At 36.4% G+C, this 57,671-nt stretch carries 62 protein-coding genes (2 of these 62 cut by a window edge); 17 read left to right on the forward strand and 45 right to left on the reverse strand.

Features of this window, described 5'->3' with window-relative positions:
- The 12 genes from KO02_RS16755 to KO02_RS16815 all read right to left on the reverse strand — a co-directional run.
- Positions 1 to 1,306: the 5' portion of a phage tail protein gene (locus KO02_RS16755; protein WP_038700116.1), read on the reverse strand. 1,127 nt of this gene lie to the left of the window's left edge; the window shows 1,306 of its 2,433 coding nt (coding positions 1-1,306); the start codon lies at positions 1,304 to 1,306; its stop codon lies beyond the left edge, outside the window.
- 122 nt (positions 1,307 to 1,428) lie between these two features.
- The gene (locus KO02_RS16760; RefSeq protein ID WP_038700118.1) at positions 1,429 to 4,515 is read right to left on the reverse strand and encodes a hypothetical protein; all 3,087 of its coding nucleotides are present in this window, start codon (positions 4,513 to 4,515) and stop codon (positions 1,429 to 1,431) included.
- Positions 4,505 to 5,035: a hypothetical protein gene (locus tag KO02_RS16765; RefSeq protein ID WP_038700120.1), complete on the reverse strand. Its 531-nt coding sequence runs from the start codon at positions 5,033 to 5,035 to the stop codon at positions 4,505 to 4,507. Before KO02_RS16765 ends, KO02_RS16760 begins: the two co-directional genes overlap by 11 nt.
- Positions 5,025 to 8,531: a hypothetical protein gene (locus KO02_RS16770; protein WP_038700122.1), complete on the reverse strand. Its 3,507-nt coding sequence runs from the start codon at positions 8,529 to 8,531 to the stop codon at positions 5,025 to 5,027. Before KO02_RS16770 ends, KO02_RS16765 begins: the two co-directional genes overlap by 11 nt.
- Before the next feature lie 198 nt (positions 8,532 to 8,729).
- Positions 8,730 to 9,212 (reverse strand): hypothetical protein, encoded by a 483-nt coding sequence (locus KO02_RS16780; protein WP_038700125.1) that lies wholly within the window; start codon positions 9,210 to 9,212, stop codon positions 8,730 to 8,732.
- A gap of 9 nt (positions 9,213 to 9,221) precedes the next feature.
- Positions 9,222 to 9,728 carry a hypothetical protein gene (locus KO02_RS16785; protein ID WP_038700127.1) on the reverse strand — a complete coding sequence of 169 codons (507 nt, stop codon included), beginning with the start codon at positions 9,726 to 9,728 and terminating at the stop codon, positions 9,222 to 9,224.
- A gap of 33 nt (positions 9,729 to 9,761) precedes the next feature.
- Entirely contained in the window at positions 9,762 to 10,271 is a 510-nt protein-coding gene (locus tag KO02_RS16790; RefSeq protein ID WP_038700129.1) for a hypothetical protein, read from the reverse strand.
- Between the two features lie 16 nt (positions 10,272 to 10,287).
- Positions 10,288 to 10,797 carry a hypothetical protein gene (locus tag KO02_RS16795; RefSeq protein WP_038700130.1) on the reverse strand — a complete coding sequence of 170 codons (510 nt, stop codon included), beginning with the start codon at positions 10,795 to 10,797 and terminating at the stop codon, positions 10,288 to 10,290.
- Complete coding sequence (locus KO02_RS16800) at positions 10,797 to 11,312, reverse strand: CHAP domain-containing protein (protein ID WP_038700132.1); 516 nt, start codon at positions 11,310 to 11,312, stop codon at positions 10,797 to 10,799. The genes KO02_RS16795 and KO02_RS16800 overlap by 1 nt, the downstream gene beginning before the upstream one ends.
- Positions 11,302 to 11,829: a phage holin family protein gene (locus tag KO02_RS16805; protein ID WP_038700134.1), complete on the reverse strand. Its 528-nt coding sequence runs from the start codon at positions 11,827 to 11,829 to the stop codon at positions 11,302 to 11,304. Before KO02_RS16805 ends, KO02_RS16800 begins: the two co-directional genes overlap by 11 nt.
- A 4-nt stretch (positions 11,830 to 11,833) precedes the next feature.
- A complete protein-coding gene (locus tag KO02_RS16810; protein WP_038700136.1) occupies positions 11,834 to 12,754 on the reverse strand; it encodes a hypothetical protein in 921 nt (306 codons plus the stop codon).
- Positions 12,755 to 12,806: 52 nt separating this feature from the next.
- The gene (locus KO02_RS16815) at positions 12,807 to 13,766 is read right to left on the reverse strand and encodes an HK97 family phage prohead protease (protein ID WP_051960005.1); all 960 of its coding nucleotides are present in this window, start codon (positions 13,764 to 13,766) and stop codon (positions 12,807 to 12,809) included.
- A 137-nt stretch (positions 13,767 to 13,903) separates the two neighbouring features.
- Between KO02_RS16815 and KO02_RS16820 the strand changes: the two genes are divergently transcribed.
- From KO02_RS16820 to KO02_RS16855, 8 genes are all read left to right on the forward strand, one after another.
- A complete protein-coding gene (locus KO02_RS16820) occupies positions 13,904 to 14,458 on the forward strand; it encodes a hypothetical protein (protein ID WP_038700138.1) in 555 nt (184 codons plus the stop codon).
- On the forward strand, positions 14,458 to 16,002 hold the full coding sequence (locus tag KO02_RS16825; RefSeq protein WP_038700140.1) for a hypothetical protein: 1,545 nt from the start codon (positions 14,458 to 14,460) through the stop codon (positions 16,000 to 16,002). Before KO02_RS16820 ends, KO02_RS16825 begins: the two co-directional genes overlap by 1 nt.
- Before the next feature lie 22 nt (positions 16,003 to 16,024).
- A complete protein-coding gene (locus KO02_RS16830; protein ID WP_038700141.1) occupies positions 16,025 to 16,270 on the forward strand; it encodes a hypothetical protein in 246 nt (81 codons plus the stop codon).
- Positions 16,271 to 16,273: 3 nt separating this feature from the next.
- Complete coding sequence (locus KO02_RS16835; RefSeq protein WP_038700143.1) at positions 16,274 to 16,744, forward strand: hypothetical protein; 471 nt, start codon at positions 16,274 to 16,276, stop codon at positions 16,742 to 16,744.
- A gap of 2 nt (positions 16,745 to 16,746) precedes the next feature.
- Positions 16,747 to 17,976: a DUF935 family protein gene (locus KO02_RS16840; RefSeq protein WP_038700145.1), complete on the forward strand. Its 1,230-nt coding sequence runs from the start codon at positions 16,747 to 16,749 to the stop codon at positions 17,974 to 17,976.
- Positions 17,977 to 18,194: 218 nt separating this feature from the next.
- Positions 18,195 to 19,304 (forward strand): minor capsid protein, encoded by a 1,110-nt coding sequence (locus KO02_RS16845; protein WP_144243353.1) that lies wholly within the window; start codon positions 18,195 to 18,197, stop codon positions 19,302 to 19,304.
- An 85-nt stretch (positions 19,305 to 19,389) separates the two neighbouring features.
- A complete protein-coding gene (locus KO02_RS22950; RefSeq protein WP_144243354.1) occupies positions 19,390 to 19,929 on the forward strand; it encodes a phage virion morphogenesis protein in 540 nt (179 codons plus the stop codon).
- A 106-nt stretch (positions 19,930 to 20,035) separates the two neighbouring features.
- Positions 20,036 to 20,467, forward strand: coding sequence for a hypothetical protein (locus tag KO02_RS16855; protein WP_038700149.1), 432 nt, complete (start codon positions 20,036 to 20,038; stop codon positions 20,465 to 20,467).
- Positions 20,468 to 20,500: 33 nt separating this feature from the next.
- Here KO02_RS16855 and KO02_RS16860 read toward each other — a convergent pair whose 3' ends face one another.
- The 22 genes from KO02_RS16860 to KO02_RS16965 all read right to left on the reverse strand — a co-directional run bounded on the left by KO02_RS16860 (position 20,501) and on the right by KO02_RS16965 (position 33,160).
- Positions 20,501 to 20,707, reverse strand: coding sequence for a hypothetical protein (locus KO02_RS16860; protein ID WP_038700151.1), 207 nt, complete (start codon positions 20,705 to 20,707; stop codon positions 20,501 to 20,503).
- A gap of 112 nt (positions 20,708 to 20,819) precedes the next feature.
- Complete coding sequence (locus KO02_RS16865) at positions 20,820 to 21,383, reverse strand: DUF4468 domain-containing protein (RefSeq protein WP_038700154.1); 564 nt, start codon at positions 21,381 to 21,383, stop codon at positions 20,820 to 20,822.
- 27 nt (positions 21,384 to 21,410) lie between these two features.
- Positions 21,411 to 22,097 carry a hypothetical protein gene (locus tag KO02_RS16870; protein ID WP_038700156.1) on the reverse strand — a complete coding sequence of 229 codons (687 nt, stop codon included), beginning with the start codon at positions 22,095 to 22,097 and terminating at the stop codon, positions 21,411 to 21,413.
- Positions 22,078 to 22,545 (reverse strand): hypothetical protein, encoded by a 468-nt coding sequence (locus KO02_RS16875; RefSeq protein ID WP_038700157.1) that lies wholly within the window; start codon positions 22,543 to 22,545, stop codon positions 22,078 to 22,080. Before KO02_RS16875 ends, KO02_RS16870 begins: the two co-directional genes overlap by 20 nt.
- A gap of 9 nt (positions 22,546 to 22,554) precedes the next feature.
- Positions 22,555 to 23,082, reverse strand: coding sequence for a hypothetical protein (locus KO02_RS16880; RefSeq protein ID WP_038700159.1), 528 nt, complete (start codon positions 23,080 to 23,082; stop codon positions 22,555 to 22,557).
- Positions 23,083 to 23,084: 2 nt separating this feature from the next.
- A complete protein-coding gene (locus KO02_RS16885; RefSeq protein WP_038700161.1) occupies positions 23,085 to 23,537 on the reverse strand; it encodes a hypothetical protein in 453 nt (150 codons plus the stop codon).
- 12 nt (positions 23,538 to 23,549) lie between these two features.
- Positions 23,550 to 23,735, reverse strand: a complete 186-nt coding sequence (locus tag KO02_RS16890; protein WP_038700163.1) for a hypothetical protein — start codon at positions 23,733 to 23,735, stop codon at positions 23,550 to 23,552.
- Between the two features lie 36 nt (positions 23,736 to 23,771).
- Positions 23,772 to 24,074 (reverse strand): hypothetical protein, encoded by a 303-nt coding sequence (locus KO02_RS16895; RefSeq protein WP_038700165.1) that lies wholly within the window; start codon positions 24,072 to 24,074, stop codon positions 23,772 to 23,774.
- Positions 24,061 to 25,014: a reverse transcriptase domain-containing protein gene (locus KO02_RS16900; protein ID WP_038700167.1), complete on the reverse strand. Its 954-nt coding sequence runs from the start codon at positions 25,012 to 25,014 to the stop codon at positions 24,061 to 24,063. The genes KO02_RS16895 and KO02_RS16900 overlap by 14 nt, the downstream gene beginning before the upstream one ends.
- Before the next feature lie 214 nt (positions 25,015 to 25,228).
- On the reverse strand, positions 25,229 to 25,705 hold the full coding sequence (locus KO02_RS16905; RefSeq protein WP_038700169.1) for a hypothetical protein: 477 nt from the start codon (positions 25,703 to 25,705) through the stop codon (positions 25,229 to 25,231).
- A gap of 7 nt (positions 25,706 to 25,712) precedes the next feature.
- Entirely contained in the window at positions 25,713 to 26,057 is a 345-nt protein-coding gene (locus KO02_RS16910) for a hypothetical protein (RefSeq protein ID WP_038700171.1), read from the reverse strand.
- Between the two features lie 13 nt (positions 26,058 to 26,070).
- Positions 26,071 to 26,463, reverse strand: coding sequence for a hypothetical protein (locus KO02_RS16915; protein ID WP_038700173.1), 393 nt, complete (start codon positions 26,461 to 26,463; stop codon positions 26,071 to 26,073).
- Between the two features lies 1 nt (position 26,464).
- Positions 26,465 to 26,686 carry a hypothetical protein gene (locus KO02_RS16920; RefSeq protein WP_038700175.1) on the reverse strand — a complete coding sequence of 74 codons (222 nt, stop codon included), beginning with the start codon at positions 26,684 to 26,686 and terminating at the stop codon, positions 26,465 to 26,467.
- Between the two features lie 130 nt (positions 26,687 to 26,816).
- A complete protein-coding gene (locus KO02_RS16925) occupies positions 26,817 to 27,050 on the reverse strand; it encodes a hypothetical protein (RefSeq protein WP_038700177.1) in 234 nt (77 codons plus the stop codon).
- Complete coding sequence (locus KO02_RS16930) at positions 27,043 to 27,336, reverse strand: hypothetical protein (protein WP_038700179.1); 294 nt, start codon at positions 27,334 to 27,336, stop codon at positions 27,043 to 27,045. Before KO02_RS16930 ends, KO02_RS16925 begins: the two co-directional genes overlap by 8 nt.
- Before the next feature lie 3 nt (positions 27,337 to 27,339).
- Positions 27,340 to 28,005: a hypothetical protein gene (locus tag KO02_RS16935; RefSeq protein WP_038700180.1), complete on the reverse strand. Its 666-nt coding sequence runs from the start codon at positions 28,003 to 28,005 to the stop codon at positions 27,340 to 27,342.
- A 143-nt stretch (positions 28,006 to 28,148) separates the two neighbouring features.
- On the reverse strand, positions 28,149 to 28,643 hold the full coding sequence (locus KO02_RS16940) for a hypothetical protein (RefSeq protein ID WP_038700182.1): 495 nt from the start codon (positions 28,641 to 28,643) through the stop codon (positions 28,149 to 28,151).
- A 5-nt stretch (positions 28,644 to 28,648) separates the two neighbouring features.
- A complete protein-coding gene (locus tag KO02_RS16945; RefSeq protein WP_038700184.1) occupies positions 28,649 to 29,320 on the reverse strand; it encodes a hypothetical protein in 672 nt (223 codons plus the stop codon).
- A gap of 1 nt (position 29,321) precedes the next feature.
- Positions 29,322 to 30,218, reverse strand: coding sequence for an ATP-binding protein (locus KO02_RS16950; RefSeq protein ID WP_038700186.1), 897 nt, complete (start codon positions 30,216 to 30,218; stop codon positions 29,322 to 29,324).
- A 21-nt stretch (positions 30,219 to 30,239) separates the two neighbouring features.
- Entirely contained in the window at positions 30,240 to 32,285 is a 2,046-nt protein-coding gene (locus KO02_RS16955) for a hypothetical protein (RefSeq protein ID WP_038700188.1), read from the reverse strand.
- A 90-nt stretch (positions 32,286 to 32,375) separates the two neighbouring features.
- The gene (locus tag KO02_RS16960; protein ID WP_038700190.1) at positions 32,376 to 32,918 is read right to left on the reverse strand and encodes a hypothetical protein; all 543 of its coding nucleotides are present in this window, start codon (positions 32,916 to 32,918) and stop codon (positions 32,376 to 32,378) included.
- Between the two features lie 20 nt (positions 32,919 to 32,938).
- Entirely contained in the window at positions 32,939 to 33,160 is a 222-nt protein-coding gene (locus tag KO02_RS16965) for a hypothetical protein (RefSeq protein ID WP_038700192.1), read from the reverse strand.
- Between the two features lie 57 nt (positions 33,161 to 33,217).
- Here KO02_RS16965 and KO02_RS16970 point away from each other — a divergent pair, with 57 nt between their 5' ends.
- Complete coding sequence (locus KO02_RS16970) at positions 33,218 to 33,916, forward strand: helix-turn-helix transcriptional regulator (RefSeq protein WP_038700194.1); 699 nt, start codon at positions 33,218 to 33,220, stop codon at positions 33,914 to 33,916.
- Positions 33,917 to 34,565: 649 nt separating this feature from the next.
- Here the strand turns inward: KO02_RS16970 and KO02_RS16975 are convergent.
- Positions 34,566 to 35,252, reverse strand: coding sequence for a GntR family transcriptional regulator (locus KO02_RS16975; protein ID WP_051960007.1), 687 nt, complete (start codon positions 35,250 to 35,252; stop codon positions 34,566 to 34,568).
- A 9-nt stretch (positions 35,253 to 35,261) separates the two neighbouring features.
- Entirely contained in the window at positions 35,262 to 37,280 is a 2,019-nt protein-coding gene (locus KO02_RS16980) for a hypothetical protein (RefSeq protein WP_038700197.1), read from the reverse strand.
- 916 nt (positions 37,281 to 38,196) lie between these two features.
- On the opposite strand from KO02_RS16980, the gene KO02_RS16985 reads away from it, so the two are divergent.
- On the forward strand, positions 38,197 to 38,391 hold the full coding sequence (locus tag KO02_RS16985) for a cold-shock protein (RefSeq protein WP_038700199.1): 195 nt from the start codon (positions 38,197 to 38,199) through the stop codon (positions 38,389 to 38,391).
- A gap of 327 nt (positions 38,392 to 38,718) precedes the next feature.
- Positions 38,719 to 39,822 carry a fatty acid desaturase gene (locus KO02_RS16990; RefSeq protein ID WP_051960008.1) on the forward strand — a complete coding sequence of 368 codons (1,104 nt, stop codon included), beginning with the start codon at positions 38,719 to 38,721 and terminating at the stop codon, positions 39,820 to 39,822.
- A gap of 213 nt (positions 39,823 to 40,035) precedes the next feature.
- On the opposite strand, the gene KO02_RS16995 is transcribed toward KO02_RS16990, so the two are convergent.
- The 4 genes from KO02_RS16995 to KO02_RS17010 form a co-directional block, all read right to left on the reverse strand.
- Positions 40,036 to 40,968 (reverse strand): hypothetical protein, encoded by a 933-nt coding sequence (locus KO02_RS16995; RefSeq protein WP_038700201.1) that lies wholly within the window; start codon positions 40,966 to 40,968, stop codon positions 40,036 to 40,038.
- Between the two features lie 634 nt (positions 40,969 to 41,602).
- Positions 41,603 to 42,187, reverse strand: a complete 585-nt coding sequence (locus KO02_RS17000; protein WP_038700203.1) for a DUF3267 domain-containing protein — start codon at positions 42,185 to 42,187, stop codon at positions 41,603 to 41,605.
- A 286-nt stretch (positions 42,188 to 42,473) separates the two neighbouring features.
- Entirely contained in the window at positions 42,474 to 42,917 is a 444-nt protein-coding gene (locus tag KO02_RS17005) for a hypothetical protein (RefSeq protein ID WP_038700205.1), read from the reverse strand.
- A 167-nt stretch (positions 42,918 to 43,084) separates the two neighbouring features.
- Positions 43,085 to 43,993 carry an NAD(P)/FAD-dependent oxidoreductase gene (locus KO02_RS17010; RefSeq protein WP_038700208.1) on the reverse strand — a complete coding sequence of 303 codons (909 nt, stop codon included), beginning with the start codon at positions 43,991 to 43,993 and terminating at the stop codon, positions 43,085 to 43,087.
- Between the two features lie 296 nt (positions 43,994 to 44,289).
- Between KO02_RS17010 and KO02_RS17015 the strand changes: the two genes are divergently transcribed.
- The gene (locus tag KO02_RS17015; RefSeq protein WP_038700210.1) at positions 44,290 to 44,892 is read left to right on the forward strand and encodes a hypothetical protein; all 603 of its coding nucleotides are present in this window, start codon (positions 44,290 to 44,292) and stop codon (positions 44,890 to 44,892) included.
- 392 nt (positions 44,893 to 45,284) lie between these two features.
- Here the strand turns inward: KO02_RS17015 and KO02_RS17020 are convergent, their stop codons facing one another.
- Positions 45,285 to 45,734, reverse strand: coding sequence for an SRPBCC family protein (locus tag KO02_RS17020; protein WP_038700211.1), 450 nt, complete (start codon positions 45,732 to 45,734; stop codon positions 45,285 to 45,287).
- Positions 45,735 to 45,846: 112 nt separating this feature from the next.
- Complete coding sequence (locus tag KO02_RS17025) at positions 45,847 to 46,173, reverse strand: SRPBCC domain-containing protein (protein ID WP_081918413.1); 327 nt, start codon at positions 46,171 to 46,173, stop codon at positions 45,847 to 45,849.
- A gap of 136 nt (positions 46,174 to 46,309) precedes the next feature.
- On the opposite strand from KO02_RS17025, the gene KO02_RS17030 reads away from it, so the two are divergent.
- The 4 genes from KO02_RS17030 to KO02_RS17045 all read left to right on the forward strand — a co-directional run bounded on the left by KO02_RS17030 (position 46,310) and on the right by KO02_RS17045 (position 51,567).
- The gene (locus tag KO02_RS17030) at positions 46,310 to 47,287 is read left to right on the forward strand and encodes a GlxA family transcriptional regulator (RefSeq protein WP_038702894.1); all 978 of its coding nucleotides are present in this window, start codon (positions 46,310 to 46,312) and stop codon (positions 47,285 to 47,287) included.
- Positions 47,288 to 47,464: 177 nt separating this feature from the next.
- The gene (gene sbnA / locus KO02_RS17035) at positions 47,465 to 48,457 is read left to right on the forward strand and encodes a 2,3-diaminopropionate biosynthesis protein SbnA (protein WP_038700213.1); all 993 of its coding nucleotides are present in this window, start codon (positions 47,465 to 47,467) and stop codon (positions 48,455 to 48,457) included.
- A complete protein-coding gene (locus KO02_RS17040; protein ID WP_038700216.1) occupies positions 48,426 to 50,174 on the forward strand; it encodes an FAD/NAD(P)-binding protein in 1,749 nt (582 codons plus the stop codon). Before sbnA ends, KO02_RS17040 begins: the two co-directional genes overlap by 32 nt.
- On the forward strand, positions 50,161 to 51,567 hold the full coding sequence (locus KO02_RS17045; RefSeq protein ID WP_038700218.1) for an alanine racemase: 1,407 nt from the start codon (positions 50,161 to 50,163) through the stop codon (positions 51,565 to 51,567). The genes KO02_RS17040 and KO02_RS17045 overlap by 14 nt, the downstream gene beginning before the upstream one ends.
- Positions 51,568 to 52,369: 802 nt before the next feature.
- Here KO02_RS17045 and KO02_RS17050 read toward each other — a convergent pair.
- From KO02_RS17050 to KO02_RS17060, 3 genes are all read right to left on the reverse strand, one after another.
- Positions 52,370 to 52,633 (reverse strand): hypothetical protein, encoded by a 264-nt coding sequence (locus KO02_RS17050; protein WP_038700220.1) that lies wholly within the window; start codon positions 52,631 to 52,633, stop codon positions 52,370 to 52,372.
- A gap of 191 nt (positions 52,634 to 52,824) precedes the next feature.
- Positions 52,825 to 53,373, reverse strand: coding sequence for a chromate transporter (locus KO02_RS17055; protein WP_038700222.1), 549 nt, complete (start codon positions 53,371 to 53,373; stop codon positions 52,825 to 52,827).
- Positions 53,370 to 53,921 (reverse strand): chromate transporter, encoded by a 552-nt coding sequence (locus KO02_RS17060; protein WP_038700224.1) that lies wholly within the window; start codon positions 53,919 to 53,921, stop codon positions 53,370 to 53,372. Before KO02_RS17060 ends, KO02_RS17055 begins: the two co-directional genes overlap by 4 nt.
- A 658-nt stretch (positions 53,922 to 54,579) precedes the next feature.
- On the opposite strand from KO02_RS17060, the gene KO02_RS17065 reads away from it, so the two are divergent.
- On the forward strand, positions 54,580 to 57,671 hold the 5' portion of the coding sequence (locus KO02_RS17065) for a SusC/RagA family TonB-linked outer membrane protein (RefSeq protein ID WP_235212280.1). 16 nt of this gene lie beyond the right edge of the window; only the first 3,092 of its 3,108 coding nucleotides appear in the window; its start codon is at positions 54,580 to 54,582; the stop codon falls past the right edge of the window.

Below are 57,671 nucleotides of genomic sequence, written 5' to 3' on the forward strand. Positions count from 1 at the left end.
CGGTAAACACCATTCCCTGAAAAAGAACTTCAGGAAAACAAGCAGGATAGCTTACAGAGGTTACACGCAGATTATCATCTAGTCCTATAGCACTATCGATAAATGGGATGATATCACCCTCTTCAATAATAGTGTTTTTACGTTTTAGATCAAGCGGGTCAAGCGGAGCTTCGTATATCACACGAGGCACTTTGTTACTGGCCAAATATTCAGCTCGTTTAACAGCCAACTCAGCCAAAGCAGCATCTACATAACTTTGAGGCATTCGCAAGCCGATCAGAACATATTTATCACCTACTTCAGCAATAGAAACGCCTGAGGGGTAAATGTTACCATTATCATCCTTTGTCGCTTCGTAACGAATCACCTTAGTTGTATGATTGTAGGATAATATTTTAAATTGCCTATCTGTCAGCATGCCCGAACGGAATACTACATACAATTCTTGACCGTCAATTCGTTGTCCATTTAAATCAAAATCTAAATCTGTGGTGATAGTAAAGCTCAAATCGTTTATCTTATGGACAGCCTTAACCGTAGCATTTATCAATCTTGGATAAATTTCTTTATCCTCAAAAACACCCTCACGAATACCGAATACCTCGATAGCTTCAATATTTTCATCATACCCTTGCAAAGTCAATTGTTTGAATGCATATGAAGCTGGCAAGTTCTGTGTACCACCAACAGCAAACGCACGGGTAACAATCTTACTGTTTTCGACACTTACTCTTTTTATAGAATAAAGCCCGTTGTGTTGACCGTATGCAAGTGGATATGCTCTAGCTTGACCAACTGTTTTTTTTATGGAAATTGTTTTATTCTTTATCTGCCATTCACACTTACAAGCCTCTGCGATCATGTTTAAAGCTGTCAGATGATCTACTTTATCAAAGCTCACAGTAAATGGCTCAACAGGTTCAAGATCACCAACTGTCCAGCCCGAATCAACACTATTGATTGATTCGATAAACATTGACATATAAGTTTCCAAAGTATCTGAATAATCAAAAACTAAAGCGCCTTCATCTTTAATCAAGAATCGGGACAACGTATGACGTTGCCCCTGAAACTTAATATTATATTCAAATTGATGATTCCGCTTAACATCAGGCTGTTTGTTGATCGTCATAACCTCACCTTTGTAAGTGACGTAATCACCAACCTGAAGGTCTAACGGAGAAACTGTTGAAATTGTAAAAACAAGCTCATGTTCAGCCAACAGCCGCTTTGTAAAAACACCTGCAATTAATGGTAATGATGAGATCTCTTGATTATTTCTATATACTGATATTGTTAAAGACATGTCTCTGTAATTTTTATATGATACTAACAGTTTATTGTTGTCAATTAAAGACCTATTATATAAGATTTACTTATTTTTAAAGGAAAGCACTGTTATATTTCTTGTCCTATTCTCATCTAAAACTATTTTAATCTCAAAACTATGTAGCCATAATTGTCAGCATCAGCTTTACTTTTAATATTTAAGTCACCTACAGCAACATCCCCGACTATATTGACATTATTTGTTTTTTCAACTATTTCAATTGTTTTTCCATACCACTCAGGCTTTATTTTTACAATATCTTCCAGTGTTCCATGGTAATCGAGCCAAATATTAACAACTCCAGAAAGTTCAACATAACTGTAATTAGTTCTACCATTAGGGTTATCTACAGGGTTTTTATACGATCTAAAAGCAACAGCTGAATAACTATTTCCAATGTCAGGTATGATTTGAGTAGCAAATATCTTAGGATAAAACTTTCTAGAGTTGGCTAAGTGTGCTGCATGAGCCAAAACGCTTCCGATTCTATTAATAGCCATTCCTTTACTCATAAGGTAACCGCTATGTATAACTATGTTATCATTAAGCATAACACCTCTATCAGGAGGGTTTGATGGATTTTCCCAATATTCTGGCGTCAAATAAAGTTGTACTGTTGGATCAACACTCCATGGCGTTATTTTCCTAAAATCATAAGTAGTAGCACCTCCAGTAATAGGCAAAGATTTAGGAACATACATATTGCCTGTTGCTGGAGCAATTACCTGTATAACGGAATTAAAGTCATATTTAAATCTTTTATTGGCGTAAACATTCTGCATAACCACAGTATTACCATTAGATTCATATCTGTAAACTTGATTTACAGTAAATAAAACGTCCGCGCCAACTTCATTGAAATAAATATTTGCTGTATATCCTGTAGATGGCCTGCCTGATATTAATTTTTCTATCATAGATGCTAAATCAATAACTGCATAAGTTTCATTAATATCAAATACATCACATTTACCATTAAAAGTAGTACCTACTTCTTTTCTATCAGCAAAAAATTTAGTTATTGATGGCATTGTACTAGGCCACATATTTCCACCTCCTGCACTTGTATATCCTGCGATACTTCCAGTATTTAACCCATTAGATGAATATACTAAAGTTCCAGACGGCTGTCTGAAATCATAGGTAATTCCATCATTAGCTTGATTCCTACTATTTACAAGTATTTGAGTAGCACTGATGATTTTAATAATTACTATATCGATGTTATTGGCATCTTTATATATTGATCCGATATCAGCAAACCCTTTCCCGTGACCTGCTGATACAGTTAAAATATATGTTTTAAACCAACCATGATTCCCGGCTATGTGACCTCCATTAGCTGATAACGGACAAATGTCGTCTCCTTCTGATTTTATTGCTGTGAGCGATATTTCAATGTCATTAAATGACGCCAAATAGCTAGATATAAAATTAACATTAGGGTTGTTCGTAAAGCTGGTCGGCCTGAAATGTGTTATCCTTTTAACAAGCTGTCGATCCGAACTATAAGGACTACCAATAAATAAAGAGTCGCCATTAAATTTCACATTCATACCTCCACTTGCAATATCACCTTGCTCTAGAGCAGAAACACGTGTATTGAGAGAGTTCACGCCATCATTTAAAGCAGGCACCGATACAACATTGCTTTTAAAATTTCCATCAGGATCACTGTAAAAAACACCGGCTTGAACAGACTCATTATATAGGCATGTGAAATCTGATATATCTAATGACTTATTAAAGGACTGACTGCCTGAAAAATGAAAATAATTTCTAACTGTAGTTCCAGTAAATGATGATTTCCACTGGATATCAAAATAGGTTATTCTTAATCTGATCCAACCATTAATTTCCTCAATAATCTTAAATTCTGCTTTCGCTGTAGTATATTCAGCTATTGGTGTAGTATCTGCAGGAGAGGATATTACTGTTTGCCCAGTCAATAAAAGAGATACATTTGCTCCATAAGATCTAAAACCAATGTAATTAGTAATATTACCTGTGAAAATAGATTGAAATTGAGCTTTGTTAATCCACATAGCAATAGATATAACATCAGGACGTTGTGATCCTATTGCTAGCTCAGTGTATTGATAACATGTAGCACCATTAGCAGTTAAAGTATTTGAAAAAACTCTCTTGAAATTAAGCAAGTCTTTTGTAGGGCTTGTGTCATCTGCTACAACAGTAATTTTAAATCTATTATTGGATTCAGATACATCATCAAAATACTGGGGATTAACAGTATTTTCAAATCTGTTTTGTCTCGTCACTTCGCCTTCATAAAGCAAATGATTCATTTGATTATTTAAAACAACAACTTCCTCCAATTTTGGTATTAAGCTTTCACGAATCCTGGTGGTATCTCGATTACCTTTTTCTAATACTAGAGTATTGCGAGCGTCGATATTATTAAATTTTACTGTAACCATGATTTGATTTGCACCAGAAGGGATAATAACAAGACCATTATTTGAGTTACGAGCATAAGTAGGTCTAGGTAAGCCAGTGACACTATCTATAGGTTTAATTAAAACTGTTGGCGCTGCTGAATTTCTAAATACTGTACCAGGACTGGCAGTATTACCCGAAATATACATCTCAGTTTCTCCTACAGGTAAATCCTCCCAATCTGATACGGCAAATGAATTATTTGGAGTTACTGGTCGCAACTCTCCACTTGTAGCATCTATATAGTGCCCTTCGATGACGGTAGATTTATCAAAATAATTTTCAGGTTGTTCTAAAATTTTATCATTAAATCCCTGTAAATCATCATCTATCGATTCTATTTCTTGCTTGGTTGCATAACCAGATAAATCTGGTGCAGGCAAAGGAACTTCATTAACTACTTCCCAAGTCTGAGCAAGCGCATCCCAAAACATGTCCACTTGACAACTGGGAGTAAGAACGAACGGCACACCATTATATGTCAAAGTCAAACCTTCAGCTCCTACAGTAACGGAATAACGCTTATTTACGTCGCCCATTGTTGGTAAAACATTACCAACGATCTTAACTGCATCACCTACTTTTTTACCTGCTTCGTTTGCTATTTCTTCTAATCCTACAGCTCCAGCAGAACCGTCTTTCTTTACAGCTAGTAAACCATGAACATTGGATGCTAGTTCAAGGGGTGTTTTTTCGCTTAATTCGTAATTTTTATCGTTAATTTCCATAACTAGTTTTTACTAAGATTCTTTGATTGCCATTAATTATTATATACCGTTTTAAACCATCTACTAAATATTTGAATAGATAAGGCTTCTTATTTGGATCTGTTTCAAACTTGATGGTGAATTTTGCGGAGCATTCATCGTCCAGCTCTGCATTGATAAACTCCCAGCTTGAAACGCTCTTATAACGAAGTTTAAATGCTTCGCCCCAGTCAATGATTTGAAAATCTATCGAAGCATTGATCTTGATCAATGCCAAAAAATCACGCTTTTTCTTTCTATAGTCAGCCATTGACGTCCCCTTGATCAGGAACGGAACTTCAAACTCTTGTACATCTTCAATCAGTTCTGCAGTTTCGTCATAGTCCTTACCAGGTGCGTCTGGCCATATATTAAAAAAGACCTCTTTATCTGGCGTCGGTTTTTCAAAAACAGATAGACCGCCTTCCTCTAGACAAACACCAAAGGCCGATTCGATATCTATACCATTGATTAGAACATCAGCCCCCACGTCAGTCCACATAATAACCTCCTTTTGTATTATCTTTAATTGCCTTTAATTCCGTTACAACGTTTTTCAATTCAACTACTGTAGAGGCTGTGTTTTCTTCTATAGCTTTTAAGTGGCGAACCTGAGCAACTAATTGGTCATAACTTTTCGCTTCAAATTCGAGCACTTTTTGTACAGCTAAAAGATTTTGTTTTGATACGTCGAGGTGAGCCCGAGAGATGCCTATAAACTCAGCTCCTGACTGTTCCGTCATTCGCTCAACACCTTCACTTTTTACAGATGACGAACCAGTACCACCAATCGTTCCATAGGTGCCTTCAATTATTTTTAGCGCATCTAGACCTTCTTTTACAATATCACCGTAACCCTTCTTAAAAGCGTCTATTTCATCTTGAGTTAAACCATCTTTCGAATCTTCACGAAATTTTTTGACCAACTCCTGAAGTGGTTCTTCTAGAACTGTCGCGGACATAGCGGACAATAAAGCATTTTGGATTACGTCATGGATATCATCTGCAAAGTCAGTATATAGACGTTTACCTTCCTTTAAACCCGACATAATTTTTGATGAAATACTATCAGCAGTTACACCACCAGACATCTTATCAAGAATAACCGATTGTGCTTCGTCCCACGATTCAGCTAATCCATCAATTTCATTTTTTGATTTTTGCAACTCTTCAAATAACTTTGATGTAGCTTCAGTCATTTTTTTAGAAGTATAGAGCTCCTCAAGTTGCGCATACGTGTAACCCGCTAAACCAGATTTTATATCAACAACACGTGTCTTTTTACCTATACCTAAAAAGCCGCCATGCTTTTCCGTTTTTTGACCAGTTATTTGCTCTCCTTCAGACTGAATACGTTTTAATATTGTATTAAAATCAGTTTCAGCATCAGTAGTGTGCAACTTCAAGAGTTCTTGTTGCAGCCTTATTTGCTCAACAGTCAATTCATTTATACTTTCATGTTCACGAGCGCGTTCTCGCAAAAGACGATTGTATTCAAACTCTCCAGACATTACAGTGTCTTGATATTCCTTCATTTGCTTTTCAGCAATACGAGCCGATTCTTTTGCAGCGCCGAAAAACTTTACGACACCCGATACAACTCCAGATACTGCCGATACAATTTGTCCGACAGGTCCAGCGACGCCTGCAATAGCCGAAATAGACCCGAGTATTCCACCACCACCATCAGTTTCATTTTGCTGATAATTGTTGATGCCCTTTGTCAAGTCTATGAAGCCATCTTTTATTTGAACAGTAGCACGAAGCACATTAGACACACCTTGTAGCATAGAGCCGAGCTCTTCATTAACTCGACCTATATCCTGCGCCATCTCTCCAAATGCTCCCGATAATGTCATCACACGCTCAGGCAGTCTTTCATCCAAAGATTTTGCAGCATCTTTTAGTGTCTCACGAATTTTTTTAAGCATTTCAGGAGAAACATTGATACCGCTTGCCAACATACTTTCAGCATCCTTGATTACCTTTCTTGCACCAGCATCGGTCAACTTATCAACACCATCAAACAGAGCCTTATAAGAAGATAACTTTTGGATATTAGCATCATCCAATTGATTAAGTTCTTCAACATGCTTTTGGTCAAATGCCGACAATTCTTCAGCAGTAGCTATCGAAGCCTGTCCCGCACGAGCGGTTTCAAATTCAGCGATTAAGTTCTTTCGCTTTTGATCATAGGTGACCATGAGAGCAAGCAGATCAGTGAGCTTTTGTTCCTCTATCTTTTTAGCTTCATCACTTTCTTTTTTTAGAAGTTGAACACGGTTTTCTTGACCAGCATCTCCTTTTGATGATCCAACAGCAACAATTGCATCTTCATTCGCAGATTCAAGCGATTTCATATATTCCGAAAAAGTTTCAAAACCCTTCCGCTCATCTTTGTAACGTAAATCTGCTTTCTCTTTACCTAGCTTTGATTTATAGTCCTCATAATCGGCGTATACCTGCTTTTGTTTTTCGATTTCTTTTTCGAGCTTTCCTGTATCTTGCTTATACGTCAATTCTGACTTAGCCTTTACCTCGATGGAATTGATCTCATCCATAACCGAACTATCCAATAATTCAACTGGTTTGAAACCTTTCTTTGCTTTGTTTTTTTCATTGTATGCAACAATTTTTTCATTCTCATCCGTGATGATTTTTCGGTACTTGTCAAACTTGTCTTTTAGCGCCTGCATCTCAGCATCATCAGACTCCATGCCTTTACGAGCATATTCTTTATTGACCTCATCCATTTTATCGAGAACAGATTTTCGTCCTTTTAAAACACTGTCGTATAGATTTTCTTGTGCTGTGGTAGAAGGTGTTTTTTTTGTTTTAATTTTTTGCACCTTTTCTTCAACCTTTACATACTTGATCAGGAACTCATCTGTTTTGTCTAAAATCTTCTTCTCATCATCTATCTCTTTGATTGCTTTTGCAGCTCTCAAATCGCTAAACCTACTTTTATCACCAACAGTTAACCCTTTGATTGTGCCACTGGCCAATGGTCCGCCACCAATGGTCTTATCCTGATCATCACCTTGCTTCTGGTACCTAATCTTTTCATTTTGGTTTGCATTTTGAACTTTCTGTCTTTTAAAATCTAACTCCAGACTTTTAGCTGCATTTTCTTCCATCTTTTTTTCAGCAGCACGAGCACGAGCGGACTCAAGTATAGATTTGGTCAACTCTTTGTACTGTTCGGAAGCCTGACCTGTAAGCAATATCTCACTGGTCAATTTTCCTAATGTATCAGGATATGTTTTTTGCAACTCAACAACAGCTGCTTTTCGTTGCTTAGTAGAACGGGTTACATCTTCAACTACAGTTTTTAACACCTTTAGATGTGTCAGTTCTTTAGCTGCGCCTTTAGCAGCAGCAGCCATCACGTCATTCAATGTCTCAAAATTCCGTTGCAATTGAGAAATTGTTATTTTACCTTTCATCAACTCAATGAAAAACTTAGCAATGTCCTTACCATATATCCCTATTAAGGTTATACCAACAGATATCAAAGAATTCCAACTAAATAATGACCCGACCAGATCTTTAAATGCACCCTTACCTGATTCTTTTACTTTTTCAGCTGATTTCCCTATTCCACCCAATGCTTCAGATGCCTTTTCAGCAGCTTCGGGCAATTTCCCTAAATCTTCAGGCACGACAGGAGCTTTGCTTAATTTTTCAATTTCTGATTCAATCGTTTTTATTTCTTTCCGGTACTTATCAAAAAAGGAATCATTAATTGACAATCCCAATGTGCTGTTTTCATCAGTCCACTTTGCCAGATCGGATTGAATTTGAGCAATGCGGGCACGAAGACTATTGATACGGCCTTCTGTAGCTTTACTAAGGTTCGTGAGATTTTGATTTACTTTTTTTTCAATATTTTCAATGGTACTACCAGTTCCTTCAATTGTTTTTTGAGCCATATTCATTTCAGAATCAAGCTTACTTTGGTCAATATCCCAATCAATCCCCAGTCTTAGATTTTCCATTATTATACTTTTTACGTCTTTCTTTTAAAGAATCACCCTTGATTACCAAGCTTGACCGTTTTATCATTTTCACTTGATCTACCATATACATCTGTAGATTAACCCAGCTTATCTCTTCAAGCATGTAATTTTGTGTCCAGCCTTTTTTATCAGAAATTTGATTTAAAAGACCCCAAGGGCTATGCATACCTACGGCAATTAACTCCTCTTGGTCATTTGACCCAGTTTTGGCGGTGTGATCATCTTCGATCTTACCAATCTGGTAGTAATCATAAAATCCTCCAGACCCCCATGTAGGATACTAATCTGTAAAAGACTCAGTGCTTCTGATACAGACAGGGACTCCTGTAACCATTTCGAATATGGCTTAAGCAATAGCCATGTCAAGCGTTTATCTACCAAGAACAGACAGGCCAATGCCCTATATATATATTTACCATAACGAACATTGAATAGCATTGCATTTTCAATCGATATTTTTTTCAGATCATCAATTGACAGTTGGCAGTGCAGATACCAATACCCCATTCTCATTAGTGCTCCGCCTGTAGGGCTCCTCAAGACAATTTCAACACTGCGCTTTTGAAAAATTCTCAAAAAAAGAGGGGCGCGAACCCTAACTCTCACGCCCCTTTGTAATAGAGTCTCAGTTGCTTGGAGCTCAATTTTATTTGCTTCCATAGAACTATGTTAATCTTCAGGTGCATCTGGCCAAGAAAATGCCTCCACATTTTCAATACCTGTATCTTGTACAGTTGCTACAACTGTGATTGTTACAACAGCTTCATCATTAATATCATTTTTTAACTGAGCCATACAGCTCATGTTCGGAGTGATGATTGCACTACCATCTTCAAGATCAAAATGTAAGAATTTATTGGTAGGCAATTTCTTTTTTGGTTTATGCCATGTTTTTAATCCCTCCACATCCGTTACGGTCCCCCCTAGCCATGCTAACTTCTCTTCAGCATCAACTTTTAAGATCTGGAATGTAATCGTTTCATCAGCCACACTGTAGCGAATCACTTTAGCATTATTATTACCTTGCTGATAATGCTTTGTTGCTGTCGACTCGCCATCATCATGCGATATTGTGTCTTTATAAATCTCAAGTTCCTTTGGAGTGAGCATTGCGCCAGTAGCGGGATCCATTGTTCCATACGTAGCTTTTTTACAGCCATATTGATATTTTCCCATTCTTTTTTTATTTTAATTTAAAGCCCCGATTAATTAATCATTTTCCTCATTTTTACCAGACCCTTCATTTTTCGCACCATCTGTTTCACTTCCAGTAATTTCAGTTATCAGACCTGATTCTTTATTTGAACCATCTTTTTCAAGTTGGGCAGCCAATTCAGCCTCCTTCTCAGCTATTTTAACCTTGAGCTTATCGATACCGATATTTCCTTGTGCAGCTTTGCCGTACAACTTGAGATAATTAGCTTTTAATGCCTCACGCTCCAAGTCCAACTGTTTAGAATCCACTTGTTTTCCTGTCTTTGTAACTATGTCAGGATTAGTAGTGGATTTTTCTTCTGACAATTTATTGTTTTGATAATCTGATCGACGGTGAGGAGTAACTTCAGTGTCTTTCATTTTGAATGCATGTGACTTTGCATATCCTTCAGACAAAAAGATGCGCTCATCATGAGTTGAGTAAAGAATGTCATTTGCAGGTTTTGGATATTGCGCAAATACGATTGCCAATTTCTTTTCCAATGTATTTTCTTTATGTTCCATAATATTTAAATGGCTTTTAAAACGGTTTTAATTTTGATTTAACTTTGGATACCACGAAGTATCCGAGTAAGAGTATAGCAGCTATTCCCAAGAGCCATACCCACCAAGGGATTATCATACCCTCGACCTCTTTTTGGCGGTCTATTTCCTTTTTCTTATATGAGGTTTCTTCCACTTGTAGATCAACTTTGGTTGATCTGGTTGTGTCACCTTCGTTAACGGTTTGATTTTCTTTGGTACTTTTAGAACCGCCCCTTATGACCTCTGCCTGATCTGCTTTACCTTCAACTTTTCCATCGGTATAGATAATTCCCGAAAAGTTTTCAAAGCGCATCGCAATATTCCAATTACTATCCAGCGTTCCGGACGCGTTAGTTACCCTGTATAGGCCTGCCTTTACATCTAAGTTGTTTAGTTCAAGGTTTAATGAGTTCGAGTCTATCGAACTTTTGTGCACTTGACTTTTACGGCTTTTGCAACTCCACAGGGTTACGCACACTAACAATATCCAAGCAATGTTTTTCATTATAATTCGATTGGTAATATGAACCCCTTCAAATTCAAACCCGAAGCAGTTCGAGCCCTTTTAATAGTCCGAGCTTTAATAGCCACTTGATCACCTTCACGACTCCCAGACGCATTCGTATTACCTTCAATACAATGCATGGTATTTGTTTTTAGATCAAAAGACTTCACAATACCCACATGACCAGCCGAGCTAGAACCATGTTGCCAAACAGCTATCGCACCCACAGCAGGGACATCCGACACTTTCAATATGCCATCAGCCTTAGCATTATTATATGTTGCCAATGCACCACCGTTAAAGCGATTACGTATCACACTTGAAAGAGGAACAGAAGCATAAGCCTTCGTATAGATCAACTTGGTAAAGAAAGCACACCATGCCAATCCTTTGTACCAACCCACTGACTTCAACTCCTTTTCAAAAGATGGATCATGAAAGCCAGCATTACCAGTCTTCTCAGTACGACCATTGTACCATTCCGCAGCCGAAACTATAAATTGACTAGTTTTCATTTCTTTTTAACTTAAATAATTCGTTCACTTTATCCTGAATCTGGCTGATCCAATAAGTTTTTCCTTTACCGTTGATTACGCCAAGATTTTCACCTATGCTGATAATATTCTCAGTTGCGATATGAACTGCAAGAAATAAATGCAACCAATCAAAAAACCAGTAGCCGACATTTGACCCCTTAACATTAAAACTTTCTGCAAAAGAGTTACTGACAAATAGCATTACCAGATAACAAGCCATCTTCAAACTGAAGCGACTCATCTTGGTCGAACTTGCAGGTATCTGTGCTACTTTCGACGCAATCATGCCTGAAAACACTTCCACTATCATGACGCAGACAAAGGCAATAGTGGCCAACACATCGAGTCCAAAAATCTTGTATGTCGCTACTGAAAGTGCACTTGTCGAAAGAACTACAGCAGACATATTATATTTGATTGAAGGAAATAGAGAGCTGGTCAGATCCGACCAGCTTTCATACTCAAATGTTCTTAACAGTTTTTCGATGTGCTTCATACGACTAAGGTTTGATTCCTGAAACCAATGCCCCGAAACCATGATCTTGAATCTTATCGACCAGACCATAAGCCTGAATACGGATTTCGCTCACAGGATCTGCACTTCTAGTGTCGGTCACTTCAGGATCATATAGGATTTTTAATTTATCCAAATGATACACCGTGTTCGGACTGTAAAAGAAGGTCGAGGCATCTCTATCTGTATTCACATAAGCTTCACCGATACCTTTTAGAACACCATCTGCACCGTAAATTGGGTTTTTGTTATTTTCCCAAAGATTCAATGAATAGAACCCTAACAATTCACCGGTCTGCGGATTGATACGGATACCTTCACGGTAATTATTAGTGGAAGCTCTATCATGCATTAAATCTTGCTGGTGATTACTTGAAACGATAAACTGCAAACCTTTTGGATTTTTTAAATTTAAGGTTTTGATAATGCCATAAAACTTGATCAGATCGGCATAGGTCAGGCGTAAACGTCCTGTACCATCATCTTCACCCGTTGTACGTAAAACAGGCATTCCGACTGCGTTTGCATTGGGAGCCAACTTATTCAATGTATAGTCTCTTAAGCCGAGCTGAAATGCCTCGAACTGTTTTACACGCACTTCCGCACGTTTATCAAACTGGAGACTACGAACCTCTTTATCGTCACATTCAGTCGGAGTCGTGTCAAATTTATCCCATTCGATAAGACCTTTTTTTCCAACCATCTTAGCAGGAGTAAATTCATCCTGATTGTTGACTTTAAACTCAACGTTATTGATCAACTTATTGAAACGAATACCGTCCGCACTGATTGCGGATTTATTGGCTGACCCCAATACACCGATAAAGTCATCTTTATAATTTTTAAATTCTTCAAGTAGACCAGGTGCAACAAATTGGTTCAACCAATTCCCATCTATTAATGCCATAATTTTTTAGCTAATATTTCTTTTTTGACTTTGTTAATTACTCCTTTTGATTCTATCCGAATAGCTCTGCAAATTTTTCAGGATCTTCTTTGAACATCAATTCAAGCTCTTCGGGAGCCTTGTCCTGCCATTCCGCATAAGTCCATTTTTCCTTCCCTTCGATTGTTGTCTTTTTACGGCTTGAAAGTTCAGTTAATGAGGTTTTATTGTTGACCAATTTTTCAACTTGACGAAATGCCAGATCATATTTAATCTCAGCAAGCTCTTCAAAGTCCTTGCGTTCATCTACGGTCAGCTTGGCTTTATCCAACAATTCATTGAAAACCTTTTCTTTCTCGGACTTAACAGCTGCTTTGAGAGCTGCATGCTGATCCTTTTCATTTTTAAGGGCAATTTCTGAAGCTGTGAATTTTGCAGAAAGTTTCAATACGGCGCCGTCCACTTCCTCGAGTGATTCTGCGCTTTGCAGACCATAGGTAGACAATACAGCTACACAGGCAGCACTTAACATTAATTTTGACATAGTCTTGTTTTGCTTATCGATATTTAATTTATTGACTGATTTTAGAGAAAGCGTAATTTGTTCCTCATCGAGGAGTTCCCCTGTTTTAGAATAGAGCTTAATAGAGTTGGCATTGCTCGGCACCGCTACGATCGACACTTCAAAAAGTTCAGCTTTTAAGAGCCAGTACGAGCCGTCCGGTCTTTCTTCCATGAACTGATGACTAAAAGTGATACCCATCGAGCAACCCTTTAAAAAACCGCCATCAACCTTGCTTGAAATTTTTACTGCATCTTCATCATTCAAATCAAAAACGGCATCTGCCAATAATTGATTCCCTTCAATACGGATGTTTTCCCATCGTCCGATAACGTTGTTCGTCGAGTTCCAGTGATCCGACAGCATTACTGGGTTAGCTTTGAATCTTTCGAGGTCGATACCCTCATTCATGATCCTGAACCCGTAACTATTGGTGATGGATTCATCGTTTAATACAAATGTTTTTGCCATGCTTTTTAAACTTCTTATCTGCTTTGTTAGGACAAAGGAATCCAACTTTGGAAGCTTATTGAATTAGTTGCGCAAGGATTGCACAACTAATTCAAATAGAGCCTTTTTCATGAGACTTTTGAGCAAAAAGGAGAAAGATGGCATTATCAAAAATCCAAGCAAAAGAGTATGCAAAGACATTATATGTGAAAGAAGATCTGCATCAGAAGATTATTGCAGAACGTGTTGGTGTGACCGAAAAAACAATTGGTAAATGGATTACGGATGGAGGATGGAAAAAGCTAAAAACTTCACTATTAACAACTAAAGACAATCAGATTGCCAACCTGTATGACCAGTTAGAAAAAATCAACTCAGAGATTAAGGCTAGGCCTATCGTTTATGATATACCTGCTAGTATTTTGAAACCGATAAAACTCAGAGATGCTCAGGGTGATGAAACTCTCAGATACCAAGATTACAATCCAACAGATTTCCCAATCAAATATGGCAACTATCCAAGTAATGGCGAAGCTGATATCATTTCCAAAATAACGTCATCCATTGCCAAGCTTGAGACAGAGACTGGGGTCGGCGAAACGGTCGAAGTATCAAAAAAACTAATTGCATTGATTCAACAAGATGATCTGGAATTTGCAAAGCGAGTGACATCGTATTGCGATTTACTCATTCAAACTCTTATGATTAAATAATGGGCATACAGAGCGACAGAAGATACCTTGAAGACTGGAACAGCTTTAGGGAGAATGTAAATAGAGCCACACCGATTGATTTATCTGAGACTCCTTTAGCAAAAAGACAAAGGATTGCTCGGTTAGAGAAAGATCCTGAAGCGTGGTTTGCCTATTATTTCCCTAACTTTTATACTTCAGATCCTGCACCATTTCATAAAAAATCAACTTGGTTGGTTTTGAACAATCCCGAGTTTTATCTCGTAAGATCATGGGCTAGAGAATTAGCGAAATCAGCAAGGACAATGATGGAGATTATCTATTTAGTCCTTACTAAAAAGAAAAGAAACATCCTGTTAGTTTCTGATTCTTTAGAAAATGCTAAACGTCTGTTACTTCCATATAAAGTAAACTTTGAATCAAATAATCGGATCATCAATGACTACGGACTTCAACAGACCCTAGGCAATTGGGAGGCTCACGAATTCAAAACAAAGGCAGGTGCTTCTTTTCGGGCCTTAGGCGCAGGACAATCTCCACGTGGTACACGGAATGATGCCGTAAGGCCAGATGTTATCCTCATAGATGATATTGATACGGATGTTGACTGTAGGAATAAAGACATCATTAAGGAGAAAGTGGAATGGATAGAATCTGCATTGATTCCTACAAGAGCCATTTCAGAAGCTTTACTAATTATTGCCTGTGGAAATATTATCGCAAAATACTGCTGTATAACCGAGATGGCTAAGAAAGCCGATAAACAGGAAATCGTTAATATTCGGGATAAAGATGGGAATAGTACATGGCCATCTAAGAATACGGAAGAAATGATCGACCGTGTACTTAAGACTATTGGACGAACAGCAAGACAACGAGAATATTTCAATGATCCCATTGTTGAGGGCTCTTCTTTCAAAACTGTTAAATATGTGAAAGCACCGCCGATCAACACCTGTGACTTCGTCGTGATATATGCAGATCCGTCTACATCCAATAAAGATAAACAAACGGGTAAATCAAAGAATCAGAGATCGTTTAAATCAGTGCAGGTCATCGGTTATAAATCACCCAAATTTTACACGTATTGGATTAGACTTCAGCAGGTCGGAAATGCAAAGTTCGTTTCGTGGCTTTATGGTGCATACCAGTTTTGCAAGGATAAAAAAGTTGACACTGTGAATTGCTGGATTGAGAACAATTCACTTCAAGACCCCCATTATTCTCAAGTTATTAAACCAAGGATTGACGCCCATGCTAAGGAACATGATATACCTGTCATTCCTGTGAGAAAAGATGAGCGCAACAAGCCCGATAAATTTGATCGGATTGATGGAACATTAACCCCGCTTGATGATGATGATAATCTGTGTTTCGACGAAAAATTAAAAGGTCAAGAAGATATGGAAGAGATGGATGGACAGATGAAAGCCGTTTCTCCCGACTGTAAGATCATGGATGGACCAGATTGTCAAGAAGGCGGTGTATGGCTGATACTGAATAAAAAAATCTCTAGATCTAAAAGAACGTATAAATCGGGAGCCCGCCCATCAAGAAGGTATTAATCACATTTAAACAATTAAATATATGACTCAAAAAAAGAATTGGGACGAATTCAGAAGAACTGGACTACTCCTCATCATTAATCAATTATTACATGTCTTTGGTTGGGCCATCGTACTTGAGTTCGAAAATGACAAGATTATTAATGCTTATCCAGCGCGCGTAAAGTTTCGAGGATTTGACGAAAAAAGTGCCACAAATGCATATAAACAGGTATCAAAATACTTAGAAGAAAACGCTAATCAATTAAACAAAGAAGCTAATCAATAAATCATGCCATTTCTAATAGCACAGGAGCTCAAATCCGTAATACGTGAATACAAGGTAAACCACATTGCGGACAATGACCCGGCAAACATAACTGTTGCCATAAATACAGCAATTACAGAAGTCGCCAGCCGACTAGTATCAAAAAATGATAGAAGTAAAAATGATGGCCGTCTAAAAATAGATACCAAAGCTGTTTTTACTCAAGAAGGAGATGATAGAAACCCATTGATCCTAGAACTGACCAAGATTGTAACCTTATGGTGGTTGCTCCCAAGAAGCAATGCAGGTGTGGATTGGGAAGTTGTAAGAGACAGATATTCCGCAGCAATTGACTACATAAAAGATTTAGCCACTGGGGAAGCAAATGACATGACTCTTCCAACTATTGAAGACCCTACCGATGAAGATGGCAACCCGATCAGTTCCACAAAACCGTTTCGCATGGGTTCCCGTGCAAAATTTAATCATGAATAATCATGGCAAAGAAAAAAGATAAAGAAATTAAGCCATCTAAGGCAGTTTTAAAAAGAGTCTTAGACTACAAACTGAAGAGTATTTCACACACTCGAAAAGACATCAAGGACTGGACAATGGCAACCAATATGGTCAATTATGTTGAAGAGCCATCAAACTACATGCTTCAGGAACTGCTGAATGTTATTTCCAACGATGGACATTTAACCTCACAGCGACAAAACTTGAAAGATCAAATATTTTCATCACCATTTACTATTTATCATGATGATAAGGAAGATGATGGTGAAACACGTTTACTACGCAATTCGTCTGGATTTAAAAAAATTATAGGAACCATACATGAGACTGATGATTATGCATACTCTGTTATTGAACTCAGTTTAAATAATAAAAAACTTGTTGTAGATGTTGTTCCAAGAGCAAATATTATCCCTCAGAACGGGACATTTTTGGAAGACTACACAAATAATTCCAACAAAATAAATTACAGAGAAATTAGAGAATTTGGAACTTGGATTCTTGAATTTAATAAATTAGATATTTCTCAGGGTGATTTAGGATTATTAAACAAATTAGTTCCACATGTACTCATGAAGCGTTTTGCGCAGTCGTGCTGGAGTGAACTGTGCGAAATATATGGTATTCCGCCCCGAGTTCTCAAAACAAATACTGCCGATACAGGAATGATGAACCGTGGGGAAGAAATGATGCGTGACATGGGAGCAGCCGCATGGTTCATTATTGACGAAGCTGAAACTTTGGAATTTGCAACAGGAGCTACCACAAATGGTGATGTATACCGTAACCTCATCAATCTATGTACGAATGAAATATCATTGGTAATCATTGGGGCTGTAGTTGGACAGGATACCACAAATGGCTCTAGATCAAAAGAGGAGGCAGCTCAAGAACTGCTCTGGATCAAAGCGCAGGCACGTATGTCTCATATCGAGCAGGAAATGAACGAAACTGTTATGCCTGTCCTCGCTAAGATTGGTTTGATAAAAGAAGGTGCTGTATTTAAATACAACGAAGCAGAGGACACGAATAAATTATTTGAGTATACCAAGGCTTTTCTTAACGATGCAAGATATTTCATTCCTGTAGAATTCATTAAGGAAAAATTTGGCGTTGAATTAATCGAGGTAGAAACAAAAGAAATTGATGAGACTAAAAACAAAGGGGGGCAAAAACTAAACGCTAAACTTCCAGATAATTTTTTCGACTAAGCCCCTCAGATCATCCCGTTGATCTGGGAGGGCTATCCCGTAGTGCAGTCGATAGTTATTACTGCTGTGATCAGCATCACGACCAATTTGATCTTGCAGCAGCAGTTGGAGGTAGTGATTTTGGTAAATACATCGAAAAGTTAGCTCGCGACATATGGGAGCAACAAGCCGAATTACAGGGTTATGACCCTGTATTGATACAAGCCTACGGTGAAAAATTGAGCGAAGCAATTAAAAAGGGGTACGACAAAGATTATGTAGAAATTGACTTCATTACGCCAGATTATAAAAAACTACATAGCCTAGAAAAGAATGCTTGGCAATTCAGTGCAGCGAAGACTTACACGCAGTTGAAGGAAATGTCCGATGCTTTGACTAAGCCAGATGGTTCGATCAGGTCATTTGATGAGTTCCGCATTCAAACAGCGATTATCACAGGCAAACAATTACGTCACCTCAAAATCGAATATCAAACTGCATTTGGTGGCGGTCAAATGGCTGCTCAATGGCAACGAATTCAAGAGCAAAAACACATTTACCCTTATCTGGAATTTATAGCAGTTGAAGATGAAAATACAACAGCTTTATGCCGATCGTTAAATGGCGTGATTAAGCATGTGGATGATATATTTTGGCAAATATACTTTCCGTTAAATCATTACGGATGTAGGTCAACTACCAAACAGCATCGTACAGCTACTGAGACTCCAGATAATGAAATTGTGTATCCCGACATTCCTAAGATATTTAAGGTCAATTTGGGGGAAAGAGGGCTCGCATTTCCTGAAGACCATGCATACTTTACTGGTATGCCAGCTGAAGTAATGGAGAAAAGTAGACAGTTTTTCCCATATAATATGCAGATGGACATATTAGATATTAGCGATGAGACATTAGGTATCATACGCCAACATTTTATGGTCGATACAAAAGCAAACGATTATCAACGGATGCTCAGTATTGCAGCTGAAAAAGCAAGAAAAGAAAAGATATTGGTCGATATCATGCCGACCCTTGACCCTGACACGTATCCAGCGCAAAGGCTGATTGTCTTCCCTGATGCAAAAAAAGGGAAGTCATCAGATTTACGGATAGACAAAAAACTATGGGAAGAGGAGTTTTCGACCAAGTCGCACAATATAAACAACATCAAACACGCCATCGGCGCAGGATCAAAGCAAGCAAATCATGTCATCATCACATTGAGTGAAGAAGTCGATTCAGAAATATTAAACCGATTGGTTAACGGACGTTGGAAAGATCATCAAGATTTGAAAACAATATTATTCAGGTACCATGACAAAGAGTGGATTTACAAAAGGCCATAAAAGCCAAAAGCCCTAATTTACATCAGGGCTTTTGGGGCACGGTGACCTGCATAAGCCGACCTCCGTAAAGCAAATATACAAACAAATGAGCAATCAACAAAATATAGAACAATTCTTTGCACAATTCCAAGCAAAGGTCAATTCTGTGCAACAACGTCTGCCTGACATCATTGGTACGGAAGTCGTCAACTCGTCATTGGACAATTTCCGTTCGGAATCTTTCTTTGGCAATAAGTGGCCAGTACGGAAAGATAAAAAGAATACGCGAAAGCTACTTGTTAAGACAGGAGCATTACAGCGTAGCCCTCGGATAGTATCCAGCATGATAGGTCACGTGGTAGTTGGCTCAGATATCCCATACGCATCTGTTCACAACAATGGAGATATGATTAACAGAGCTGCGCGTTCAGAGACATTCATCCGCAATAGGTATAAAACTGGTAAAAAAGGAAAAATGTTTGGAGGCATGGGAGCATTCAGTAAAGGCACAACAGCAGGACAAGGTCAAAGCTATAAAGCCTATTCTTACAGTATGCCCATTCGAAAATTTCTAGGCTCACATCCAAAACTTAAGAGTCATTTGGAAGCAGTCATCAAACAAGAATTTACAAACGAATTTAAATAACAATTAAAGCACCATTAAAATGAAAGAAAAACCAAAGGTAGATCCTGCCAAACTGATTAAAACGACACCTGTTTTCATTAAGCACCTAATTTTAATATAAGTCATTATGAAAGATCTTTTTGTTTACCTAAGACAATTATTGAAAACCTTACCATCCATTGCATGGATTGATCTGGACAAAGGACAATTGAACAACTACGAAGTAAGACCATCTATTGACTTCCCAGCAGTACTGCTCAAGCTTGAATATCCATCAACCACCAAGCTATCTGGTAAACAACAACAATGTAATGTAATCTTAACAGCCAGCATCGTGTTTGATTTTATGGATGATACCAGCAGCATTACTCCAGATGATATTTTAGAACAATCTTTGAAGGTTTTTGACATCGCTGACGAAGTGCACAAAAAATTACAGGGTGCAATGGACGTCACCGTGATCAGAACACCCTTGGATCGCGCAAGTGTTCGAGACCCCAACAGAGCTGACAAGATCAAAGTTCTTCAGTATGTCTATACCACTAAAACTATTGAATAATAAAAAAGGTCTTTGGTTAATTCCAAAGGCCTTTTAAAATAACATCAATTGTTTCGTATTGTAATCACTGGGCTTCATACTTTTAATATTCATCCACTGTCGATATGACAAGTGAATACCATATTTAGGGAATACAGTCGACAAAATACGAGTATCGGGTATATCACGCTCTTTGGCCTCTTGATATACCTGCACGATATACTGCACTCGACGATGATAATTCCGATTATTGTAGGCCATAGATTTGTTGAAAACAAAATATAATTTTGAATAAAACAAAAATACGAAATATTTAACAATAAAAAAGCCCTTAAACTTTCATTTAAGGGCTTTTTTATTGCAATAATAATATTTAAAAATCATCCGATGAGTTAGGTTTTGACAAATCTACATTCACACTTTGAATTAATTCCTTAATCTTTTCATCAATAAATCTTAAAGATTTAATGTTAGATCCTCTAAACATATATTTATCATCCTTTTGTTGTCTCTCATAAGTTGAATTAATAGAAGAATATCCATAAGTTGAATGACCTTTGCCATCTATGTTTTTTTCCTTTATGTCATAAAACTGAACCCTATACCTTCCATCTTTCACAGTAATATCAATCATAAATGATATTCTGTCGAAACCACCTGTTAAAACATTTTTTCTAGATTCAAATATTCCACTACCAACTATTTTTCCATTTTCCTTATCCTCAACCTGTTTAACTTCGTTACTATCATTAAAATTATCAGCAAACCATTTTAATGCTCGTATGTACAATACATTTTTAACTAAGTTACTGTCAACAGACACTACCTCCTCATAAAAAACTGAACCATCTTTAGTTGGCATTGTAACCCGATCAACTACTTTTTGAGCCTTCGTAAAAAGAGGTAACATCAATAATAATAAGAATATTTTTTTCATTTTCTTTTAGATTAGTACCCAAAGATATCACTTTTTACTATTTTTTCGCTGCATATCTTTCATCACCAACGCCGCACCAGTCGCTTTCTTCAACAACACCTCCATGCTGTCACCACGTTCAACCCGACCAACATCTTGTCCTGCCTTAAAATTACACTCCTTAGTATATTCTTTGTCAGCAGATCTAAACTGCTTTTCCTCTACATAAAGCTTTAGCCATTTCATGATTGTGCTACCATCCATACGCTGAAAGTCTTCACCATAAAAGCCCTTTTTAGCATTACAAAAACAAATAGCAATCTCTTCTAGTGTCAGCGATGAATGTGTAACAATAATCATTGGAGCTAAAGCTAATATCCCATCCTTAGTAATCATACGATCCAGGATAAAGTACTTTCTTAGATCATTAACCATCAAACATAAAGTTTTGACAACTGCCTCTGAATTTTCCCTATTCAATATACCGATACTTTTCGGAGCTGTTAACCCATCGAGCATCAGTTCCATTTGATCAATCATGTTTCGGACCTCAGCAAGATGTGTTTCCCTATCATCGCCTTTAAACTCTTTATCAAAAAATCGTTCAGACCTCTTTAGGTCGTCCAGTTGTTCAGACGCTACACGATAGGCTTCAAATTTACGCTCAACATGATTAGGAGAATACTTCGCCATTTGAGCCATTGTTACAGCCGTATTATTGTTTAAGTTCTGCATCAAACGCGTCGGCTTCCAAATTTCGAGCTTGTTGTTTTGTGCTTCCATTTTTAATCTTATCTATTATCTCTAACAAATTCTTATTAATTGCTCCCAGCTGCTTATACTTCTGTAGCGAAAAGTTCAAACGGTCCCAATGCACCAGAATAGCTTTGAAACTTAGAAATGCAGACTCATCCGTTTTTTCTATACTTGCACCCTTCAGTTGTGCAAGTATAGATTTCAAAGCTTGACCCTGTGAAGGGTTCCTGATCACTGGGAGGTCGAAGCTCTTCAACCATTCATGATAGAACCCCATTGCTTCATTGTGATAAGGACTAGGTTCTTCTTTTTTATCCAAACCCTTTAGTCTGGATAATATGGAGCGGAGGACAATTACCTCCGCACCCTGCTTGACTAACTTCTTTATATAACTTTCAAGCCATTTGATTTCTTCTTTTAATGTCATAATGTTACCTTATTTATCAAGCATGATATTAAATTCCTCTATTGTAATTGGAATAACTTTAAAATAATTGTGCCCGGAAGTTAAGTCGACTATAACTTTCGTTAGACTTTTTAGATCGTAGTTGTATGAAATTAGATTGTTCATTGCAACTGCTTTCAAAATATTCAAAAAGAACTTTTCATCGCGATGATATTCGAGTGCTTTAATCATATAATCTTCAGATGAAACATTTACATATGTCATATTTTTAACTCCATTTCTTCCAGCAACTCTCAAGAAATGATTAAATGTAAAAAGTGAACCATAATGAGAAGATGTGTACATACTATAAGTTACAATCACATTTTTGGAATTAAATAACATTTCATATTGCTTATCATCGCCCTCTTCTTTACACTTAAAATAAAACTCTCGAATAATTTGTAAATCTTTATAGTCAATATCAAAGTGATATCTTAATTGCCTTTTAACATGAGATGTTTCATCTTCTTTAACATCTCTTTCTTGATCGTTGTCAATAAAAATCATTTTTTTCATAATTAGCCCTCCGACAATAAAAGTTCTGTAAACTGATCATTAAACATTGGTTTTGGTAAATCCTCAACAATACGCCAGTGTGTAACATATTCAAAAATCGAATATTCTTCATTAAACTTTCTAGTGCTGCCATCAGAAAAATAAAGAACCAAATTATCGTTACTCACATCATTGGGAATTGGGCAATCATTGATACAATTCCACCCGTTATTATTTTCAAGACCCTTCAGGCTTTTGGGACGGTATGTAAATTGATCGCATTCCAAATTGCTGTCTTTTCTCCTAGAAATTCGATAGAGAGTATTATTAAGAATCTTACCACTTTCATCGTAACCAATTCGAAACTCACGAACTGAAGTCCATCCATTATATTTAAGAGCACACGTCTGTTGCTCTACTGGCAATATATCCCATACTTCGCCATAAGCTTGTTTTATTAATTCTTCCTTTGTCATAATTTTGTGTTTTTAGAACTCATCTGATAGGATGATACTTTTATCATAGGCATAAGTATCACCATCGGAAAACCTTATATCTACTTCAGTGACCGAATTTAAACCGCTATAATTAAACTGGTCATCAGTCTGATTAATTAAGACCTCCATGTTATCAGGGAGATCTTTTATCTTACTTTTTAAATCTTTAATTGTCATAACTAAATTGGTTTGTAATTACTTTATAGTATTTATTTAAATAAACCTGTAACCTCTCGGTTTCATTGCTTCAATAGTTGCCTTAAATGGAAATTCTCCCATTTCTTTGACCTTGATACACTGTTCCTGAAGAATAACCGACCCGGTAAATATTATTCGTTCTTTGTCTTCATGGCGAATACTGATCGTCATCACCTTTCCATTTCCTTTATCTGAATACTTTGATTTATCGATCTTGAAGTCTAGCACTTCAATGACTTTGTCAACGACTTCGTCCATCTCTATTTTTTTCCCTGTAAATCTTTCTGTTTGAATATTTAAATCACTAAAGTTTTTCATTTAAAAGTTTTTTTATTAAGTTTTTGGAATTACAATGTTTTGCCCATCCGAGGTAACTAGCGATACTGGCTTTTGATTTTTTTGATTTTATTGCTCTGGCGAAAGCTTTTTTAATGATCTTTCTTAAAAGGGTATGTGTATGATAATGTTCATACCCTCCAAAGTCAATTCCTAGTGACACTGGGAATGGTCCCCGATTAGGTTTTAAGCTAAGTTTAAGACGTGAGGACAGATAACTTGATATTTCTTGATGGACGTAGTGTAAATATGATTTATCAGCATGTAGGATAATCATATCATCCGCATATCTGAAGTAGTAGCGAATACCCAGTACTTCTTTGATATGGTGATCCATGTATGTCAAATAAAAGTTTGACAGGTATTGGCTGAGATAATTACCGATCGGCAATCCTTCTGAACTATCGATAATACCATCAAGCAGAGAAAGCATTTCTTTATCTTTTATTTTCTTCCTTAATAAGGATTTTAAGATTTCGTTATCAACAGATGGATAAAATTTGCGTATATCAAGCTGTAAGCAATATGTTGTATCATTAACATTCTTTAATGCATCACGTAAAGCATAGCTTGCTTTGTGTACACCCCGTCCTTTTATACAACTATATGTATCAGCAGTAAACATGCTTACAAAGACAGGCTCCAAAACGTTCATGACAGCATGATGAACAATGCGATCACGATATGGAAGGATAGCAATTTGTCTTTCCTTTCGTTCCTGGATAACTCGGTAACGATAAGGTGATGTCTTGTAAGTATTACCAGCAAGCTCTTTATAGAGATCAGCAATGTTTTGATCATAGTTCTTATCGAACTCAATCACACCTGTCTGTTTTGCCTTACCACGTCTCGCAATTCTATCAGCAAGTAAAATATTGTCGATACTGAAGACTTGTTCGTATATGTTGTTTATTCTTTTCATTTTTTCGCCTTTGCTTTAGAGGTCGTCTTCATCCGTTCAAAGATTACCAACGCCCTGAAAGATTCAGTGTATTTTTCTACCTTACGGTAAGGTCTGTACTGTTATTAATTTTATTAGCATGTGGGCACTGACATTCGCGTTGTCGTTGTCGTAGTTGTAGTCGTTGTACGAGAACCCAACAGCCGAACCAGTACAGTACACAACCTAAGTTTATTTACTTGCTCTTATTAAGAGCTAATGATCGGTTATAGATATCAATGAACTGTTTACCCATATGTATAGCCTTTTCGGACGTATCCACGGATCGGCGGGCACCGACAAACGCGTAGTCGTAGTCGTAGCAGTAGACGATGTACGAGAACCCAACAGCCGAACCAGTATTTCTTTCAAAATATGGATAGTACCAGCTTTGATCCATTGTTAGTTCTTTACCTTCTCTTAAAGCAAGGGCAATTTCTTCAATTTCCTTTTCCGCTTTTTGAGCATCAGTATCGCGTTCAGTTTCCCAGTTGAAACGCTCCATTGTTTTACCGTTATAGTCAAGTGCCGCTTGCAGACTATCGATACGCTCTATGATATTTTTGACGAATACCTTTTCGCCAAATAGATTTTTCAATAGGTTCTTACCTTTTGCGTTTGCTTCATCAAAAGCTTTAACTGCATTTTCTTTTAAAATTGTTAGATTTTCCATGTTTCAATTAACCGTTAATGTATTCACTGTATTCTTTTGTAAATGTTTTGCCTGCATAGATAGCTCTCTCATGATCTATCATAAGAAGGCGGGCACCGACAAACGCGAAGACGATGTCGTAGAAGTAGGCGCGGAACGAGAACCCAACAGCCGAACCGTTAGGATTCCAGAAATAAGGCCAATAACCTGAAGTAACATTCTTACCACCATTCATCGCCAATACAATAGCTTTTACTTTTTCGTAGCCATAAGTATCTGGTGCCATCTTAACCGTGCGATTATTGAATTGCTCCAATGTTTCTCCGTTAAATTCTAGTACTTTTTCGAATGTGTCAATTTGCTTGTAATCCATTTTTAAACCTCCTTTAAACTTTATTTAAATAATCTTTGTAAATCTTGTTTTCCATCACCCACAAAACTTTGTTAAGGGTGTTAACGTCTAATTGGTTCAACTCAACTCCGTAGTTTTCCTGTGACCAATTATTGAGCCTTCCCACGATCTCAACCGTGTTATTACCCCAGTTCATTTTTCCTGCTAGAGCAATAAGCTTCTTTCGTTGTTTATCCCCAGGAGCAACAGCATCGGGACGTTTAGTCTGTTGCCATTTTCGTACATGTATAAATAGTTCATGATACTCACCATCGTTAAGCGAACGAAGGCTATCTGTACGGCCAGAAGTAAATTCGGACACAACTTCTTTATAATCTACACCAGCTGCCTTGCAGATGGCAAAAAATTCAGGATAGTTTCTAGCCATTTTAACAACTTACAATAATGTCACATCTAACTTTTGTAACTCTAAATTTTTCATATGTAATATCAGGATCAGTACCAGCATCATTTATTCCTTGAATTACTCTATACTCCGCCTCAGCTTTGGTTTTAGCTAAGGCAAGTACTGTCACAAACGGCGGACTCATTTTATAACTAGTATTAGCATGTTTAACCCTTACTTTTACTAACCACGCTTGCTGTTTCATAATTAAACCCTCCAAAAGCTAAGACCAACACCCAGTATCATGAACTCGAATCGATTCTTACAAATCGCGAATGCTAATATCGGCATGTATAAAAAGCGATCTGTTTTCCAATAATTTCTAAAGCCTATTCTCATATCTTTAATAATTGTTTTTTGATTTCTTTATTAAATGCGTCGTGTATTTCAAATCTTTCCCCATCCTTTATCGCAACATCATGTGCCGAAAGCACCGTTCGAAATACATTTTGATAAACGCTCATTTCTTTTTCTACAGGCACTCGAATCACCGTATAACCCTTTTTGTGTAGAAATATTTTCTTCTCCTCCAAGGAGAAGAAAAGCGTTAGTTTATCCTCGTCATACATGTGGGGGCTCTTTAAGTACTATATCAACTTCATCAGGTGTAGCATCTTTCCAATAGAATTTCCTTACACCATTCCAGCTCCTGTCCATTTCCCAGTAGAAATATTCAATTTGCAATACATATTGACCATCACGTTTGATCCATTGGTATTCACCTGTTCGAAGATGATCTTCATCTTCAATATTCTGTTTGACCTCATTCTTGGTATCTTCAAAATCTCGATAAAAAGCAAATAGCACGACCAGAATTAAAAGGATGATGATAGGGACATAATCTTGCTCTTGCATAACCTACTTCGTTGAGATTGAAAACTCCAATTTAACTTCCTTACCATCGGCATTAATTCGCTTAAACCATCCTTTTACAAATGTTGATGTACGAGTCTTGAATTGCGCTTTTACGATGATATCAACACCGTCAGAAAATAACGGCTTATTAATTTTCTCCTTTCTGGAAATCAATTCAACAACGCGAGTAGGATTAAGCTCACCCTTTTTATTGGGTTTCATGAAAGTTTCAAGCAGATCCGCCAAAATCTCCCGATTTTCGTCATCAGCTCCCAGCGTTGTAATAAACTCTCTAATCTTCATGACTCCAGCATTCTCGGTACCATCAAAGCCAATGATTTCGTTATGGCCGATACAAATAGATGCCATGCCGTTTCGAGCAGAGAATGTATGTGACGACTGCGAGTCCTTGTAATCATAAAGCTCCTTTTTAAGTGCTAAAGCATTTTTAAAAGCATCAAAAGTTTCGTCAACTTTCAAATTTTGCAGAGTACCAAAATCAGCAAGATCAGGAGCTAAGAATAAAACAGTTTCATCAATCATATCCTTGTAAGCATCGATATCATCCTCTCGCTTTCTTTTAGCAGCCTTTTCTTCAGCAGCCCATTGGTTCTTAAGTCGTACCTCTTCAGCAGGGCTTAATGTTGTTTTTTCGATTGTATTTTCCATTTTCTTAATTTTTGATATTTATATTATTATTGATTTGATTTCTTACGTTGTTTTTACAGCCCATACATTTCGCTGGAGTATTGGCAGCCCCAGGATCTAAAATTTCATCCTTATCACAGGAGCTTAGCAGAACGATTATTGCACTAAGTATTACTAGTATTAATATTTTCATGTTTTTTCTTATTTGATTCACGGATTAGTTTAAGCACCACATTGTACCCTTTCATAAATGAGTCACAGTTCATCAGTTTTTTACAGGAATTCATCCAAATGTATTCTTGGAAAAGCTGTCCAACATTCCATTCGTTCGGCTCATAAGATTCCAATACACCTTCTTTGGTTACCCACATAAAAGGTTCGAGCTCATCTTTAGCCAATGGAAGAAAATCATTACTGTTTCGCCAGTTCCATTCATTTTTCCAGTATCCAGCCATTAAAGATGAATACCTGACTTCATTCAGCATTTCAACTGGATAACCCGAAAACATGGTGGTTAAGAACAGCTCATATTCGTGCAACTGGTGTGTGCAGTACAACTCTTCAGTCATTCCAATATATTGGCACACCTGCTTCATATTACTTTCAGACAACTCACGCACCTGCTGAATAGCTGATTTTTGTTTTACGATCGTTTTCATATTGTTTAAGCGTTATTAGATTTTAAATCCAGACCATGGTACAGCTGTGCTTTCATCTCTATTAAATTAAACTCTCCGCCTTTCACACGACCCGATACTAAAGCTTTCAAACCTTCAACTAAAAAAATTGCCTTGGCCCAGATCTTTATATTTTTTGCAATCGCGGTATAGGGTTCGTTTTTAACCATATGTGCTACGTAGATAAATAGTACATTTGGGAACTCTTTACAGAGCTTTTCAGCCATACCTCTTCTCAATTCTGCTAGCATTGCCGTTACATTGTCCAATACAACTATTTTAGGAGCAGTATGTCTTCTCAGTATGACCTTTAGCGATTTAATAGTCAGATATTCACTGAAGAATAGATTTTTCTGTGTCGCTTCGATACCAGCTCTTTTCATACTATCTTGAAAGTGTTGCGATAGACCTTCCTCGGCGCTCACGTATAGGACTTTTTTAATATCACTTAGCGCATTCGCTAGCATAAGAGAGCAAAGCGTCTTACCGTGCTTCTCTTTTCCATATACGAGCCATATTCCAGATGCATCAGGAGTACCTAGCACATCAGCTAAATTCCCAGTCAGACCAATCAGTTTTTCAGACTTCTTTTCGTAGGCATTTCGAGGGTTCAGTAGCCTGATTTTTGCTTCAGGCATTTCATCTTTATGCTCTTCCATATTAGCTGTGCAGTATTAAAAGAGACTCAGCACGTCTCAGCCCACCAATCTTCTTATTGTCTTCATCCTTCGTAAGACATTTAAGTATGATCTCTTTTAGCGCAATATTTGGAGCCGCATTTACTTTGAGGACATCTGTAATCAGTTGTTTATAAAAATTCTGCTTTTCTTGCAGATCAGTTGGCACCACCGTAGTATAGCGCTCTGAAAATCTGGAAAACACTTCGCTGAATCCGACTTTCTTTGAATTGATACCTTTTTTGATTACCTCACGGAGTCCTTCAGCTCCCATCAGGTACCAGCCACAAGCATTTTCAGTAGCATTCCAATATTCCTTCAGGTCAAGTAAGGCTGGGCGGTCCAGATCACCTGCTTCATCAACGATGATCATAGGTTGTGGTAATGTTCTCAAGTAATATTTGACATCTTCTTTAACATCATTAATTTTCCCTGTCGCATCGACACCGACAGTTTTTGCAAGTGCACGAGTGAATAAATGTTTAGTTTTACACTGGCTAGCATCAATGTAAAAGCAGTTCTTGCGAGTTCTAGCAAGATATTTAGCTGTAAATGTTTTACCGATACCACAGTCATCTACAAACATCTTCGATTTACTATGCGCTTGACAGAAATCAATATCCTCCTCGATGATGCAGAAGACTTCAGTCTTAGCAATATTCCATACACGCTGATTCACCGTGATGTTCAATTGTCGTCCGATGGTCAACCATTGCGCATCACGCAGAATACCCTCAGTCTCCCCGTTACGTATCCTAGAATACACCGACCCATTGATACCCCACTGCTTTGCAAATGCAGCATCAGTGCCGCTATAATTAGGTCTCACAGCAAGTAAAGCTGCACTGACATCTGTTTTAAAATTTTTTGGTAGATTCATTTTATATCTATTATTTATTTCCTAAAATCTGTTTTTCAATGACTGTCTTACAGATGTGTAAGTACCAAAGTCATCATCAAAATCATCAACATCCGCAATCTGTGGCATCACCACTGGTTCACGATCTTCATATTTGTACTGCTTTTGTTGAGAAAATATTTGATGTTTAAGAGGCTTGGCATCTTCCCTCAAGATCACGACACCATCAAGATCATCACGTTGTCTTTTCGCAAACCCATCTACTGTATTTGTATAGGCAGCCAATAAGCTTTCAGCAAGATCATCCGCAGCAGTTCTTTCAATCCTTGCACGCACAGGACGTGGCTTTTTAACCAGCTCACAGATACATTGTCCATCCACATAAGCAAATGCTTTTAAGACCTCTCCTTGATCATCATCCAACCAATACACATCAATATCTTCACCCTCGATCTGCTTCATTACTTGTATCAAGCGCTCACCTTTAGCTACAGCACCTTGATCACCGATCAAGCACAATCCATTATTCAGGCGAATATTGCCAACTTTACATGAGCTCGGAGTACGAATCCCGATATGCGGTAAAATGGCCTCGTAGTTGATTGCTTTGAGTGATGGATGTTGACGCTCTAAGAAAAAATCCCATTTAGAAACACCTGATTCAGTTGGATGCTCGGCATTATTCCATTTGTCAATATCGAGCAAACAGTCATTGACAATTTGCTTGTAGGGGATGCGTGGTACTTTTTCAATATCAACACCGGGTTGATTAGCCTCGCTCAAAGCTTTAGGTCTGGCCAACCATCCTTCGCGACCTTTTTCCATTCGATAGCGCAATTCCTCATTCACGCGCTCGATATACTTTCCTCTCGCATTATTGGCTTCCATCTTCACATAATCGAACATGACGCCTTCTTTCAATATCGTATCCTTATAAGAACTGTTCAAAGACATCTCACACTCCAACTCAGCAGGTAAACAAAGACCCCAATAAGTATAGTTGCGCACCATCTGTCTGTAGAACTCCAATATGATACCCTCTTTAGTGTCACCATGCACAGCACAGGTGATAGCGCGACTACCAACATCAACAGCTAAGTAAAACCAGACCCGTTTCCCATCAAGATTTTTGAAAGGGGGTTGTCTATCATCGATAGAAATCATCGAACCAGCAAAACGGGGCATCTCAAAAGAGTAGTAGGGCTTGAATTTGCCCATGTTTATCTGGCGGTCGTCAGAGCGTTTCTGGTGAGTGGCTAACTTGTTTTCCCAACGGTTTAGATAGTTGGTTACAGTGGAAACACTCAGTGATTTATATCCTTTAGGAGAATACAGCTCACCTGTCTTATTATTGACAACTTCGATATAGCCACTTATAAACCCCTCATATTGTTCATGTATTTCTTTAGCGGTCGGCTTACGTATTTTATCAGCAAACATGTCATTCAATAACTTCATTGTGCTATCATTGACCTTACGGGAGTTGATATTGCGATGCTTTTTAGAAATCAACGACTCATAATTGAAAGAATCATTAATCCGAGTTTCAAAGTCATTTAAAGTCGCTGTAAAACGGCTGGAAGTTGGAAGGTCATGCTCTACTTTATATTTTTTACGCAACACATCATTAAAGCTTAATACATCAGCTTTAATAGTATTGTACAGGCCTACTTTAGATCGACCTTTGCTCTTCCACTCATTCAAACGGTCATCACGTAGGCCGAGAGCAGCTTTCAACACTGAAGCATTGATGATATAGCGCTCTTGGTGGTCGAGTTTGAGATAAGTACCATCAGCAAATTTGTAAATAGAAAAATAGCGTGTAGCATCAGGATCGACCGAGTAGTATTGCTCTAAAATATGATCGACCTTACGTGGGTCATGCAGCGCATCTCTAATATCACCCGCAAGCGAATCAAAATCAACCAATAGCTGTCTTCCATTGCCACCAGACATCACACGCTTAATACCGTAAGGCTTATCCTTATAGCGCTGTATGTTCGAATAAAGCGTGCTCTCACTCTTAAAAAAGTGAGGAACAAGCTCTTCCTTCGATACAGCGACAATATTTCCTAAGATGATTGGCATATTATTATTAGCTTTATTACTTTAAACTTTTAAAACCTATGGTTCCATTATTTTCATTTGTTGTAGATATATCTACAGAAGACAAATCCATTAGCGAAGAGAAATTTCTTGAGCTAGTTTCACCAAGTCTAGATCTCCTTTCCGCGTTGAAGGGATCTTTCGACCGCAAGCCGAGCACTCTAACGTTTTACCCGCCCTCTGACGAACATGACAGGTACGGATGGTCCGTTCGCTCTGTGTCACTGATTTCGGTTGGTCGTCAGCGAGGTGAATACTTAATACACCTTTGTAATCGCCTCCCATCTTTGATAGCTCTTGAATCACCTGAGTTAATTGTGACACATGAGTTAAGTGTATTTGAATCGGAGGAATAAGGTCAATTTGTTTCACTGCGATTGAACTAGATAAATCCATTCTTTGTTGACGATATTTCTCACGTCGATGATCATTACGAAGTTTCTGCATTTCCTCAATGTCTATAGATAACCAAGCGGTCTCAGGCCCAAAAGATCGTTTGATATCAACATCATCTACAATGATGTGATTGTTTCTAATAGGAGCTGACTTACCCATTTCTCGATATTTCACTTGAGCACCCTTAACGGTGCTTTTTTTATTCTTTTTAGTTGCCATAATTTGTTTGGTTAAATGGTTTATTTTAATGCAGCTTTTACAGCCTTTTCTTGTATGTAATAATCTTTACGAATAGTTTCACAAGTGATACCTTTTTTTGTACCATCAATACTCTGGCGGATGTATGTCTTCGAGACGCCATACTTTACAACCATATGATTTATCACCACGGGGTTGTAGCTATTTCTTTTTCTACTATCTTTGCTCATTGCTCTGTTGGTTTCGTTATTGATAACTATCATTGCTTTTGTTTTTCGTTAAGACAAATATATAGACAAAATTTCAACAAAAACAATAAAATGGACGAAATTTCAACATACATCAAAGATAGAATTCTTCAAGTTGCTGATACAAAGGGTGTTTCAAAGGAAAAATTTATTGAAAATCTGAATCAAAAGTATTCCAATTATCGCGGATTATCTAAAAAATCAGCTCCTTCAGCTGAAGTTATAGCTGAAATTTCAACTAAATACCCTGATGTAAACTTAGATTGGATATTAACAGGAAGAGGAGAAATGCTAAAAGATGAACCACAAACACAAGTCTATAAATTGCGTAATGAACATACTGTAAAGCATCAGCAGGTTCCGTTATATGATCTGGAGGCATCAGCAGGGTTAGTGCAATTGTTTCAAGATAGCAACAGTGTAACACCGATAGACACGATCAGCATCCCTAATTTACCAAAATGCGATGGAGCTCTGTATATAGTAGGAGATAGCATGTATCCATTGCTTAAGGCAGGTGATATCGTTATGTATAAACAGGTTCACGATTTGCCGAATGATTTTTTTTGGGGAGAAATGTATTTAGTACATATAGATATGGATGGTGATACTTATACCACTGTTAAATATATACAGAGATCAGATATTGGACCTGAGCATATTAAGTTAGTCAGTTATAACCAACACCATTCACCAAAAGACATCCATTTATCACGCATCCGTGTAGCGGCGTTGGTTAAAGCATCAGTTCGTATCAATAGTATGATGTAGAGCATTTAAAGCCATAAAGTATACGATTCACTGTTAAATATGGTGGGGAGTGTTTTTTTTGTCCATTGCATTTTACACTAAAATGTCGTAAGTTACTCACAAGCAGTTGATTGCATGTGTTTTTGGTTTAAAAATTCAAATTACTAAGGGGTGTCGAACTATGTACTTTATAGCACTTTCATTACTTTTCCGTTCATTAACACGTCTTGAGGTATGCTTTGAAATATAGCCTAATGCGCAACCAACTGCGCAACCAACTGCATAACCAAAGTATTTTCAGCCCCTAAAATTACTACATATTGAGCAAACAATAATTGCAAGTAGTAATATTAAGCAGCCATTAAGCTCCATTTAAACAAACCTTAATCTTTTCCCCGATAACCATAAAAAAGACGCTTGAAGCGCCTAAAAACCAGCAATACCAACCATTATCAGCACCTATTTACATCAGAATGGTAGTGACCACCACAAACAATCATCAATAGCCGCCCAGAATGGTAGCGCAATGGTAGCAAATGGAACATTGTAACGTCTCGTCAGAACCACCACAAACAACAAAAACCACGTATAAACAGCCTTATTGACCGCTTAAACATGGTTTTTAGTAACATTGGCGCAATCGCCGCTTATAAACGTTTCGTTCTACCCCCTATACAGCTGTATGGTCTCTAAAATAAAAAATAATTTCCTCGTACTTTTTAATTTTTGGATATAACTCCTCAAAAATCTGATAGCTAGAATTTTCAAATTCTTGTGCTATATATGAATATCCGGCTCCAAGATCCAAAAACCGATCAATAATTAAAAGCTTTGATGCCGGTATAGACTGCAAAAGCTTGACAGAAGATTCGTTCTCAATAGGTGCAACAATATATACGGTATACTTACCTTGAATGCGATTAAAGATATCTTCAAATGTCTCTGTATTATTGTGATGAAAAAATAAGTCAACCGTAATCTCTTCTGGGAGATTAGTCCTCAACTCGGACACTAAGGTGTCCTGAAAGGTATCATAAGCATACAGCAGAACTGCAACTTTTTGTTTCATCAGTGTATTGTTACTGACTACAAAATATCCCTTTCTATTCTTAGATTCTACGATTCCGTGTGCTATAAGATCTCGATAAGCTTTAGCAAAAGTTTCCCGAGCATATCCTAAATATTGGATCATATTGTTTACAGATGGAAGACTTGAATGCACTTCGAGTTCATTGGCATCTATTGCGTCCAAAACACCTTGAACAATACACTCATGTTTCGATAATGTGTTCAAATCTTCTAACCGTTTAATCCTGTCGATAACTGGTTTGAAAATATTATCCTTGTTTTTTAACATGACAATCGATTATAGTTTAATCCGAAATAATTTACCCCCGGCCTCCTGAAATGGAATCGATTGATCAGCGGAAAGATTATATTTTATTTTCTCGAATAATTCAACTGCTTCATAATTTTTATTTTTTAAGCCAATTTCTTTCAAATCTATTTTAAGGTTACTATTGGTTGTTTTAAAGTTAAATAAAGCTACGTACAGAAATTGACCGATTTTTTTGAAGTAATATTGATTTGCTGATTTTCCTTCAACAAATCCCGTTGGTCTAAAACTTTTACCATCCCTGATGATTTCTAGAATTTCAGAATCTTGTAAATACGTATTCATTTTGTTTTGCCAATGCTGCCTCTTGGAAAAATCATCCCCTAAGATAAGCGTTCCACCTACTATACCTGAAAGTAATCTGGCTTTATTCACTTCTTCAGATTGATCATGAAATACTAAGTGATCAGCATCTATAAAATCATACATATGAGTTTGCCACCAACCATAACTGACACTATTCAGCGTATATTCCGTCTGATCTATTGTATTCCAGGCATCGCATGCGATACGTCTCATATGCGCAAATTGATTGGTTGCTAAGGATGGGGAAATTGCTGCGTAAATAAGCATTTTTCCGTTCAGGACGTCTACAAGATGTCTCATACCATAGGCATATGCCTGCATCCCTGTAGTGATATTCTTATCATAAAAATCTGTCGATTCTATAGCACCATGGGAAAGAAAATCTATTTTAATCATCTTGAACCCACAGTCGACCAATTTTCCCAAAATGACATCCATCCGTGCCAATGTACCTGGATGTGTAGGATCCAGTGCTCTACCTCCGTCAAGATTGTGGTAGCCCTTTCCTGTTTTAGTCCAAAGCTGACCAAAAGTATAATTACTTCCTTCGGCTCCACGATCTGGTCCACTACCATGTCCCCAGTCTGTAAATGGAGCCCAGTAGACACCCGGTTTCAGACCCAATGAATCACAATAGTCTACAAATTTTTTCAGTTGCGTATAATCACCTGTCATTCCACCTGGAGTCATATTGTCCCAAAAGGAGTCCAGATCAATAAAAGCTTCGCCATCATCGTTACGAAAATTCGGAATTTCGTCCGCAAAATAGCGCGCTGTTCCAGTTGCATTTTGATAATTAATTTTCTCTTGAATCACTCCCCAACTGTTCCAACCAACAGGGGTGGCCCCTGCCCATTTATGCACATATGGTGGAGATAACTGACGATGTATTTTAGCATAGTCCTCCATATTGATACGCCAATCTTTGCCATATGAAATGAAATACTTGGGAGAATAAATTTGGTCTCCATGGATAAAACCATGCCCCATAGAATCTCTTGTGATATTAACATCGGTGAAGCCTGTTTTAGTTGCTATATAATTATAACTTCCGCGGTCGCCTTTTATTTCAATACCTGATTTCCATACCGATTGATCTAAGGAGCCAATCAATAGTCCTTGATTACTTTCCTTATCATAAACTACGCCTATTTCTGAGCTTACTTTATTGTTACTAGCAAGGACTACATTTTCGTAGGAAATAAAGGTGTCATTATCAAATGGAATGGATAACTGATACAATGATTCACCTAAAGAACCAACATTAGACCTCATCAACAAAGGCACCATTTCATTACTTACTAAATTTTTTCCATTTAACTCTAATTGGATTAGAATAATCGGTTTTTGATCGTATAGATAAAAGAGTTGTTTCATTTCCAACCCATCGACAGTTTTTGAGGATACAGTATAAAGTTTACCCTTACCCAAATTGTCTTGAACATTATGTTCACTGATTTTTCTACCTTGATTTATCTTATCAGAACTGATAATTGTTCCATCTGATAATGTTGCATAGGCTATAGCATCCTTAATGAGGATGGTTTTATCCTTACTTATACTATATGTTCCGGTCTCTTTGTTATAGCTCAGTGTAATACCATTCTTTTTGACTTCAAAAGTTTGTGCTGCTGCATTAATACAAATCGTAAATATTAAAAATACGCCAAAAATGTACTTCATAATGATGTGTTAAGTTTAAATATTCGAGTAATTCATGTTATGATTGTGATCCTATTTTTATAAGTTATTTCCTACAATTCTTATTTGGTTGATCTCCCTTACTATCCTTAGTCGCCTGTTCTCTATAATTCCTGTATGAGCAATAAAGAGTTAAAAACTAACATTCTCCATCGGTTTTAGTTGCTATATTCCTCTCATTTTGGCACAAAATGATACTAGCACTGGATATCCTTTCCAAATAAATCAACAGGTATTTCGAATACTTTTCTAAAAGAAGCTTATACCAGGCAGTACATTTTATTAGGGGTAATAAAAAAAGCAGTACATATTTACGAAGCAAAATGAAAGATTCAAGAATCATACATTTATTGGTTTATTTAATTGGTAAAATAGTAAGGTTTAAAAATCTATTACAGCAAATGGTTAGAACTGTACTACACTATACTAGTGTGTTTCAAAGGTATTAAAAGACTTAATATGTTCCAAATAAATATTAAAAAATTTATTTAATGTAAATCGCTAAAAAAACGATACAGAAATCGTTTAGGCGGGAAGTACAAAGAATATATGTTTATAATAATTATCAAGACGTTTTGATAAGACAATAGCAATTCAATTATGTCTTAAAAAAAATAAATAATTTGATTTTCAATATATTATACTTACATTTGTTTTAGAATCAGGCTCTGTCTGCGCTCATCTGACTTATTTAAGTTTATCCAAATTAGTCATACGTGCTCTCTTCAGCTGCCAATTTTTGTTATACATAAAAAGTCCGCAGTACTCTTGAGCTTGACTCTTTTTCAATCTTCAAAAATACAAACATCCTTTTCTTGCTAGCAGATCGATTAACTAATGGAAGTCATACATGACATTAGTTTAGAATTAAATAATTTTTAATAAAAACAATAATATAATGCAAGAAGGAACAGTAAAATTCTTTAACGTTACCAAAGGTTTCGGTTTTATAACACCTGCAAATGGTGGTCAAGATGTATTTGTACATTCATCTGGTCTAATCGATGATATACGCGAAAATGAAAGCGTAACATTTGAAGTAGAAAACGGTCAAAAAGGTGTTAACGCATTCAATGTACGCGTAGCAAGATAAATGAATTGGAGAATTATCTTAGATTCTCCAATTTTCAATGTAGTAAATGGCACCTGTGGTTGTTTACTACATTTTTTTGATATATAACCTCCCTCTCTGACAAGCATAGTAGCTTACATCTCATATTTGCTCCTGTACAATAGATATACCCAAAACATATAATTGCTCAAAACTACCATTCTAATCGAGCATTATCGGTAATTAAATTGGCCATTAGACTGAAAGGCGCTAACAATCACCTAAAGTGATAAAGAAATATTTATTTCCGCGGTTATTTACTGGTTTTATTGTAAATGACGACACACTAACCTAAAAAATATTATACACATGTCATTTTTAGACCATGTACTTCAACCTCCTTCTTACGGATGGCAAGACACTACAGGCAAACTTATCAAACCTACCAACAAAGAAATCATCATTGAGTTCTTTAATAGACTTAATATATTTAAAGACCGTCGTAATTGGCTACCCTTTTTCAGCTGGTTAAAGGTCATTTTTCTCATACCCTTTTTCTTTATTTTCTTAACTAATTATCTCAGCTGGTGGACACTCTTGGCAACCTTCATATACAGTATGGTCATTATGGGTACGCATGGTACCATCTGGCATCATCGCTACTGTACACATGGTGCCTACAAGTTTAAAAATGCATTTTGGAGATTCTTAACTCAAAATCTAACCATCAATGTAATTCCGGAAGAGATATATGTGATATCGCATCATGTGCATCACGCAAAATCTGATCAACCAGGTGACCCCTACAATGCCCAGGCGGGATTTCTCTATTGTTTCCTTGCCGATGTCAATCACCAGCCAATATCAAAAAGCCTTAGCGAACAAGATTATAATAGAGTCCATTCCCTTATGTTACATACAGGTGTGTCAGCCAATTCATATAATCAATACAAAAAATGGGGATCATACGTAACCCCTGTATATGCTGTAGCTTCCTGGCTGTTGAATTGGTCATTCTGGTATCTGGCTTTCTACCTAATGGGTGGACATGCACTTGCATGCAGTCTATTTGGTGCTGCAGGTTTTTGGGCGGTAGGTGTACGTACATTTAACTATGAAGGCCATGCTAAAGGAAAAGATAAGCAACGAGAGGGTTCGGACTATAGTATTAAAGATAAGTCAATTAACCAGATTTGGCCGGGAATTGTAGCCGGGGAATGGCATAACAATCATCATCTATTTCCCAAAAGTGCACGCAGTGGTTTCAAACCGCACCAAATAGACCTCGCTTGGTATTACATCAAATTAATGAATAGGTTGGGTGCTGTATCGAGCTATAGAGATGACAAGAAATTGTTTTACGAGCGCTATCATAATCCATATATTCAAGCGAACCAGAGCTCAAACGAAGTTTTGGATGTATTGGAAAAAGGCAACAACTTAAAAAAATCTATAAAATCTACTGCAGAGTAAGATTATATGCAGATTACCAATTTGCTAAAATATTGAGCAATGGAACAAGCCTATCCATCAAATAGCTTTTGTTCTTTGCAATATCACCATAACTAATTACACACTAGCATCAAGATTGTTGCTAGTGACAAATGTAGGAAAGGGTATTATCGCGTTTTTCTGAATTGGAGGAGAGAACAAGTACTGAAGAAATGTAATCTATGAATAATGTACTTAAAAGACTCTAGTAATAGATGTCAATGGTACTTTCTGTTTCCAGGTCCCAGAGATATCAAACCTATAACCTGATGACAGGTTTTCAATAGTAAATGTATAGTGGCACTCACGTGTTAAATAGGTAATCTCGCCCCTGACATGCACACTTGAATATGGTGCAACAAGAAGTTGTTCCATATTAACCGTTTTTACAAAAGGCTCTAAATATTGACCCGACCTATAAGGTACCTGTCTCGACCAATAAGCGATATCATCTTTCAAAATTTCGCCCATAAAGATTAGAGAGTCTGACGAATTTACCCAATCAAAAGCGCCATACTCATCGCTGCTAAATTCAGAAAGATAGTTCACATCCTTAAATATACCCGCAGTCTCCATATTCTTTGCTACTGCAGTATGATTAGTCAACTTTATCGTATGACACCCCTCATCACTGGTATATTCCTTTCTGCTCCCTGGTATTTCTATTATTTCCTTTTTCACGAGTTTATAACCTATCCCTCTATTTTGGGTGAAAGAAATTTCATCTTGTGTTCCATCAGCAAGTATACCTATCAAGAATTTTCTAGCCTGAGTGTCAAAATTTTCCTTCAATGAGACATTGAGTAAATTATCTTCTTCTATTTTTTCTAATTTTAACCAACCTCCTGGCAATTCTACATCCCCAAAAGCATCTAAAACAAGTGGTTTTCCATCTTTATCCTGTAGTACTTCTCCCGAAACAGCATCCTTGATATAGTTAACGGTCCATTGTGTGGAATTAATTGAAATGGCATTATTGCTAAAACCGGACTTCAATTGGATATCCTTAAAATCAGGATTAAATAGTTCTGTACCATCTCCTAGATCCTCCTTATCACAAGAACTCATGGAAAAAATCAAGAATGATGCAAAACTGATAATCAATAATTTAGAATAGTTTAAGATCATTGTAATATAAATTATAGGTTAGGTAGAACTTCATAAATTTTAGTACTCCAATTTAACATTATTTTATGAATAAATGGATATAAATGAGCTTATTCTGTAATATTTTTCATAAGATATTCTGCCAAGTAGGTCGAAGTGACCTTAAAGTATTTAAATCCTTTAAAATAAAAAAACAACTCTATTCCAGAGGTATTTAATATATACAAGAACGTTACGATGTTTATTTCTCAAGAAGGAATACCACATATTATTGTCGCAATCGGAAAAAATCCTGATGTTTTCATAAACTATAGATAACGAAAAGAGGAAACGATAAGAAACAAAAAAATACAGTACGGTTAAACGTCAAGATAAAGGGTCTAATGAAGATTAAACCCTTTTTAAATTAGGCGACAAGATTTTACACATTTGAACCAGCTTTCAATAGCTTATAAAATTTTTCTTTGATTAAAAACAAATAGCTCTCATAATATATTGCAAATAATCAGACATTTAACTCTATCGTTCGCATAATTCAAACCTTAAAGTCAATACTGGCTTTCTTATAGATGGCTATAATCAACCTCCGCAGGTTACCAGCCAATTTTATTAAAAATTAATTAACGAACGAGTTCATGAAAAGTGTAAAGTAATTTTAAATCTTCTTGTAAATATAGCAGCCTGCTTCAGAAGGATGATCCAATACCATGCTGTCTTTATCTTCTTTCCATAATAACTGAATAATCAAAAAATCTCCTGCTGCTGATCCTGTAAAAAAGATTGCAAATATCAATAAAAATAAATTACCCGTTATCAATGCGATAATAGCAGGTAAAAAACCTAAAATAATAGCTGGCATAAATGCTCCAATCATATATTGTTTCACTTTCAACGGTTCTTTGCAGTGACAATATGGTGTTAGCATTTTGGCAATAATACCAAACTTGATTGATTTAAATCCATATTTAGTATAAAATGAGAATGTGATACCATGGATTAATTCATGAAGGATGATTCCTAGAGTCATTACAAAGAATATTAGTGCCGATGTATAGATGTAGCTTCCCCCAAATGCATCTTTGAATATCGCAATATAATCTTGCTTATTCCACAGTAAATAAAAAGGAATACCATATATTAAAATGATGAATATCATAAGAAAGAGGGCAACAATATTTGCCCAATAAAGATTTATGGTACGCATCTCTTTTGTGTAGTTTTCAGATAAATATTGTTCCATTGCTATGATTAACTTATTCCATTTTGTAATTGAAGTGCCTTTAATTACAAAATAGCCGACTATTAAGGTGTATTAGGTTTACTTAATTATAAAGATATAAAACTCATGTTTATGAACATAATATATTTCAATAAATGCTTATTCAAAGATACTATTCGATAGGATGGCCTCATAAAAATGTCGCAAGCTGACATTTCTCAATATAGCACTGATGTGGAAATAACAATAATATGTTAACCGATAATAATAGCGACAATTAAAATAGTCGATTGTTAAAAGAACCATTTTAATGGCTAGATGCACTTATTATTTTCACTTGATAGGCTCCATTGTAGCGGTTGCCAACCATGAGATTTTCATTAACAGTTATATAATATTGTCCCGTGTCTTGGAATCGATATTTTAGTTCTTTACCAAATGGACCATCGGCAGTTCCATCTGGTGAAAATAGTTGGCTTATCCGAATATTTGCTGTATCGGTAGGACTCTCTAGTATGATATCTGCTGAATCAGGTCTATGTACGGAAATAAAAATAGTATCTGTATTTCCAGAAATTTTATTCATTTTTTTTAACAGTCCTCCTTCGACAAATGATATTCGTGATTGCTCCACTAGCAGACTGTCATTTGAATTATGCTTTATTGTCGGATGTTGCTTATCCGTGGACGACTGACATGCAATTTGAATGATGGACATGAAAGAAACCAAAATTAATAATAGTCTAATCATAATTTTTATTCAATATAACAATCAAAAACATGAAATAGTTTGCTGTCTAATGGTTTACTATATATGTGACAAGAAAACTGCTTATAGTTATCTAGATTCTAAATAATAGACACATTGATCCCCATGTCTTCTCATAACAGATTGATCAATATTGTCTATTATCCTTATTAAAATAACTCTTGTGTCAGTTCCATATTTACCATTGCTCCTGCAAAATTTCCACTATTCACAGCAGCAGCGACAGAACGCATCTTCTCCGTGCTATCTCCACAAGCATAGACGCCATAAATGGTAGTTTTTTGAAGGTTATCAATTTTGATATACCCCTGCTCGGTAAGTTCACATCCCAAAGCAACGGGGATTTCCGAATGTTGCACAAATGGGACTGCAGCATATACTGCGTCGAACTTTTCTTTCTTACCATCAACAAAGATCAACTCTTTAATATATCCTGATTCATGTACGATTTCAACTATTTCCGTTTCGACCACATCAATCTGATTTCTATTTAGTTTCAGCATCTGCTCTGATTGGAATTGCCCCTTTTGTCCTGTTAAAATGGACAATTTATCCGTCAAATTATGAATTAATGATGCGAGGTGAATAGCCCTGTCACCATTAGCAATAATTCCAGTTTTCTGATGGCGAAATTCATATCCATGACAATATGGGCAGTGAATAACAGAAATACCCCAGCATGCTGAAAAACCCTTTATATCAGGCAGAATATCCTTAATTCCAGTTGCAAATATCAATTTGCTAGCTGTAAAAACTGCTCCACATTCGGTACTGACTTCAAATCCTGTTTTCAAAATCTTTCCTGCTATTGCCAAACCACTATAAAATTCAACAGTTTTATATTCAGATACTTGATATTTCGCTAGATTGGCAATCTCTGATGGTGTGTTTCCATCTTGGGTCAAAAAATTATGGGACCGTGGAGTCTGACGATTGCAAGGCATTCCACTATCGATAACCAAAACATTTTTTAAAGACCGTCCCAAAGCCATCGCTGCTGAAAGTCCTGCGTAGCTACCTCCAATGATAATTACATCGTAAATTTTCGTCTCTTTCATATCAAATCTAATTTGTATAAAGGTAATTTTGTATAAAGGTAATTATTATTGCAATAATGTTGCAACAACTATCACGACCAGTACTAATTAATTACTATCTGATGACACATGCTGCGTTTACGTAATATATTCATGAAATCTTACTTCAGAAATACTATCTTTATTCTTGATATATTACAGTGTTAACATATGGGATTCATGTGTTAGAATCACGATATTTGACATGCTTCTATACAAAGAGTTCGAACTAACTAAGCTAATAGATATAAAAAACTTAATCAATACTAAAACTGTCCATGACTGCATCAAAACATTTCAATATATTCGTATTTATCCTATCTGTATTGATTTTTCATTCTTGCGGAAAGGCTGAGAGATCCGAACTATCAGATTATAAATTTATAGCTACTATTAACGATGTTATATATATAGACCAAATGACATCCCTTCTTCCTCCGGATGCTCAAAGATCGCCTTACATCAGTCATGAACGATATAACAATCAGGAGTATCTAATATTTTCTACCTCCGTCCAGATCCAAAATGACATTGTAAAAGGAAACAATTACTATATCCGATTTAAAATTCCCCTTAACAGTGAAATTATCTTGAATAAACCCTATCAATTTAAACCTATTCAGGGGATGGAAACTCTAGAGGGCTATGATAATATTATCTATTTAGAAGGGAATAAACAATTTGCAAGTATTTCTTCGAGCAATTATAATATCAATATGTCATCTTATGGTGATGGTACAGTGACACTCTCTGAATATAATGTAAAAGAGCAAAGAGTAAAGGGCAAAATAGAGTTATCATTCCCGTCCCTACGCAATAATAAACAAGAAGATATTAAAGTACAAGGAGAATTTGTGTGTTGGCTAGATCTCGGATTTTAATATACGCTAGCAAAATAGCCAACACCTATCCCATGCTAAAATAATCTATCACTTCAATTAAAGTGTACTTCTCACGACTACTTTCTTGAATGCTATTATTATCTACAGCCAATCTATTGATAAGCCGCATTGGATCAGCTACATTTTCTCATACATATATAGAGATGATTCCCAATTATAAGCGAGGACCGAACCACATATAGGGATACGATATATAACTAGTGAACCAATACAGGGATTTCAAAGTGTCCCTGTATTGGTCAAAAATTTGGAAATATAGATTACCTCCAAAACAAGCGTGATAAAAGGTAAGAGCTCGCTTACAATTGCCAGAAAATGTCACAAAAATCCCACTTGAAGGCATATCACAATACTGTAACATCGTATTTCAATTATGCATCGGGTATTTCAGGTTCTACTAATTTTTTCATTTTATCCAGTGATTCCTGCCAACCTAGGTAACACATTTCTACAGGAATCATATCTGGAATATTTTCTTGTTCCACTCTTAGTTCCGTACCACAGGAAACTTTATTTAGAGAAATAGCGGTTATCATTTCTCCGGGAAGATTAGGATCGTCAAATCTGTCACTATATTTAATGAAAGAATTAGGTACAATTTCTAGAAACTCGCCGCCAAATGAGTGTCCTTTACCTGTACTAAAATTAATAAATGTCATCTTAAACTTACCCCCTATCTTAAAATCCATTTGTTGAACAGTGCATATAAAACCATATGGAGGCAACCAGGTTGCATGTGCTATTGGATCTGCAAAAGCACGGAATACTTTTTCAGGACTTGCCTGAATAATACGATGTAGGGAAACGGTATTCTTTTTCATGATATTAAAAATTTAAGGATTAATGATTTTTTGATTCTACATATTTCACAAAATTGTTCAAAATAGCTTGTCATCCTTTTTTTGAGATTTGACATCATTTGCTTTTTCTGAATCAAAAATGAGAGTGAGTGTTGTTTTTACTTTTGATTTCTACAAATAAAATGGCTAACCTTATCCCATCAGACATACTGTGTAACAATTCTTTACAAAACCCAACCTTGTCACAGATACCTTCAAAATCGAAGCCAAAACTACCATCTTTAGCTTCCATTCTATTTCTTAATTTACCATTTACGCTAACATCGTTTTCACTAACTGGACAATGCCAACTTGGACCCACACTACTCCAAAGCTTAATATCACTTGGTGAAATCCAGATTTGCCATACTCGCGCTACTTCAGCATCCACTTTATGCCCTACACTGATTTGTATTGTCAATGCTTTTCCTTTTTATTTATATTGATATAACAAAGATGCCTAAGGTATCGACAATTGGTGTATTGCAAAAACGTCAACTTTAGGGGTAGATTACGTCAACATCAATTTGTAACTTTATTGAATAAACTAAAGAATGATGAAAATTTCTATTTTCGTTCCGCAATATGGTACTATAGAAGCTATAACACCTGCATTTCGAGCTTTTAATACAGCGAATGAGTTCTTGATATATTTTGGCAAGAAGCCCATCTTTGATGTCGAATATGTGGGCTTAAATAAATTTGTGCCCGCGAATAATGGTGAATACACCATAAAAACCAATCGACTGCTTTGTGATATTACTAAAACAGACCTACTCATTATACCACCTACTTTCGGAAATATGGATGAGGGATTAAAAGCCAATGCTGAAGCTATCCCCTATTTTAAGAAGTTCTATCTAACAGGAGCTAGTCTTGCCAGTTTATGTGTAGATGCTTTTCTATTAGCAGAAACAGGGTTGTTGAACGGAAAAAAATGTTCTACTCATTGGGCATACATAAACGAATTTAAAGAAAAATATCCTCAAGTAGAAGTCGAAGACGGTGCTGTCATAACAGCGTACGATAACATTTATAGTAGTGGAGGTGCAAGCAGTCTTTGGAACTTAATCTTATATTTAGTAGAAAAATATGCTGATAGAAAAATAGCTGTGATTATATCAAAATATTTCGCCTTAGATATAGACAGGGATAGTCAGACTCAATTTGCTATCTTCAGGGGACAAAGAAACCATGGTAATGTAGATATTCAAAAAATACAGGATTATATAGAAGAAAATTATGGTAACAAAATCACGACTGATATTCTAGCAAATCTAATCAATACAGGGCGTCGAACCTTTGAAAGAAGATTTAAAGAAGCAACAAATAACACCCCAATTGAATACATTCAACGGGTTAGGATAGAAGCTGCAAAACAGTTCTTTGAAGCATCAAGAAAAAATGTATCGGAGGTAATGTACGGTGTAGGGTACACTGACAACAAAGCATTTAGAGATGTCTTTAAGAAGATTACAGGTCTTACTCCAATTGAATATAGAAATAAATTTGCTAAAGTTTTGCATGATATATGAGTATAGCGACTATTCTCTCAAAGCTTAAGACTACTTTATACTTGCCCGATAACCAGCAAAAACATTTCTCTAAAATTATGAAATTCCCCTATAATCAGAATTTACCTAAGAACACGAAAACAAAACCCATATAGAACTGTTTACATTGTAAAGTGCATGTAATTAAAGTAAAAGTATATGATCGAAAAAAAAAGAATTGATGGTGTGCTAGATTCGATAGGTAAGACTCCGATTATATATCTCAAAAATCTATCTGAAGAACTGTCAATCAGGCTATATGCAAAAATGGAATCCCAAAACCCTGGTAAAAGTCTAAAAGACAGAAGCTCAAAGAATATAATTCTTAAAGCAATTGATGAAGGAGAGATCGATAAAGACACCACTATTATTGAATCTTCTTCTGGAAACATGGCAATCGGATTATCTAGAATATGTAAACTGTTGGGGTTAAAGCTAATTATGGTCGTTGACCCCAATATCAACCATCATACCCTTAATTTGATTAGAGTATATGGTGCAAAAGTCGAAATAGTTGATAAAAAAGATCATTCAGGAAGTTATCTGAAAGCCAGACTTGAAACTGTGAAAATGCTATTAAAAAGTATACCCAATAGCTATACTTCCAATCAATATAGTAATCCTAATAATCCGGAAGCGCAAAAAGAGATTTTCAGTGAAATTGTGACCAGTCTTGGAACCTATCCTGACTACTTATTTGTATCTGTCAGTACCTGCGGAACGTTGAAAGGGATACTGGATGAAGTAAACCACACCAATGCTCATACGAAAGTCATAGCTGTCGATGCTGTTGGAAGTATTATATTTGGAGGTAATGCTTCAACGAGATATCTCCCAGGCATGGGAGCAAGTAAACACACTGAATTTGATATCTATAACAATTTACACGCACATATCTTAATTCCAGAATTAGACTCTGTCGCTGGTTGTAAACTGCTATTGGAAAAAGAATGCATATTAGCTGGTGGGTCAACTGGAGCACAGGTATCGGCTTTATACAATCTAATCGAAAAAATAGAAAGCAACGCATCGGTCTGTATTATTGTTGCAGATGATGGGGAAAGATATCTTGACACAATTTATAATGAAGATTGGGTACAACAAAAATTAGGACTTGAAAATGATATGGACGACCTCTCACTTGTTGGATGAAACGACGAGCCTCATAAATAATTTAGGTATACAAGTACTCAAACATACCTTACTTGATCAAAAATCTGACGATAATCTAAATTTTGCTGTAATAGGTGGTGGACCGAAAGGCATGTATGCTATTGATAATTTTATTTCCGAAATAAACGAACAATGCATCAACAAGAAAATGAATCTATATTGGTTCAATAAAGATTCCCTATTTGCTGCAGGCCCTAATTATAATCCAAAACAATCAGAAAATCTGCTTATAAATTATTGCATAGGGAACTTAAATGCATGGAAAGTGAATACGGAAGAACGACTCTGCTTGACTGACTGGCTTAGACTGCATATTGATAGTACACAAATATCTCCTTATCATTATGCTTCGAGAGCCCTTGTTGGCTGTTATTTAATGGACTGTTGTAGAAAGATAATAGATGATTGTCCTTCCAATATCAGATTGCACCTCATTGCTGAGGAAATAAAGAGTATAGCGTATAAAAATAAAAGACTATGGCTGCTTAACAACCAATTCGAATCCATTATATTATGCACTGGCCATTCTTTTCTGAGTGATGATATTGCAGATAAATATAAAAACAATATTTTCTCTGCCTATCCAATTGAAAATCTAGATCGGGTTAAAAGCGTCCAAAAGATCGCAATTCAGGGAATGGGTCTGTCCTTTATTGACACAGTTATTTATATTTCTGAGGGTACTATTGATGACCAATACCCACAATTCTATCCATTTTCGCGTACCAATCTGCCCATGATCCCGAGGAGGGCTGAGCTTAATAAGAATCACAATACCTTCTTCTTTTCTGAATATTGGCAAGGCTTAATTTCAAAGTCAGATATTGATTTCGATAAAGATTTTTTACCCCTGATGGACAAAGAAATCCAAATGGCTTATTATTCTGTTGTAATTAAATCTACTGATATTCAAACTATCCTCCATCATATAAATCTTATCAGTGTAGAAGAAAGATTCAGTTTAACCAATCTTCTCTTTCCGAATAAATCACTTTCTGATTTCCAAAAAGAGAATTATACCGCATGGGTCTCCGATTATCTAAAATCTCATCTTGAGCGATGTCGTCTTAGTTTCGACGAAAATCCCCTGAATAATGCAATACAAATGCTCTCTAAATTTAGACCTATTTTAGAAAAATGCTATGAGCAGGGAAAACTAACTTCAGAAAGTCATCACCGATTTGACGTACATTGGTATCCTGCGATTTCAAGAATATGTTTTGGTCCTCCCATTGCTAATGTCGAAAAATTAATCAAACTGATATCGAAAGGGAAATTAAAATTTGAATTTACGGAATGTCCTGAGGTGAATCTCAGCAATAAAACTGTGGTGCTGAAAGTGAATGGAAAACGCATAACCTGCGATGCCCTAATCTATGCCCGAATTCCACGAGCAGCTATCTCTAAGAACAACCATCCACTTTTCACCAATTTAATCCGCCAAGGTCTCGCCATTCCCTTTAAAAACGAAACCTATGCGACCGGTGGAATCGCCATAAACAAGGAAGGGCTTCTATTAAATAAATTAAAAAAATCGATAGCATTGTATGCCTATGGAACTCCAACAGAGGGGTGCGTACTTGACAATGACACCTTATCTAGAGAAGCTCATGATTTCTCCTTAAATTGGGTATCCCATAACATAACCTTACTAAAATCTACAATTCCTAATTCACGTCATTATGTTCAGCGCTAAACACTATCCGCTTACCCCTATCATTCACGAGTGGGTAACAAATATTATCAAAAAAAAAGGTACCCTATCTGCGGCTATTGAGAAACACGCGTCTCCCATCAATATACTCTGTAAGGATAGCTTTGAAAATAATATAAATTTATATAATACCGTATTTGAACATCATGGCATAAAATCTAAAATCTATTTTGCGAGAAAAGCAAATAAAAGCATATTGTTTCCCATAACAAGTCACAAAACAGGAAATGGCGTAGATACGGCCAGCTACAACGAAGTCAAGCAATGTTTGGAGGCTGGAATACCAAGCTCAGCAATTGTATGTACTGCTGCAGTTAAGAATAGAAAATTATTAGAGCTATTGGTAGAAAATAAAATCGAAGTAGTATTGGATAATGAAGATGAAATAGACCTTTTGGAAAAAATAGGTAACGAGATGGATAGGGAAATTGATGTAATTGTTAGACTTTGTGGATTTAAAAAAAATGGCAAGAACCTTCCCAGTAGATTTGGATTCCAACTGGAGGAGGCTTATCAACTTATTTCGCTACGTATGGGTAAAAACAAATCTCTGAAAAAATTTAAATTTAAGGGATTGCATTTTCACCTGAATGGCTATGATATAGAAGAAAGAGCCTATGCATTATTCCAAAGCTATTTATTAATCGAAAGACTTAAAAACGTAGGTATAAAGACACAATCTTTGGATATGGGTGGCGGCATATTGATGAATTATCTAGCTGATGAAAATGAATGGCAAGCTTTTAAGATGAATCTGAAACGTGCTATACGAAATAAAATCCCTCCAATTACCTACGGGAATGATGGTTTGGGTATGCTTGTTCACAAAGATGAAGTTATTGGCAATATGAATGTTTATCCTTACTTTAATACTATCAATAAAGACCTACTGTTAAATGAAATCCTAAATTTCCAATTCCGAGATCAAAGTCTAGGAGCGTTATTGTCACCCTTGAACACCGAAATAAGAATGGAACCCGGAAGATCTCTACTCGATCAGTGTGGTATAACAGTAGCTAAAGTAGCCTTTAGAAAATACGATACAGAAGGCAATCTATTGATTGGTTTGGAAATGAATAGAACACAACTAAGAAGTTCCAGTGCCGACTTTTTACTTGACCCAATACACATTCGCGAAGAACACGCATTAGAAAAGGCGGAAGAAGTATTTGGCTACCTTGTAGGTGCTTACTGTCTCGAGCAAGAGTTGATATTAAAACGAAAATTACTATTCAGCTATAAACCCCAGGTAGGCGATTTATTTGTTTTCGTCAATACAGCTGGTTATATGATGCACTTCTATGAATCGGAAGCACATCAATTTGACCTTGCTAAAAACCTGGTCTACGATTCGGTATCGAATACGTTATCTTAGGTTACGAAGATTTTTAAAGCTTATTTTTTTAGAAATAGATGGAGTTAAAATCTCAACACATGGTTATAATAGGAAGGAAAACATACAGTTAATAGTAACTCTTCAGATTATATATGTGATTTTAAATTAGAAAATATAGTGGTAAATTTGTATTTTGAAATCGGAAAAACCGACATCAAGGTTGAGGTTCTGATTTCAAAAATACATCGACATTCATTATGAAAAGAAAAATATTAAACTTATTTGTAACCTCAATAATCCTAGGTTTCTTGACTGGTATCACCATCGGTATATATAAATGGTTTTGATAACTTTATTGCGTGCACCATTCATATCAATAGTTCATGAAAATTGCGCTACTAGTAAAGAAATTTTAACTGAAAATCTGATAATATAAGTCGCCACAACGATATCCAATCTTGTAAATTGCATATATAGAAAACATAGACAATATTATCAATCGCCTATTCTTTTCATATAGATTTAAACTCATATATATTTAATGCTCATTTAGTGAGCATTAAATATATAATTAAAGGTTGAACTTACAAAGTTACCTGCTAATCTTTTTTTTAAGTTTCAATCTTAGTTTCATGTTTACCTGAAAAAAATCAATCAAAATAATTTGGCAAAATAGTCTAGCCCTTTTGTAGATTAATCACAAAACACTTTTTCAAACCCAATATTATCTCTTCTAATCCACTCAAAAGTGGATTTAAGAAAACTTTAAGAACTCACTAAATCATGTTAGTTATTTATAAAGGCGGGAGATGCAAAATTTTGAATACTACAAGGGTATAGTTTAATCTACCTCAAAATCGACAAATACCGCCCCTTCAAATTGTTGTTCCTGAACATTCTTAAGCGCATCTTCAATAACAATTATAGCAGGCTCTCCTCTAACAAGTGTGCTATCTAAGCCGACGAGATAATCCCATACATCTTGAACTTGAATGGGATAATAACTCGGGCTTTCATGGTCAATACCTTGCGCAGATGCGAGTATATTATAGCCTCGTAGATGCAAATCCCTTAGTAGTTCATAGTTAACAGGTAAAAATCGCATAATCCTATTAAATTAAATATTGTCAATATAAATATCCTTTGCCTAACTCTATTTTGATTAAATCATGTTTAATTCAACAATAAAGTTCTTCTTCAGATTCCGATAATATACCATATGAAACAATCAATCTTATAAAAATGTTTGGATATTACAGCTTAAAAGTAAATTTCGAATTGATTTATTTTAGCGTATCAATAAATCAAAATCCCTACGATGGCTGTAACGAAGAGAATGATAATAGGATGGGTCTTAAATTTGATAGAGCAAAATAATGCTATACTGAATAAAATTGGACTTAGATAATCTGTAAAGTTATCTTTGCTGCTCAGTGATACTGCCGCGAAAGCCATTAACGAGATGCTTAGGGGTCTTATTCCAACCATTGCATAGCCGAAATATTTATTCGTCCTAAATTTGATAAAGAAATAGGAAATAATAGAAATCATGATAAATGAGGGGAAACATAAGGCAATAGTTGTCATTCCTGCTCCCAATGTTGCTATTGTGGACGAGTAACCCGCATGCTGGATTGCACTATAACCCACATATGTAGCACTATTGATACCTATCGGTCCTGGGGTCATCTGTGAAATAGCGACAAGATCTGTGAACTCTTGCTTTGTCAACCAAGCATTATTCTCGACCACTTCCTCTTGTATCATCGACAACATAGCGTAACCCCCACCAAACCCAAAAATACCAATCTTAATAAATACCCAAATTAGTTCTAAAAAAATCATTTTTGAAAATTTTTACCGGAATTCAATTTCTGCCGAATGTCTTGGTAAAGGATACCACCAATACAACCAGCAATAACTATCCATATTGGAGAAACATTAAAAAACCACATCAGAATCAAAGCTAGCGTCGGAATAATCAATGTACTTAAAGTCATCTTATTAGCTTTAATCGCTGTAAAACATGGCGCAGCAATGAGAGCAACCACTACAGGGCGAAGTGCTTTAAAAGCTTTGGAAACATATATGTTTTCTTGAAATTTTTGAAAGAAAATAGCGATTGAAATGATGATGATAAAGGGTGCTATTATTGTACCTAGAGCAGCTACAAATCCGCCTTTAACTCCAGCAATCTTATAACCAACTAATGCTGCAATATTAGTCGCAAAAACACCAGGCAAAGATTCGGTTATAGCTAGCAATTCGTAAAATTCGTCTGAAGTTAACCAACCTCTCGACAGAATTTCTTTCTCTATGAGCGGGATGACAGCGTAGCCACCACCAATCGTAAAAAGACCTATCTTAGTAAAGAGATAAAAAAGTTTGAACATGAATAAATAGACAGTTTATCTAAAATGTATCTATGCTATTTTGCATAAACTCAGGATATCAAATGTAATGTAAATCATCGGGTTTTTAAAATGTCGTTGCCTATTTAGATCAAGTATTTTACAACACCGTACTGCAATATATTACTTTAATAAAGTTGTCTTCAAACTTTAAAATGATGGTCTTTGTCATCAATTATTTTTAATTGATAAAGGTGCATTTCCCTTATTCAGAAACAAACATTACAATAACATTAAAAATAAAAAAGTTCCCTATTCCTGTTTATGCGTTTTTTATCTTTTCAATACTTCGGCTAAGATTATTAAAGACAGCTGATCGAGCCTGTAATTAGATACTTCCATTATGTTATCAGATCATTAAAAAATAACGCTCCTTAATTTCGAAAAGATACAATAAATATATAAAAATGAATAAATAGTAATAATATGATAACCTTACTTTTATTTTAGCGTAATCTATTGCGAGTAGTTTTGTGATCAAATAATCAACAGACTATAACGATGTTCAACTTTTCTTCAAAAAAATTATTATGGCTACTATTGCCGATATCTACCCCCTTTACATGCAGAAGCAGTAAACCTTCGCATTGAATTATTGAAGATCGAAACTTTAGTTCAACAAAATTTTAACGGTCGAATTTTGGACCATACAGGAAATCCAATTGTGGGTGCCACGATAATAAACTTAACTACTAAAGCCTCAACACAAACCGATTCAAAAGGAAACTTCACTATTCGTGCAAATACAGGAGAGCAGTTATCATTGAATTTTATCGGTTATGAATTAAAAAAATATACAATAAAAACCAATGCGGATGATCACATAGTAATGCTAAGCGCCGATAATATCTTAGAAGAAGTAACAGTCTCTATTGGTTATCAAAAAGTTAGAAAATCTGATGTAACAGGTGCCATTTCATCTGTAAAAGCTGAAGAATTAAATTTAAGTTCTCCTAAATTAGGTCAGGCGCTTGTTGGTAAAGTTGCTGGTGTACAGGTTTCGCAAACCTCAGGTGCTCCATATGAGGGAACTAAAATTAGAGTTCGAGGTGTCGGTTCAATCAATGCTAGTTCTGACCCCTTATATGTAATCGATGGGTATCCTGCTGGAAATAACTTAAATATCAATCCTAATGATATCGAGACCATCGATATTCTCAAAGATGCTGCCTCTGCAGCGATTTACGGTTCTCGCGCTGCTGGGGGGGTCGTATTGATTACAACGAAACGAGGGAAGGCTGGAAAAAATAATGTCGACTACGAAGCACAGGCAGGGTTTGGACAACTATCTAAAAAAGTAAATCTATTAAATGCGGATGAATTTATAGATCTACTCATCGATGGAAGGAATAACACATATAAAGATTTAACAGTATCAAAAGGAATCAAATGGAGTGATAATATGCTTTTGGACAATAATAAATCGCGTGTGGAACGCGTGGGTAACGCCGGATCAGTTACCATCCCAGAAGAGTACTATGACTTTGCTACAGGCATCGCCAAAAAATCAAAATATGATACCGATTGGCAAGATGAATTATACAGAAATGCGCAATTTCAAAGACATAACCTTTCATTCTATGGTGGAACCGACAAAAACAGGTACTTCCTATCTGCTAATTATCAGAATCAGGATGGTATTATGCTCGGTACGGGACAGGAAACATTTAACTTTCGTCTTAATGTAGACTCTAAAGTTTCTGAACGATTAACTATAGGTGCCAATGCCTCTTTTACATATAATGATAATCAGGAGGTTGGAACTGGAAGATATGATAGTAGTCCGTCAATGGCAGCCTTAATCTATCTACCTACATTACCAGCTTATAACGAGGATGGGAGTATCGCTCAATTTGGCATGGGCTCTCTTTCTGCAAATAACTTTGGTATTCAGAATCCTGAAAACCCTTTAGCATATGTTTCGCAAATAAAAAATAGAAGAAAAGGGAAAAAGGGGTTGTACAATGCCTTTGCTGATTTCAAGATTCTAGATGGTCTGCAGCTGAAAGTGAATGGAGGACTTCAATCTTATGATGAGAAATACGATTACTTTAGACCAACAAGTTTAAGTAACGGAAATAATGCTCCTTATTCACCTGCGGCAGTTACGGATGCTTATGCAGATGCTAATACCCGTTCCGAAATTGATAAACTTGGCGAGATAACATTGAACTATACCAAGACTTTTGGTTTGCATAACATTTCTGCTTTAGCCGGATATTCGGCACAACGTACTGATATCGACTATATGGCTGTCCGTGCAAATGGCTTTCAAAATAATGCTATTGGCGAAATTACAGATAAAGGAGCAGATGCATCAAATTTTTCTCTACGCTCGGCATATAAACGTACTACGACTTTAATATCATATTTTTCACGTGTCAACTATAGTTTTGACGGAAAGTATTTCCTATCCGCATCATTTCGTTCTGACGGATCATCTCGCTTTGGGCCCCAAAACAAATGGGGTACTTTCCCTTCTGTTTCTGCGGGATGGACTTTATCAAAAGAAGAATTTTACAATGCCTGGTTAGGCGAGGGTTCGACTGTAAAATTAAGAGGTTCTTGGGGCCTCTCTGGTAATAATAATATTGGAGATTATAATGCAATCACGACATTCAATTCTCCTGGTGGCACAATCTTCGGTGGTAATGTTGCCACCTCCTACTACCCTGGCACCATCAAAGACGTAAATCTGGGTTGGGAATCTACATCACAGTATAATGCAGGACTTGACTTAGGCCTCTTAAATGGACGCTTAAATGTGATGACCAACTTCTATCTATCACGTTCATTTAATCTTTTATTTAATCAACCCATTTCTGCTATCGCAGGTACGGCATCAATGTTGACCAATCTGAAGAACTCGAAGGTACAAAACAAGGGCTTTGATTTACAACTAGACGCCGCTCTGGTGCGTAAAAGTGACTTCGATTTAGGAATCTCTGGAAATATCAGCGTGAATAGAAATAAGGTCGTTGATTTAGGTGGAGCATCAACCATCATTACAAATGGGGCCGAACGATCTTATAAAACACATATCACTCAAGAAGGAAGTCCTATTGGCATGTTTTATGGTTTTAAGGTAATGGGTATAGCTACCGAAGAAAACTATAAAACTGTTGCTCCTTCGGCAGCTTCGACCAACCCTTTACAACCTGGGGATCTTTATTTTGAAGATGTGAATCAAGATGGTATCGTCAATGATGATGACAAACGTATTATTGGAAATCCTTACCCTGATTTTACCTATGGCTTCGCATTAACTGCTCGTTATAAAAATCTAGATATCCGTGCTTCTTTTAATGGTTCTCAAGGTAATGATATCTTGGATGGTTATGATTATTATCTCTATAATATGGAGGGGTCAGGAAATAACTATGCATCAGTTGCTGACCGCTGGAAATCGGCATCAAACCCTGGAAAAGGCGAGGTCTATCGTGCATCCCGTGGTGGTACACAATCAAATAGCACTCGACTATCTACATTCTATTTACAAGATGGTTCCTATTTACGCATGACAAATATCCTCATCGGTTACTCTCTAAAACAAGCAATATTAGATCGATTGAAAGTTTCTGGAGTACGTATATATGGATCAGTGGACAATCCTTTTACAATTTCCAAGTATAAAGGATATAACCCTGAGTCGGATTATAACGATGGCGCAAACTTAACCCCAGGAGTAGATTATGGACAGTATCCATTGGTTCGTTCATTCAACTTAGGTCT

The organism is Sphingobacterium sp. ML3W (assembly GCF_000747525.1).
In the GTDB taxonomy this organism is placed as follows: Bacteria; Bacteroidota; Bacteroidia; order Sphingobacteriales; family Sphingobacteriaceae; genus Sphingobacterium.

Excerpts from the sequence above, each read along its gene's own strand:
- KO02_RS17045 (WP_038700218.1), top strand. The coding sequence starts at position 50,161 with ATGTTCAGCGCTAAACACTATCCGCTTACCCCTATCATTCACGAGTGG.
- KO02_RS17005 (WP_038700205.1), bottom strand. The coding sequence starts at position 42,917 with ATGATTAGACTATTATTAATTTTGGTTTCTTTCATGTCCATCATTCAA.
- KO02_RS16995 (WP_038700201.1), bottom strand. The coding sequence starts at position 40,968 with ATGATCTTAAACTATTCTAAATTATTGATTATCAGTTTTGCATCATTC.
- KO02_RS16965 (WP_038700192.1), bottom strand. The coding sequence starts at position 33,160 with ATGATAGTTATCAATAACGAAACCAACAGAGCAATGAGCAAAGATAGT.
- KO02_RS16820 (WP_038700138.1), top strand. The coding sequence starts at position 13,904 with ATGGCATTATCAAAAATCCAAGCAAAAGAGTATGCAAAGACATTATAT.
- KO02_RS16925 (WP_038700177.1), bottom strand. The coding sequence starts at position 27,050 with ATGTATGACGAGGATAAACTAACGCTTTTCTTCTCCTTGGAGGAGAAG.
- KO02_RS16835 (WP_038700143.1), top strand. The coding sequence starts at position 16,274 with ATGCCATTTCTAATAGCACAGGAGCTCAAATCCGTAATACGTGAATAC.
- KO02_RS16810 (WP_038700136.1), bottom strand. The coding sequence starts at position 12,754 with ATGGCATTAATAGATGGGAATTGGTTGAACCAATTTGTTGCACCTGGT.
- KO02_RS16970 (WP_038700194.1), top strand. The coding sequence starts at position 33,218 with ATGGACGAAATTTCAACATACATCAAAGATAGAATTCTTCAAGTTGCT.
- KO02_RS16830 (WP_038700141.1), top strand. The coding sequence starts at position 16,025 with ATGACTCAAAAAAAGAATTGGGACGAATTCAGAAGAACTGGACTACTC.
- KO02_RS17055 (WP_038700222.1), bottom strand. The coding sequence starts at position 53,373 with ATGATTTTTTTAGAACTAATTTGGGTATTTATTAAGATTGGTATTTTT.
- KO02_RS17060 (WP_038700224.1), bottom strand. The coding sequence starts at position 53,921 with ATGTTCAAACTTTTTTATCTCTTTACTAAGATAGGTCTTTTTACGATT.
- KO02_RS16955 (WP_038700188.1), bottom strand. The coding sequence starts at position 32,285 with ATGCCAATCATCTTAGGAAATATTGTCGCTGTATCGAAGGAAGAGCTT.
- KO02_RS16840 (WP_038700145.1), top strand. The coding sequence starts at position 16,747 with ATGGCAAAGAAAAAAGATAAAGAAATTAAGCCATCTAAGGCAGTTTTA.
- KO02_RS16790 (WP_038700129.1), bottom strand. The coding sequence starts at position 10,271 with ATGGAACATAAAGAAAATACATTGGAAAAGAAATTGGCAATCGTATTT.
- KO02_RS16875 (WP_038700157.1), bottom strand. The coding sequence starts at position 22,545 with ATGACATTAAAAGAAGAAATCAAATGGCTTGAAAGTTATATAAAGAAG.
- KO02_RS17040 (WP_038700216.1), top strand. The coding sequence starts at position 48,426 with ATGATATGGACGACCTCTCACTTGTTGGATGAAACGACGAGCCTCATA.
- KO02_RS17010 (WP_038700208.1), bottom strand. The coding sequence starts at position 43,993 with ATGAAAGAGACGAAAATTTACGATGTAATTATCATTGGAGGTAGCTAC.
- KO02_RS16805 (WP_038700134.1), bottom strand. The coding sequence starts at position 11,829 with ATGAAGCACATCGAAAAACTGTTAAGAACATTTGAGTATGAAAGCTGG.
- KO02_RS16780 (WP_038700125.1), bottom strand. The coding sequence starts at position 9,212 with ATGGAAGCAAATAAAATTGAGCTCCAAGCAACTGAGACTCTATTACAA.
- KO02_RS16860 (WP_038700151.1), bottom strand. The coding sequence starts at position 20,707 with ATGGCCTACAATAATCGGAATTATCATCGTCGAGTGCAGTATATCGTG.
- KO02_RS16760 (WP_038700118.1), bottom strand. The coding sequence starts at position 4,515 with ATGGAAATTAACGATAAAAATTACGAATTAAGCGAAAAAACACCCCTT.
- KO02_RS17050 (WP_038700220.1), bottom strand. The coding sequence starts at position 52,633 with ATGCGATTTTTACCTGTTAACTATGAACTACTAAGGGATTTGCATCTA.
- KO02_RS22950 (WP_144243354.1), top strand. The coding sequence starts at position 19,390 with ATGAGCAATCAACAAAATATAGAACAATTCTTTGCACAATTCCAAGCA.
- KO02_RS16880 (WP_038700159.1), bottom strand. The coding sequence starts at position 23,082 with ATGAAAAAAATGATTTTTATTGACAACGATCAAGAAAGAGATGTTAAA.
- KO02_RS16800 (WP_038700132.1), bottom strand. The coding sequence starts at position 11,312 with ATGAAAACTAGTCAATTTATAGTTTCGGCTGCGGAATGGTACAATGGT.
- sbnA (WP_038700213.1), top strand. The coding sequence starts at position 47,465 with ATGATCGAAAAAAAAAGAATTGATGGTGTGCTAGATTCGATAGGTAAG.
- KO02_RS17000 (WP_038700203.1), bottom strand. The coding sequence starts at position 42,187 with ATGGAACAATATTTATCTGAAAACTACACAAAAGAGATGCGTACCATA.
- KO02_RS16895 (WP_038700165.1), bottom strand. The coding sequence starts at position 24,074 with ATGAAAAACTTTAGTGATTTAAATATTCAAACAGAAAGATTTACAGGG.
- KO02_RS16855 (WP_038700149.1), top strand. The coding sequence starts at position 20,036 with ATGAAAGATCTTTTTGTTTACCTAAGACAATTATTGAAAACCTTACCA.
- KO02_RS16825 (WP_038700140.1), top strand. The coding sequence starts at position 14,458 with ATGGGCATACAGAGCGACAGAAGATACCTTGAAGACTGGAACAGCTTT.
- KO02_RS16885 (WP_038700161.1), bottom strand. The coding sequence starts at position 23,537 with ATGACAAAGGAAGAATTAATAAAACAAGCTTATGGCGAAGTATGGGAT.
- KO02_RS16985 (WP_038700199.1), top strand. The coding sequence starts at position 38,197 with ATGCAAGAAGGAACAGTAAAATTCTTTAACGTTACCAAAGGTTTCGGT.
- KO02_RS16900 (WP_038700167.1), bottom strand. The coding sequence starts at position 25,014 with ATGAAAAGAATAAACAACATATACGAACAAGTCTTCAGTATCGACAAT.
- KO02_RS16905 (WP_038700169.1), bottom strand. The coding sequence starts at position 25,705 with ATGGAAAATCTAACAATTTTAAAAGAAAATGCAGTTAAAGCTTTTGAT.
- KO02_RS16960 (WP_038700190.1), bottom strand. The coding sequence starts at position 32,918 with ATGGCAACTAAAAAGAATAAAAAAAGCACCGTTAAGGGTGCTCAAGTG.
- KO02_RS17030 (WP_038702894.1), top strand. The coding sequence starts at position 46,310 with ATGAAAATTTCTATTTTCGTTCCGCAATATGGTACTATAGAAGCTATA.
- KO02_RS16915 (WP_038700173.1), bottom strand. The coding sequence starts at position 26,463 with ATGGCTAGAAACTATCCTGAATTTTTTGCCATCTGCAAGGCAGCTGGT.
- KO02_RS16930 (WP_038700179.1), bottom strand. The coding sequence starts at position 27,336 with ATGCAAGAGCAAGATTATGTCCCTATCATCATCCTTTTAATTCTGGTC.
- KO02_RS17015 (WP_038700210.1), top strand. The coding sequence starts at position 44,290 with ATGACTGCATCAAAACATTTCAATATATTCGTATTTATCCTATCTGTA.
- KO02_RS16770 (WP_038700122.1), bottom strand. The coding sequence starts at position 8,531 with ATGGAAAATCTAAGACTGGGGATTGATTGGGATATTGACCAAAGTAAG.
- KO02_RS17020 (WP_038700211.1), bottom strand. The coding sequence starts at position 45,734 with ATGAAAAAGAATACCGTTTCCCTACATCGTATTATTCAGGCAAGTCCT.
- KO02_RS16990 (WP_051960008.1), top strand. The coding sequence starts at position 38,719 with ATGTCATTTTTAGACCATGTACTTCAACCTCCTTCTTACGGATGGCAA.
- KO02_RS16870 (WP_038700156.1), bottom strand. The coding sequence starts at position 22,097 with ATGCAGAACTTAAACAATAATACGGCTGTAACAATGGCTCAAATGGCG.
- KO02_RS16980 (WP_038700197.1), bottom strand. The coding sequence starts at position 37,280 with ATGAAGTACATTTTTGGCGTATTTTTAATATTTACGATTTGTATTAAT.
- KO02_RS16765 (WP_038700120.1), bottom strand. The coding sequence starts at position 5,035 with ATGTGGACTGACGTGGGGGCTGATGTTCTAATCAATGGTATAGATATC.
- KO02_RS16910 (WP_038700171.1), bottom strand. The coding sequence starts at position 26,057 with ATGGATTACAAGCAAATTGACACATTCGAAAAAGTACTAGAATTTAAC.
- KO02_RS16945 (WP_038700184.1), bottom strand. The coding sequence starts at position 29,320 with ATGGAAGAGCATAAAGATGAAATGCCTGAAGCAAAAATCAGGCTACTG.
- KO02_RS16815 (WP_051960005.1), bottom strand. The coding sequence starts at position 13,766 with ATGGCAAAAACATTTGTATTAAACGATGAATCCATCACCAATAGTTAC.
- KO02_RS16950 (WP_038700186.1), bottom strand. The coding sequence starts at position 30,218 with ATGAATCTACCAAAAAATTTTAAAACAGATGTCAGTGCAGCTTTACTT.
- KO02_RS16795 (WP_038700130.1), bottom strand. The coding sequence starts at position 10,797 with ATGAAAAACATTGCTTGGATATTGTTAGTGTGCGTAACCCTGTGGAGT.
- KO02_RS16865 (WP_038700154.1), bottom strand. The coding sequence starts at position 21,383 with ATGAAAAAAATATTCTTATTATTATTGATGTTACCTCTTTTTACGAAG.
- KO02_RS16975 (WP_051960007.1), bottom strand. The coding sequence starts at position 35,252 with ATGTTAAAAAACAAGGATAATATTTTCAAACCAGTTATCGACAGGATT.
- KO02_RS16920 (WP_038700175.1), bottom strand. The coding sequence starts at position 26,686 with ATGAAACAGCAAGCGTGGTTAGTAAAAGTAAGGGTTAAACATGCTAAT.
- KO02_RS16940 (WP_038700182.1), bottom strand. The coding sequence starts at position 28,643 with ATGAAAACGATCGTAAAACAAAAATCAGCTATTCAGCAGGTGCGTGAG.
- KO02_RS16785 (WP_038700127.1), bottom strand. The coding sequence starts at position 9,728 with ATGGGAAAATATCAATATGGCTGTAAAAAAGCTACGTATGGAACAATG.
- KO02_RS16890 (WP_038700163.1), bottom strand. The coding sequence starts at position 23,735 with ATGACAATTAAAGATTTAAAAAGTAAGATAAAAGATCTCCCTGATAAC.
- KO02_RS16935 (WP_038700180.1), bottom strand. The coding sequence starts at position 28,005 with ATGGAAAATACAATCGAAAAAACAACATTAAGCCCTGCTGAAGAGGTA.